The organism is Sphingomonas sp. Root710, from assembly GCF_001429065.1.
Taxonomy (GTDB): domain Bacteria; phylum Pseudomonadota; class Alphaproteobacteria; order Sphingomonadales; family Sphingomonadaceae; genus Rhizorhabdus.
The window spans coordinates 1-57,156 of sequence record NZ_LMIB01000012.1; the positions used below are offsets into that span (position 1 = coordinate 1).

Annotated in this window: 49 protein-coding genes (1 of these 49 only partly in view); 19 read left to right on the forward strand and 30 right to left on the reverse strand. The window is 65.4% G+C overall.

The window, feature by feature from the left end; genetic code table 11:
• The first annotated feature begins 164 nt into the window (after positions 1-164).
• From npdG to cofH, 5 genes are read left to right on the forward strand one after another with little or no spacing between them, the layout of a single operon-like run.
• Entirely contained in the window at positions 165-824 is a 660-nt protein-coding gene (gene npdG, locus ASE00_RS09950) for an NADPH-dependent F420 reductase (RefSeq protein ID WP_056379822.1), read from the forward strand.
• The gene (gene cofE / locus ASE00_RS09955; RefSeq protein WP_056379824.1) at positions 824-1,606 is read left to right on the forward strand and encodes a coenzyme F420-0:L-glutamate ligase; all 783 of its coding nucleotides are present in this window, start codon (positions 824-826) and stop codon (positions 1,604-1,606) included. The genes npdG and cofE overlap by 1 nt, the downstream gene beginning before the upstream one ends.
• Positions 1,603-2,577 carry a 2-phospho-L-lactate transferase gene (gene cofD, locus ASE00_RS09960; protein ID WP_056379826.1) on the forward strand — a complete coding sequence of 325 codons (975 nt, stop codon included), beginning with the start codon at positions 1,603-1,605 and terminating at the stop codon, positions 2,575-2,577. The genes cofE and cofD overlap by 4 nt, the downstream gene beginning before the upstream one ends.
• Positions 2,574-3,218 (forward strand): 2-phospho-L-lactate guanylyltransferase, encoded by a 645-nt coding sequence (cofC, locus tag ASE00_RS09965; RefSeq protein WP_056379828.1) that lies wholly within the window; start codon positions 2,574-2,576, stop codon positions 3,216-3,218. The genes cofD and cofC overlap by 4 nt, the downstream gene beginning before the upstream one ends.
• Positions 3,215-5,539 (forward strand): 5-amino-6-(D-ribitylamino)uracil--L-tyrosine 4-hydroxyphenyl transferase CofH, encoded by a 2,325-nt coding sequence (cofH, locus tag ASE00_RS09970; protein ID WP_056379829.1) that lies wholly within the window; start codon positions 3,215-3,217, stop codon positions 5,537-5,539. Before cofC ends, cofH begins: the two co-directional genes overlap by 4 nt.
• Here the strand turns inward: cofH and ASE00_RS09975 are convergent.
• From ASE00_RS09975 to ASE00_RS09985, 3 genes are read right to left on the reverse strand one after another with little or no spacing between them, the layout of a single operon-like run.
• Complete coding sequence (locus tag ASE00_RS09975; protein WP_082594603.1) at positions 5,531-6,727, reverse strand: acyl-CoA dehydrogenase family protein; 1,197 nt, start codon at positions 6,725-6,727, stop codon at positions 5,531-5,533. The genes cofH and ASE00_RS09975 overlap by 9 nt on opposite strands.
• A 12-nt stretch (positions 6,728-6,739) precedes the next feature.
• Positions 6,740-8,035 (reverse strand): acyl-CoA dehydrogenase family protein, encoded by a 1,296-nt coding sequence (locus ASE00_RS09980; RefSeq protein ID WP_200957918.1) that lies wholly within the window; start codon positions 8,033-8,035, stop codon positions 6,740-6,742.
• 49 nt (positions 8,036-8,084) lie between these two features.
• Positions 8,085-8,738, reverse strand: coding sequence for a TetR/AcrR family transcriptional regulator (locus ASE00_RS09985; protein WP_056379831.1), 654 nt, complete (start codon positions 8,736-8,738; stop codon positions 8,085-8,087).
• 358 nt (positions 8,739-9,096) lie between these two features.
• Between ASE00_RS09985 and ASE00_RS09990 the strand changes: the two genes are divergently transcribed.
• Positions 9,097-11,202 (forward strand): transglycosylase domain-containing protein, encoded by a 2,106-nt coding sequence (locus ASE00_RS09990; protein WP_056379833.1) that lies wholly within the window; start codon positions 9,097-9,099, stop codon positions 11,200-11,202.
• Between the two features lie 70 nt (positions 11,203-11,272).
• On the opposite strand, the gene ASE00_RS09995 is transcribed toward ASE00_RS09990, so the two are convergent.
• Together ASE00_RS09995 and ASE00_RS10000 are read right to left on the reverse strand one after the other, a co-directional pair.
• Positions 11,273-13,543: a TonB-dependent receptor gene (locus tag ASE00_RS09995; protein WP_082594604.1), complete on the reverse strand. Its 2,271-nt coding sequence runs from the start codon at positions 13,541-13,543 to the stop codon at positions 11,273-11,275.
• Positions 13,544-13,746: 203 nt separating this feature from the next.
• Positions 13,747-14,805, reverse strand: a complete 1,059-nt coding sequence (locus tag ASE00_RS10000; RefSeq protein ID WP_235538620.1) for an aromatic ring-hydroxylating dioxygenase subunit alpha — start codon at positions 14,803-14,805, stop codon at positions 13,747-13,749.
• 364 nt (positions 14,806-15,169) lie between these two features.
• Between ASE00_RS10000 and ASE00_RS10005 the strand changes: the two genes are divergently transcribed.
• Genes ASE00_RS10005 through hpaI form a run of 3 tightly spaced genes read left to right on the forward strand, consistent with a single transcriptional unit; the run spans position 15,170 to position 17,924 of the window.
• Positions 15,170-16,303, forward strand: a complete 1,134-nt coding sequence (locus ASE00_RS10005; protein ID WP_056379836.1) for an LLM class flavin-dependent oxidoreductase — start codon at positions 15,170-15,172, stop codon at positions 16,301-16,303.
• 17 nt (positions 16,304-16,320) lie between these two features.
• Positions 16,321-17,127 (forward strand): 2-oxo-hept-4-ene-1,7-dioate hydratase, encoded by an 807-nt coding sequence (gene hpaH, locus ASE00_RS10010; protein ID WP_056379839.1) that lies wholly within the window; start codon positions 16,321-16,323, stop codon positions 17,125-17,127.
• Positions 17,124-17,924 carry a 4-hydroxy-2-oxoheptanedioate aldolase gene (gene hpaI / locus ASE00_RS10015; protein WP_056379842.1) on the forward strand — a complete coding sequence of 267 codons (801 nt, stop codon included), beginning with the start codon at positions 17,124-17,126 and terminating at the stop codon, positions 17,922-17,924. Before hpaH ends, hpaI begins: the two co-directional genes overlap by 4 nt.
• Positions 17,925-18,001: 77 nt before the next feature.
• On the opposite strand, the gene ASE00_RS10020 is transcribed toward hpaI, so the two are convergent.
• Both ASE00_RS10020 and ASE00_RS10025 read right to left on the reverse strand, forming a co-directional pair.
• The gene (locus ASE00_RS10020) at positions 18,002-19,045 is read right to left on the reverse strand and encodes an aromatic ring-hydroxylating dioxygenase subunit alpha (RefSeq protein WP_235538621.1); all 1,044 of its coding nucleotides are present in this window, start codon (positions 19,043-19,045) and stop codon (positions 18,002-18,004) included.
• Positions 19,042-20,430, reverse strand: a complete 1,389-nt coding sequence (locus ASE00_RS10025) for an LLM class flavin-dependent oxidoreductase (RefSeq protein ID WP_056379845.1) — start codon at positions 20,428-20,430, stop codon at positions 19,042-19,044. Before ASE00_RS10025 ends, ASE00_RS10020 begins: the two co-directional genes overlap by 4 nt.
• Before the next feature lie 173 nt (positions 20,431-20,603).
• Between ASE00_RS10025 and ASE00_RS10030 the strand changes: the two genes are divergently transcribed.
• Positions 20,604-21,269 (forward strand): flavin reductase family protein, encoded by a 666-nt coding sequence (locus tag ASE00_RS10030; RefSeq protein WP_056379847.1) that lies wholly within the window; start codon positions 20,604-20,606, stop codon positions 21,267-21,269.
• A 24-nt stretch (positions 21,270-21,293) separates the two neighbouring features.
• Positions 21,294-22,874 carry a carboxylesterase/lipase family protein gene (locus tag ASE00_RS10035; RefSeq protein ID WP_056379848.1) on the forward strand — a complete coding sequence of 527 codons (1,581 nt, stop codon included), beginning with the start codon at positions 21,294-21,296 and terminating at the stop codon, positions 22,872-22,874.
• Positions 22,875-22,960: 86 nt separating this feature from the next.
• Here ASE00_RS10035 and ASE00_RS10040 read toward each other — a convergent pair whose 3' ends face one another.
• The 5 genes from ASE00_RS10040 to ASE00_RS10060 form a co-directional block, all read right to left on the reverse strand.
• Positions 22,961-23,899, reverse strand: a complete 939-nt coding sequence (locus ASE00_RS10040) for a LysR family transcriptional regulator (protein ID WP_056379849.1) — start codon at positions 23,897-23,899, stop codon at positions 22,961-22,963.
• 88 nt (positions 23,900-23,987) lie between these two features.
• A complete protein-coding gene (locus ASE00_RS10045) occupies positions 23,988-24,539 on the reverse strand; it encodes a hypothetical protein (protein ID WP_235538622.1) in 552 nt (183 codons plus the stop codon).
• A 47-nt stretch (positions 24,540-24,586) separates the two neighbouring features.
• Entirely contained in the window at positions 24,587-25,687 is a 1,101-nt protein-coding gene (locus ASE00_RS10050) for a cupin domain-containing protein (RefSeq protein WP_056379851.1), read from the reverse strand.
• A 28-nt stretch (positions 25,688-25,715) separates the two neighbouring features.
• Positions 25,716-26,732, reverse strand: a complete 1,017-nt coding sequence (locus ASE00_RS10055) for an ornithine cyclodeaminase family protein (protein WP_056379853.1) — start codon at positions 26,730-26,732, stop codon at positions 25,716-25,718.
• On the reverse strand, positions 26,729-27,586 hold the full coding sequence (locus ASE00_RS10060; protein ID WP_056379855.1) for a fumarylacetoacetate hydrolase family protein: 858 nt from the start codon (positions 27,584-27,586) through the stop codon (positions 26,729-26,731). Before ASE00_RS10060 ends, ASE00_RS10055 begins: the two co-directional genes overlap by 4 nt.
• 239 nt (positions 27,587-27,825) lie before the next feature.
• Here ASE00_RS10060 and ASE00_RS10065 point away from each other — a divergent pair, with 239 nt between their 5' ends.
• Complete coding sequence (locus ASE00_RS10065; protein WP_056379857.1) at positions 27,826-28,959, forward strand: LLM class flavin-dependent oxidoreductase; 1,134 nt, start codon at positions 27,826-27,828, stop codon at positions 28,957-28,959.
• A 19-nt stretch (positions 28,960-28,978) separates the two neighbouring features.
• Complete coding sequence (locus tag ASE00_RS10070) at positions 28,979-30,247, forward strand: MFS transporter (RefSeq protein ID WP_056379859.1); 1,269 nt, start codon at positions 28,979-28,981, stop codon at positions 30,245-30,247.
• Here ASE00_RS10070 and ASE00_RS10075 read toward each other — a convergent pair.
• Both ASE00_RS10075 and ASE00_RS10080 read right to left on the reverse strand, forming a co-directional pair.
• A complete protein-coding gene (locus ASE00_RS10075) occupies positions 30,244-31,032 on the reverse strand; it encodes an acetoacetate decarboxylase family protein (protein WP_056379862.1) in 789 nt (262 codons plus the stop codon). The genes ASE00_RS10070 and ASE00_RS10075 overlap by 4 nt on opposite strands.
• Positions 31,033-31,045: 13 nt before the next feature.
• On the reverse strand, positions 31,046-32,167 hold the full coding sequence (locus ASE00_RS10080; protein WP_056379864.1) for a hypothetical protein: 1,122 nt from the start codon (positions 32,165-32,167) through the stop codon (positions 31,046-31,048).
• 296 nt (positions 32,168-32,463) lie between these two features.
• Between ASE00_RS10080 and ASE00_RS10085 the strand changes: the two genes are divergently transcribed.
• Positions 32,464-33,462 carry an NADPH:quinone oxidoreductase family protein gene (locus ASE00_RS10085; RefSeq protein ID WP_200957934.1) on the forward strand — a complete coding sequence of 333 codons (999 nt, stop codon included), beginning with the start codon at positions 32,464-32,466 and terminating at the stop codon, positions 33,460-33,462.
• A 93-nt stretch (positions 33,463-33,555) separates the two neighbouring features.
• On the opposite strand, the gene ASE00_RS10090 is transcribed toward ASE00_RS10085, so the two are convergent.
• The 3 genes from ASE00_RS10090 to ASE00_RS10100 form a co-directional block, all read right to left on the reverse strand.
• Entirely contained in the window at positions 33,556-35,235 is a 1,680-nt protein-coding gene (locus ASE00_RS10090; protein WP_082594721.1) for an amidohydrolase, read from the reverse strand.
• Positions 35,236-35,344: 109 nt separating this feature from the next.
• Positions 35,345-36,301, reverse strand: a complete 957-nt coding sequence (locus ASE00_RS10095) for a VOC family protein (protein ID WP_056379865.1) — start codon at positions 36,299-36,301, stop codon at positions 35,345-35,347.
• The gene (locus ASE00_RS10100) at positions 36,298-37,293 is read right to left on the reverse strand and encodes a fumarylacetoacetate hydrolase family protein (RefSeq protein ID WP_056379867.1); all 996 of its coding nucleotides are present in this window, start codon (positions 37,291-37,293) and stop codon (positions 36,298-36,300) included. The genes ASE00_RS10095 and ASE00_RS10100 overlap by 4 nt, the downstream gene beginning before the upstream one ends.
• Before the next feature lie 139 nt (positions 37,294-37,432).
• Between ASE00_RS10100 and ASE00_RS10105 the strand changes: the two genes are divergently transcribed.
• From ASE00_RS10105 to ASE00_RS10115, 3 genes are read left to right on the forward strand one after another with little or no spacing between them, the layout of a single operon-like run.
• Complete coding sequence (locus ASE00_RS10105) at positions 37,433-38,164, forward strand: IclR family transcriptional regulator (protein ID WP_056379869.1); 732 nt, start codon at positions 37,433-37,435, stop codon at positions 38,162-38,164.
• Positions 38,164-38,715 (forward strand): carboxymuconolactone decarboxylase family protein, encoded by a 552-nt coding sequence (locus tag ASE00_RS10110; protein WP_056379871.1) that lies wholly within the window; start codon positions 38,164-38,166, stop codon positions 38,713-38,715. Before ASE00_RS10105 ends, ASE00_RS10110 begins: the two co-directional genes overlap by 1 nt.
• Positions 38,712-39,461, forward strand: coding sequence for a helix-turn-helix transcriptional regulator (locus tag ASE00_RS10115; RefSeq protein WP_056379873.1), 750 nt, complete (start codon positions 38,712-38,714; stop codon positions 39,459-39,461). The genes ASE00_RS10110 and ASE00_RS10115 overlap by 4 nt, the downstream gene beginning before the upstream one ends.
• Here ASE00_RS10115 and ASE00_RS10120 read toward each other — a convergent pair.
• From ASE00_RS10120 to ASE00_RS10135, 4 genes are all read right to left on the reverse strand, one after another.
• Positions 39,458-40,660, reverse strand: a complete 1,203-nt coding sequence (locus tag ASE00_RS10120) for a serine hydrolase domain-containing protein (RefSeq protein WP_056379874.1) — start codon at positions 40,658-40,660, stop codon at positions 39,458-39,460. The genes ASE00_RS10115 and ASE00_RS10120 overlap by 4 nt on opposite strands.
• Positions 40,657-41,490 (reverse strand): alpha/beta fold hydrolase, encoded by an 834-nt coding sequence (locus ASE00_RS10125; protein WP_156405375.1) that lies wholly within the window; start codon positions 41,488-41,490, stop codon positions 40,657-40,659. The genes ASE00_RS10120 and ASE00_RS10125 overlap by 4 nt, the downstream gene beginning before the upstream one ends.
• Before the next feature lie 68 nt (positions 41,491-41,558).
• Positions 41,559-43,784 (reverse strand): TonB-dependent receptor, encoded by a 2,226-nt coding sequence (locus ASE00_RS10130; RefSeq protein ID WP_056379878.1) that lies wholly within the window; start codon positions 43,782-43,784, stop codon positions 41,559-41,561.
• 185 nt (positions 43,785-43,969) lie between these two features.
• On the reverse strand, positions 43,970-45,586 hold the full coding sequence (locus ASE00_RS10135) for a CocE/NonD family hydrolase (protein WP_156405376.1): 1,617 nt from the start codon (positions 45,584-45,586) through the stop codon (positions 43,970-43,972).
• A 206-nt stretch (positions 45,587-45,792) separates the two neighbouring features.
• On the opposite strand from ASE00_RS10135, the gene ASE00_RS10140 reads away from it, so the two are divergent.
• Positions 45,793-47,250, forward strand: a complete 1,458-nt coding sequence (locus ASE00_RS10140) for a bifunctional 3-(3-hydroxy-phenyl)propionate/3-hydroxycinnamic acid hydroxylase (RefSeq protein WP_056379881.1) — start codon at positions 45,793-45,795, stop codon at positions 47,248-47,250.
• Here the strand turns inward: ASE00_RS10140 and ASE00_RS10145 are convergent.
• The 7 genes from ASE00_RS10145 to ASE00_RS10175 all read right to left on the reverse strand — a co-directional run bounded on the left by ASE00_RS10145 (position 47,245) and on the right by ASE00_RS10175 (position 55,618).
• Positions 47,245-48,279, reverse strand: a complete 1,035-nt coding sequence (locus ASE00_RS10145) for an NADP-dependent oxidoreductase (RefSeq protein ID WP_235538623.1) — start codon at positions 48,277-48,279, stop codon at positions 47,245-47,247. The genes ASE00_RS10140 and ASE00_RS10145 overlap by 6 nt on opposite strands.
• Positions 48,266-49,192, reverse strand: a complete 927-nt coding sequence (locus ASE00_RS10150; protein ID WP_056379885.1) for a 3-keto-5-aminohexanoate cleavage protein — start codon at positions 49,190-49,192, stop codon at positions 48,266-48,268. The genes ASE00_RS10145 and ASE00_RS10150 overlap by 14 nt, the downstream gene beginning before the upstream one ends.
• Positions 49,193-49,285: 93 nt before the next feature.
• A complete protein-coding gene (locus ASE00_RS10155; RefSeq protein ID WP_082594606.1) occupies positions 49,286-50,182 on the reverse strand; it encodes a fumarylacetoacetate hydrolase family protein in 897 nt (298 codons plus the stop codon).
• 29 nt (positions 50,183-50,211) lie between these two features.
• On the reverse strand, positions 50,212-52,473 hold the full coding sequence (locus ASE00_RS10160) for a TonB-dependent receptor (protein WP_082594607.1): 2,262 nt from the start codon (positions 52,471-52,473) through the stop codon (positions 50,212-50,214).
• 281 nt (positions 52,474-52,754) lie between these two features.
• Positions 52,755-53,309 (reverse strand): VOC family protein, encoded by a 555-nt coding sequence (locus ASE00_RS10165; RefSeq protein ID WP_056379889.1) that lies wholly within the window; start codon positions 53,307-53,309, stop codon positions 52,755-52,757.
• A 34-nt stretch (positions 53,310-53,343) separates the two neighbouring features.
• Positions 53,344-54,600, reverse strand: a complete 1,257-nt coding sequence (locus tag ASE00_RS10170; RefSeq protein ID WP_162256434.1) for a cytochrome P450 — start codon at positions 54,598-54,600, stop codon at positions 53,344-53,346.
• Positions 54,601-54,610: 10 nt separating this feature from the next.
• Positions 54,611-55,618 carry an MBL fold metallo-hydrolase gene (locus ASE00_RS10175; RefSeq protein ID WP_082594609.1) on the reverse strand — a complete coding sequence of 336 codons (1,008 nt, stop codon included), beginning with the start codon at positions 55,616-55,618 and terminating at the stop codon, positions 54,611-54,613.
• 162 nt (positions 55,619-55,780) lie between these two features.
• On the opposite strand from ASE00_RS10175, the gene ASE00_RS10180 reads away from it, so the two are divergent.
• Positions 55,781-55,960, forward strand: coding sequence for a hypothetical protein (locus ASE00_RS10180; protein WP_056379893.1), 180 nt, complete (start codon positions 55,781-55,783; stop codon positions 55,958-55,960).
• A gap of 39 nt (positions 55,961-55,999) precedes the next feature.
• Here the strand turns inward: ASE00_RS10180 and ASE00_RS10185 are convergent, their stop codons facing one another.
• Together ASE00_RS10185 and ASE00_RS10190 are read right to left on the reverse strand one after the other, a co-directional pair.
• Positions 56,000-56,659 (reverse strand): TetR/AcrR family transcriptional regulator, encoded by a 660-nt coding sequence (locus ASE00_RS10185; RefSeq protein ID WP_056379894.1) that lies wholly within the window; start codon positions 56,657-56,659, stop codon positions 56,000-56,002.
• Positions 56,660-56,733: 74 nt separating this feature from the next.
• Positions 56,734-57,156, reverse strand: partial view of an NADPH:quinone oxidoreductase family protein gene (locus tag ASE00_RS10190; protein WP_156405377.1) — the end only. Its footprint extends 576 nt past the window's final position; the window shows 423 of its 999 coding nt (coding positions 577-999); its start codon lies beyond the right edge, outside the window — the gene reads right to left on this strand; it ends in the stop codon at positions 56,734-56,736.

The following is a 57,156-nucleotide window of genomic DNA, read 5'->3' on the forward strand; positions in this document are numbered from 1 at the left end:
GAACAGGACGAACAGGACATGACCCTCCAGATCGGCGACACCGAAGACGCCGCCGAAGCCATTCGCGCCTTCGTCGAAAAACGACAGCCCGTCTTCGCCGGACGATGATGATAGACGACACAGGCTGTGAGGCCCCATAAACGACTGGAAGGACTGGAGAGACCTTGAAGAACATCGCAATTTTGGGCGGGACGGGCGCGCTCGGCGCGGCCTTGGCGGGACGCCTCGCGAAGGTCGGGCATATGATCTGCATCGGCTCACGCGATCCGGACAAGGCCCAGGCATTTGCCGCTACGCTGAATGATGCCGCAGCTGGCCGACGGGTCAGCGGCGCAGGCCTGGCCGAAGCGGCGGTCCAGGCCGACATCATCTTCGTCACCGTGCCCTATGCCGCCCACCGCGACACGCTCACGCAGATCCGCGAAGCGGCGCAAGGCAAGATCATCGTCGACGCGACGGTGCCGTTGCAGCCGCCCAAGGTGGGCACCGTTCAGCTGCCCGCCGCGGGCTGCGCCGCGCTCGAAGCCGCCCAGCTGCTCGGGCCCGACGTTCGCCTCGTGTCCGCTTTGCAGAATATCGGCGCGGAGAAGCTCGCTTCGGGTGCAAAGATCGACGCCGATGTGCTCGTGGCCGGCGACGATACCGATGCGGTGGAAGCCGTGCGCGACATCCTCACGGAGCTGGAGATGCGCAGCTGGCACGTCGGGCCGCTCGCCAACTCTGCGGCGGCCGAGGCGCTCACCTCGGTCCTGATCCAGCTGAACCGCCGCTACAAGCTGGTGCAGGCCGGTATCCGCATAACGGGTCAGGCAAAGGACGCCTGATGAGCCAGGCTGGGGCGACAGGTCTTTCGGTCTTGCCGATTCCCGGCCTGCCCCTTTTTGCCGCAGGAGACGATCTGGCCGGCGCGATAGCCGACGCGCTGACGACGGCGAGCATCACGCTACGTGACCGTGACGTCCTGGTCGTCGCTCAGAAGGTGGTGTCCAAGGTCGAGGGCCGCACGCGCAGCCTGTCCGGCATACGGCCAGGCCCCTCCGCCATCGAAGTGGCGGCGCGGGCGAAAAAGGACCCCGCGGTCGTCGAGCTCGTCGAGGGGGAAGCCCAGGCCCTGATGCGCGTGGCGCCGGGTGTGATCATCGCGCGGCACCGGACGGGCCATGTTCTCGCCAATGCCGGCGTCGACGCGTCCAACCTTGCTCCCGGAAACCATGATTCCGTACTGCTATGGCCCGAAGATCCCGACGCAAGCGCGCGATCGCTTCGCGCGCGGTTGGAGGCCCGGTTCGGAGTGCGGCTTGCCGTGATCGTCGGCGACAGCCTGGGCCGCGCCTGGCGGATGGGGACGATGGGCACCGCGATCGGCGTCGCCGGCATGCGCCCGGTGCGCGACCGGCGCGGCGAACCCGACCTGTTCGGCCGCGTCCTCGAAGCCACCATCATCGGCGTCGCCGACGAGATCGCCGCCGCCGCGTCACTGGTCATCGGCGAAGGCGCGGAAGGGACCCCGGCGGCCATCGTCCGGGGCGCATATTATGAAGACGCCGACGGCGACGGCGGGATCGGCGAACTATTGCGCCCCATCGAGCAGGACCTGTTCCAGTGACCAGCGCCGGCCATGTCATCGCGCTCTGCGGCGGCGTGGGGGGTGCGAAGCTGGCCTTCGGGCTGACCCGGCTGCTCGACCCCGAAGGGCTCAGCCTGATCGTCAACACCGGCGACGATTTCGAGCATCTCGGGCTGACCATCTGTCCCGACCTGGATACCGTCACCTACACGCTGGCGGGTCTTGCCGATCGCGAGCGGGGTTGGGGCCTTGCCGGCGAGACCTGGAACTTCATGGCCCAGCTCCGGAAGCTGGGCGGCGAGCATTGGTTTAACCTCGGCGACAAGGACCTGGCGCTGCATGTCGAGCGCACGCAACGGCTCGCCGCTGGCCAGTCGCTTTCGCAGGTGACGGCTGGGGTGACGGCGGCGCTGGGCCTGCGTCACGCGATCGTCCCGATGTCGGACCAGCCGGTTCGCACGATCGTCGACACTATCGACGGCCCCCTGCCCTTCCAGCATTATTTCGTACGCGAGCAATGCCGCCCCGTCGCGCGCGGAATATCCTTCGCGGGCGCGGAACAGTCCGTTCCCTCCCCCGCCTTCACCGCTGCGCTCGGCCGCCAGGATGTCGCGGCGGTGATCATCTGCCCATCCAACCCCTATCTCAGCATCGATCCGATCCTCGCCATCCCCGGGGTGGCCGATGCGCTGGCCCGGCTCGATGCGCCGGTCGTGGCGGTGTCCCCGATCATCGGCGGACGCGCGCTGAAGGGCCCAGCCGCGAAGCTCCTGGCCGAACTCGGCGGCCTTTCCGGCGTGACGGCGGTGGCGGCGCATTATGCCGGGCTCGTCGACGGGCTGGTGATAGACGAAAGCGATGCCTGCGAAGCGGACAGACTCCGCGAAACCGGCATCGCGGCGCTTGTCGCGCCGTCGGTAATGACGTCGGACGACGATCGCATCCGCCTCGCGCGCGACACGCTCGCATTCGCTACAGGCCTCACCCGCAGGGAGCTTCGCCGGGCATGAGCACCCATGCCGTCATCGCCGTGCGGGGCGGAGAGGCCGCCAAATCCCGCCTTGGCGGGTGCCTCGACGCGCCCCAGCGCGAGGCGCTCGTCGCCGCGATGCTGCTCGACATGCTCGCTACGCTGCACGGCGTCGAGGCAATCGCCAAAATATGGGTCGCGACACCCACGCCGGCGCTCGCCGCGCTGGCCGCCCGGGCCGGCGCGAGCGTGATCGCGGACGGCGAAGCCGGCGATCTCAACCGCGCCTTCGACCAGGCGCGCGCGCTGATCGCCATCCAGGCGCCCGACGCATCCATCCTGCTGTTGCCGGGCGACCTCCCGCTGATCGCCGCCGATGAGGTCGAGGCGATCCTGCAGCCGGCCCTGCGCGGCGCGATCGTCATCGCCCCCGCGGACACCGATGGCGGCACGGGCGCGCTCGCGCTTCCGGCGCATTGCCCGCTCGCGACCGCCTTTGGCCGCCACAGCTTCGCCCGCCATCTGGCCGCCGCCGCCGCCCATGGCTTCGACACCCATATCGTACGGGCCACCGGCCTGAGTCTGGATATCGATCGCCCGACCGACCTCGACGCCATGGCACATCATGGCGTGACGGGCCGCACCGGGGACCTTCTGAGCAGTTGGAAAACCGCCGCATGAACGACAGCAGCCTGCGCCATCATCTGTTGAACGCGCCTCTCGACGAGGTGATGGCGCGCAGCCGCGCGATGCGCGATGCTACCGGCGCCCGCCGGCTGACCTACTCGCGCAAGGTCTTCATCCCCCTCACCCAATTGTGCCGCGATGTCTGCCATTATTGCACCTTCGCCAAGGCCCCGCGGCGGCTCGGCTCAGCCTATCTGCCGCCTGATGAGGTGATCGCCATCGCGCGGGCGGGTGCTGCGGCCGGCTGCAAGGAAGCGCTGTTCACGCTCGGCGACAAGCCCGAGCTGCGCTACGCCGCTGCCCGCAACGCCCTCGCGGCGCTGGGTTTCGGCAGCACCGTCGACTATCTCGAACATGTCGCGGGGCGGGTGCTCGACGAGACCGGCCTGATCCCGCACATCAATGCGGGGGTCCTGACGCGCGAAGATTATGGGCGCCTGCGGCGCGTCTCGGGCTCGATGGGGCTCATGCTCGAAAGCGCATCTGACCGGCTCGGCCAGCGCGGCGGCCCGCATTTCGGCTCTCCCGACAAGGCGCCCGCCGTGCGGCTCGCTTCGATCGCGGCGGCGGGTGAAGCGGCCATCCCCTTCACCAGCGGGATATTGATCGGAATCGGGGAGACGCGCGAAGAGCGGCTGGACAGCCTGTTCGCCCTGCGCGACCTCCAACGGCTGCATGGCCACCTGCAGGAAGTCATCGTCCAGAATTTCCGGGCTAAGGCCGATACGCGCATGGCGCAGGCGCCCGAGCCGAGCGAGCGAGAACTGCTCTGGAGCGTCGCCGCCGCGCGGCTGATCCTGGGCGCGGAGGTCGGCGTGCAGTCGCCGCCCAACCTGAATCCGGGACGGACCCGCGCCCTGATCGACGCGGGGCTCGACGATTGGGGCGGGATATCCCCCGTCACCGTAGACCATGTGAACCCCGAGGCGCCCTGGCCCGAGATCGCCGAACTCGAACATCAATGCGCAGCGGCCGGCCGCTCGCTCGTCGAGCGGCTCACCGCCTATCCCGCCTACATGGCCGCTCCGGGCCGCTGGCTCGATGCGGCGGTCGCTCCGGCCATCCTCCGCCATGCCGATGCGGAAGGCCTAGCGCGCGACGGGGCGTGGAGTCCGGGGATGTCGTCTGCCTCGCCCGGTTCACCAGAACGGCCGCTGGGCGCTTCGGCACCCGCCCTGCTCACCGACGCGCGGATCGATGCGATCCTGTCACGGGCAGCGGCGGGCGACAGTCTGGACGAAGGCGACGTCACCAGCCTCTTCGCCGCACGCGGCGGGGCCGCGGAGACCATCGTCCAGGCCGCCGACCAGCTTCGCCGCGCCACCGCCGGCGATACCGTCACCTATGTCGTGAACCGCAACATCAATTACACCAATATCTGCACGTTCAGCTGCAGCTTCTGCGCCTTTTCCAAGACCTCCGCGAAACATGGCGCGCGCGACAAACCCTACGACCTGCCGTTGGCGGAGATCGCGGAGCGGACGCGTGAAGCGTGGGCGCGCGGCGCCACCGAGGTCTGCCTCCAGGGCGGCATCCACCCGCGCTACACCGGGGACACCTATCTCTCGATCTTGCGCGCGGTGAAGCAGGCCCAGCCCGATATTCACGTCCACGCCTTCTCGCCGCTGGAGGTGAGCCAGGGCGCCGAGACGCTGGGAATGCCTATGGCCGACTATCTTCGCCTGCTAAAGGACGAGGGCCTCGGTTCGCTGCCCGGCACCGCCGCCGAAATTCTCGACGACGATGTCCGCGCGATCCTGTGCCCGGACAAGCTGACGACGTCGGGCTGGCTCGACGTCGTCGCCGCCGCCCATAGCGTCGGCCTGCGCACCACCGCGACGATCATGTTCGGGAGCGTCGAGCAGCCGCGGCACTGGGCCCGGCATCTGCTCGCCATCCGTAATCTGCAATTCGAGACCGGCGGATTCACCGAGTTCGTGCCCCTGCCCTTCGTCCACATGCTGTCGCCGGTCTATATGAAGGGCCGCGCCCGCAAGGGGCCGACCTGGCGCGAAACCATATTGATGCATGCAGTGTCGCGGATCGTGCTCCATGGCGCGATCGATTCGATCCAGGCGTCCTGGGTAAAGCTCGGCGTCGACGGCGCCGCCGCCTGCCTCAATGCCGGCGTGAACGATCTCGGCGGCGTGTTGATGAATGAATCGATCAGCCGCGCTGCCGGAGCCGCGCACGGGCAGGAACTGACCGTCGCCGATCTCGAGGAAGCCGCGGCGGCGGCGGGACGGCCGCTCCGCCAGCGAACCACATTATATGCAGAGGCGTCGCCCAGACCGGTCGAATATGCCCTAGGCTAATGCGCCTTGCTGCGCGGTCCACCACACCGGGAGCAGCTCATACCAGCGCAGTTCCGCGGTCTTGAGCGTATTCTCCAGCGTCCGGGCGCGCAGGCTGTCATGGCTGTCGCTGCTGCCCAGCAGGATGTCCGCGACGACCGCCCGCTTGAAATAATGCGCGATCGGGCACTCGTCGGTCATGGCGATGCCGCCATGCATCTGGATAGCCTGACCGCACACATGCTTGGCGGCGCGGCCGACCAGCGACTTGGCCTGCGAGACAAGGCGCGCGATGGTGGGTTCGTCGCCGCCGTCGACCGCGAGCAGCAAAGCGAACAGCATCGACCGCGCCAGCTCCATTTCCGCCGCCATGTCGGCCAGCCGGTGCTGGAGCGTCTGGAAGCTGCCGATCGGCACGCCGAACTGGGTGCGCCGTTTCAGGTAGTCGGCGCTTAATTCGATCGCGCGTTCCATGATGCCGACCAGCTCGGCGCACAGCGCGACCGTGCCATAAGCGAGGCCGTGGCGCAGCGCGGGCAGCGCGCGGTCCGGTTGCCCCAGCAGCGCGTCGCCGCGGACGAACACCCCGTCGAAGGCGAGCTGGGCGGCCTGGCTGCCGTCATGAAGTTCCAGCGCGCTGATCATCAGGCCGGGCGCGGCGGCATCGACCAGCAGCAATATCGGCTGATCGTGGGTGACGGCGGAAACGATGAAATGATCGGCTTCCACGCCGCCCAGCACCAGCGTCTTGCCGCCATGGAGGATATAGCCATCCGGCGCGCGCTCGGCGCGCAGCATGATCGGCTCGGGCATGCCGCGCGACTGCGGCTCGCTATAGGCCAGCGCTACCCGCGATTTCCCGGCGATCAGATCGGGCAGGACCCGCGCAAGCTGCTGCGCAGAGGCGCCCGCGACGAGCGTCTGTGCCGCCATCACGGCGCAGCCGAGATAAGGCTCGATCACCAGGGCACGGCCGAACTCCTGGGCGATGATGGCCGTTTCGAACAAGCCGCCGCCGCTGCCGCCATATTCCGATGGCAAGGCTGCGCCCAGCCATCCATTATCCGCGAAGGCCCGCCAATTTTCGCGCCGGGTCGCGGCATCCCGACCCGGCACGGCGATGCCGGCGGAGACGCCCGAGGCCTTCGCCACGAAACTGCGCACGCCGTCGCGTAACGCTTGCTGTGCGGGATCGAGTTCAGCGTCCATCGTCCGCGCCCCTCACAGGCCGAACATCGTCTTCGCGATGATACAGCGCTGGATTTCGCTGCTGCCGCCGTAGATGGTCGCCCCCCGCCGGAAGAACATTTCCGAAGCAATATTCCGGGCGAAGTGGGGAAGCGGCGCGAACGGATCCTCGTTCGACTGGTCGATGGTTCCGCGGATGGCGCCATAGTCGCCCAGCGCTTCCACCAGGAAGTCGGTCAGCCGCTGTTGAAGCTCGGTCCCCCTCAATTTCAGCATCGACCCGAGCGCGCGCGCGGCGGGGCTTCGGTCCTGCGCCTGGTCCATCGCCGCGACGCGCGTGACCATCATCGCCACCGCCTCCAGCTCGGCCTCGAACCTGGCGAGGCGCGAGGCGAATTCATGCTGCTCTATCAGCAGCTTGCCGCCCACCCGCTCGCTGCCGCCAAGTTCCTTCAGCTGCCATAGATAGGCGCGCAGGGCCGGAAGGTCGGCGCTGGCGGCGTGGCTGCCGTCCAGGAAGAATTTGGTGATCGACCAGCCTTCATTTTCTGCGCCGATGCGGTTGCCAGAGGGCACGACGACATTGTCGAAGGTGATCTCGTTGAGATGGTGGAAGCCCGCGATGCTCCGGATCGGACGCACGCTGATCCCAGGCGACCGCAGGTCGGCGAGGAGGATGCTGATCCCCGCCCGCCCCGTCACCGCCTCGCCGGTCCGCACGAGCAGGAAGATCCAGTCCGCCTGCTGGGCGTGGCTGATCAGCGATTTCACGCCATTGACGACATAATTGTCGCCGTGCCGCTCGGCCCGGGTACGGATCGCCGCCAGATCAGACCCGGCCTGGGGTTCCGAAAAGCCCTGGCACCAGAGTCGGTCGCCATTCAGGATCAGCGGTATGTGCTCGGCCTTCTGCTCCGCGTTGCCGAAGCTGTTCACGACTGGTCCGAGCAACTTCTGCCCGACGATGTCCTGCGTCGGCGTACCGGCGGCGACGCACTCCTCCTCGAAAATGATGCATTGTTGCGTCGTCCAGCCGGCACCGCCATGTTCGCGGGGCCACGCGGGCGCGCCCCATCCCCGTTCGGCCAATATACGTTGCCAGCGGACGACGTCCTCGCGCAGCGACATCATCATCCGCGGCCGGCACGCGAGGTCCGCAGGAACATGCTCGTGCAGGAACTGCCTGACCTCGTCGCGGAAGGCGGACAGGTCCGCCGCCGTGACGAAACCCAGCGGAAGAGCTTCCCGCGTCCGATCCAGCGAGGCGGCAAAACCGTCCAGTTCCTGTGCGCCGCGATCCGAAAAAACTGCGCTCTGATGGATACCCACGATCATCACCTCCAATAAGCATTTCGGCCGCGTGAATCACGATAGGGCGCTAGATTTCGCCAAGTCCGCCGCGAACGAATTTCATATATGTCCGGACGACCTGCTCGAGCGCGGCTTTGTCGCTTGCCCCGCTCTTGATGTACCGGATGTAGAGATATTCGCGCGCGGCCATCAGCATATAGGCCACGGCCTCGAGCTCGCTGCTGTCGAACCGGTCGATCCCGCTGTCGATCAGGCCGCGCCGCAGCGTCTCGACATAGGGCCAGGTCACCAGTTCGAGATGCTTTGCATGGGCGATCGGCGCGGCGCCGTTTGCTTCGGTCGAAACGCGGAAGAAACCCGGATTGATCTTCATATATTCGAAGAACGCGCGAAAGCCGCGTTCCTCCTTGTCGAACACGTCCGCCGCGCCCGCCACCCGGTTCCGGATGAACTCGATCATCTGCTGGCCGACATGCGGCAACAGTTCGTCCAGGAGCGCCTGGCGGGATTTGAAATAAAGGTAGAAAGTACCCTGCGCGATCCCCGCGGCCTTGGTCACGCGCGCCACCGAGCAGCCCGCATAGCCATATTTTCCAACGACCTTCATCGCTGCCCGAAACAGCGCCTCGCGCGCCTCGGGCGCAAGTTCGTCGCGGCTCAGGCGTCGGCACGCCCCCGCCCCCCGCGCCTCCGATGCGCCAGACCCGGCAGCCTTTCCCATGGATGAAGGGGCTCGATCCGGGACAGGCTCGGAATGCGCTGGCTCCGCGACCCGCCGGGCCGACGGCCGTGCGATAGCCCTGCCTTTGATGGCGACCTCCTAAAGTCTTTCTGTTCTGACGCCGTGGCCGGCCATTCGGACCGGTGATCGGGCGAGATGAGAAAGCTAGGTGAACGATATCGATGAGTCAAGAGTCACTGAACCTTGAGTCGGTGACTTACCATTCAGCCAATGATCGACTCGTGCTGTTCGGGCATATCGTGGCGAATGCACGACGCAGGGGATTTTCGGCTATGGCATAAGGAGCCCGGTTGGGCGTACAGCGTCGGCCTCAACACGAAGGCGACCATTCCCACTGATGATTCCCTGGCTCTCCCGCAAACGGGCGGACGCGCCCGCGGCCGATGCAGCGCCCCCGGGCGCGCCACAGATCGAGCCGGGACGGCGGAGCGGCTGGGCATGGCGTCGGGCCGGACGATGGGCGCTCTACGCGTTTCTCGGCCTGTTCCTGCTCGCCGTCGGCTGGGCGACCTGGGTCGCCCCGCCCTGGGGTTCGATGCAGGCGCCGCAGAAGCCCGCCATGATCTATATCAGCGCCGACGGCACGCCGATCGCGCGCCGCGGCGAGCATGACGTTCCGGTCGATGCGGCATCGCTGCCGCTTCGGGTCAAGGGAGCCTTCATCGCGATCGAGGACCGGCGTTTCGCGAGTCATCACGGGGTCGACCTGCGCGGCCTCATCCGCGCCAGCTGGCGGAACCTGCGCGCCGGCGGCGTGGTCGAAGGCGGTTCGACAATCACCCAGCAGCTCGCCAAGAACGCTTTCTTGACGTCGGAACGCCGCATCGGCCGCAAGCTGCAGGAGTTCGTCCTCGCCGTCTGGCTCGACGCCTGGCTGAGCAAGGACGAGATATTGTCGCGCTATCTGTCGACGATCTATTTCGGCGATGGATCGCATGGTCTCCGCGCAGCGGCGCGCCATTATTTCCAGAAGACCCCCGAAAATCTCAGCGTCGGCGAAGCGGCGATGCTGGCGGCGATGGTAAAGGCGCCCAGCCGGCTCAATCCGGTCGCCGATCTCGATGCGGCGCAGGCGCGGTCACGTCTCGTGCTCGCCGCCATGGCCCGCGAGGGCATGATCTCGCCCGCCGAGGCATCGAGCGCGCGGCTGGCCAAGCCCAATGTCGCGGACGATGAACTGCCCGGCGGCACCTATTTCGTCGACTGGCTGGCGCCCCAGGTCGAAGCCGGGATTCGCGACGGCGCGGGTCAGGTCGAGATTCACACCACGCTCGACGGCGGACTGCAGAAGGCAGCCATCCGGGCGCTGACCACGGTGCTCTCGCGCCAGGGTGACGCGGTGCACGCCACCCAGGCCGCGCTCGTCGCCATGCGCCTCGACGGCAGCGTCGTCGCGATGATCGGCGGCCGCAGCTATCGGACGAGCCCCTATAACCGGGTGACCCAGGCCGAACGGCAGCCGGGCTCGGCCTTCAAGCTGGCCGTCTATCTGGCGGCGTTCGAGAATGGCTCCACGCCAGACACGGCGGTGGAGAACGGGCCGCTGACCGTCGATGGCTGGACGCCGCGCAACTATGGCGGCCGTTATGGGCCACCGACCACGCTGCGCAATGCTTTCGCGCAGTCGAGCAACGTCGCCGCGGTCCGGATCGCCGAGCAGGTCGGCCGCAACAAGGTGGTGGATGTCGCGCGGCGGCTGGGGATCACCGCGCCGATCACGCCGGGCCCATCGATGGCGCTGGGCAGTTCGGGCATGACCCTTCTCGAGCTGACCGCCGCCTATGCCGCGGTCGCGAGCGGCCATTATCCGGTCCGGCCCACCGGGCTCGCCGACGCCGGAGCGCCCACGGAAAGCCATGCGCTCGATCCGCGCGCGCGGGAATCGATGCTCGATCTGCTCTGGACGGCCACCAATCAAGGCACCGGGCGCGGCGCGGCGCTAGGCATCCCCTCCTTCGGCAAGACCGGGACCACCCAGAATTATCGCGATGCGCTGTTCGTCGGCTTCGCCGGCGGGCTGGTCACCGGCGTATGGGTCGGCAATGACGACGACTCGCCGATGCGTGGCGTGACTGGCGGCACGCTGCCCGCCGAAATATGGCGCAGTTTCATGAGCCAGGCCAATCTGCACGAGGATGATCTGCCGCTCCCCGAAACGCTGCGGATGTCGATCGCCCAGCGCCAAGAAGCGATGCGGCAGGCAGCGCTGGATCGTGAGCTGGAGGCACTGCAAGCCGCCGAGGAAGAGGAACAGTCGCCGCTTGAGCGCTTCTTCGACGGCCTCGTCCCTGGCTTCCTGCGCAGCGACCGTTCCAGACGGCTACAGGAGCTTCGCGAGGAGCGCGACCGTGGCTGGCCCGAAGAAGATGATCGAACCCCCGAAGAGCGGCGGCGGGACGACCTCCGCTGGGAACGCGAACAGGAACGCGACCCGCAATTCTGATTTCAACATGTCCGCACAAGAAAGAGGCGGCCGGTCTGCCGACCGGCCGCCTCGCCTGCTTCTCTGAACCTTAGAAGCTGTACTTGGCTTCCAGGCCGAAGGTGCGCGGCGGCGAGATCGCGCCCTGGGCCGGCGAGCCCAGGATCGGCGTATTCACGACACCGCTGGTCTTGGTCGTGATGTCGGTGATGTTCTTGACGAACGCCGTGACCTGCCAACGCGCGTCGCTCTTGTAGGTCAGCGACGCGTTGATCTTGGCATAGGGCTTCTGGCTCAACAGGTTGAGGTTCGCCGGGGTGAAATAGTAGCGCGACGAATATTCGCCATCGACCCGCGCCGCCATCGAGCCGGCGCCGAGATCCCAGCTATAGGTACCTGCGAGGTACATCTGGAACTCCGGCGCGTTGTTCAGGTGGTTGCCGCTGAAGTCGACCGACGCCAGCAGCGGACGGGCGCCATCGGGCCCGATATAGCTCTTATATTTGGTGTTGAGGTAGGATCCCGACGCCTCCAGCTTGAACTGGTCGCTCAGGATCGCGTCGATCTGCGCTTCCACGCCATAGACGCGCGCGGTGGCGGCGTTGGTCGTCACGACGACCGGCCCGACAACCTGGAGCACTTGAAGGTTGGTATAGTCATACCAGAAGGCGGCGGCGTTGAAGCGAAGCATGTTGTCCGCCGTCGTCGTCTTGATGCCCGCCTCATAAGCGGTCAGCTTTTCCGGCTCGAAGGCCGGGGCGACGGTGGAGACGTCATAGCCGCCCGATTTGAACCCCTTCGAATAGGACGCGTAGAGCATCGTCCGGCTGTTCATCTGATATTGGATGCCGAACTTCGGGGTGGTCGACTTGAACGACACCTTGGGTTCGGCCGTCACCGGCGGCAGCGGCGTGTCGTTCGAATAAGGCGAGTTCGAGACATAGGGCGTCGTCAGGCTGAAACCGTTGATCAGGAAGGCTTCCTTGCTTTCCTTGCTGGCGCGGACGCCCGCGGTGATCGAGAGGTTGTCGACGACTTCATAAGTCGCTTGCGCGAAGGCCGCCTTCGCCCGGGTCTTGATCGTGCCGCCGACCTCGACGAAGTCGACGATGTAGTCGGGCGTGCCATCCTCGGGGATGCCGAAGAAGCGGTTGAGCAGCGATCGTGCGAAAGGCGACGCTCCGGGAATCGAGGCGTCCTTTTCGCGGAAATAATAGAGGCCGGCGGTCGCCTTCAGGCGGTCCGAGCTGTAGTTGAGCTGCAGTTCCTGGCTGAACTGGTGTGCCGGTTCGCCCGCGATGAAGAAGGCGTCGACATTGCTGCCCGCACCCAGCGGGGTGAAGGTCAGCGAATTCTGGTCGCGATAGCCGGTGATCGACTTGAGCGAGACCGCACCCAGATCCCATTCGAGGATGCCGGTGATGGCATCGACGCGCAGGCGGAACTTGGGATCGCGCGGGCTGACGACATCCTGCAGGTCGGAGGCCGCATAGCCCCCAAGCTGGGCGAAGACCGGCGGGGTGCCGAGCGCGCCCGGCAGGCCCGTCGTGCCGGTCGCTCCGAAATAGTGGAGCGCGGCGCCACGGTCGTCCTGCTTGTAATGTTCGTAGATCAGCGTGCCGGTGATGTCCTCGGTCGGCTTCACCACCACCGTGCCGCGAACGCCCCAGGCGTCCTTATCGCTGATGTCGGTGCCGGTGACGAGATTCTTGCCGTAACCCGAATGCTTGTCGATGAAGCCCGCGACGCGGACGAGGATCGCGTCCCCGGCGACTGGGCCGCCGACCGCGCCTTCGAGGTTCACCGCACGATAATTGCCGACCATCGCCCTGACGAAGCCCGACCATTCATTGGTCGGACGCGCGGTCGAGATGTTCACCGAGCCGGCGGTGGCGTTCCGGCCATAGAGGGTGCCCTGCGGGCCCTTCAGCACTTCGACCGCCGACACGTCGAACATGCCGGCGAGCTGTGCGATCGGGCGCGAGACATAGACCTCGTTCGAGTTGACCGCGACCGCGCCTTCGGCGGTGGGCAGGAAGCCTGAGCTGCCGATGCCGCGAATGTGGAGCTGCGCATAACCGTCATTCTCACCCATTTTGAAGGCGGGGACGAGCTGCTGCATGTCGGTGAGGGTGCGCACCTGCGCCTGGGCCAGCGCGTCGCCGGTCAGCGCGGTGACAGCGATCGGGGTGCGCTGCGCACTGTTGCTGCGCTTTTCGGCGGTCACGATAATGTCGGCCAGGCCGGTGGTGGCGTCTTCGGCCGCCACAGGCGCGGCCTCCTGGGCCTGTGCCCCGGCCATGGCGAACAGCATGTTCGCGGAAATCGCCGACGCAAATAATATCGATCGAGCAGTGATCATGATTCAGGTCCTCCCCATTTATTCATGAGTTTCGTTTTTCTGGAGCCGCCTTCTTGGCTGGTCACTCCAAAGCATATCCGATTTATTCAGATTATCTTATTGATCTGAAAGCGATATTCCAAATCGTGAAAAACACTTTTTCCAATATCAATTGTCTAATTTTGATCGATAAATCTCTGTGATATCTATTTTTTTCTCGAACATTATGAAAGCGCACGCTGCTCTTCACGACACATCTTGGCTATTCGCCGCCGCACCCGGATCGCGGCGGCGTCGCTCGGCAGGATTGCCGGTTTCAGCGACCAGAACTCCTCGCCCGCCATGCGATCGGCGACGCCTTCGACCATCGGGTTGTCTTCGGCGAGGAAGACACGGTTCTGCGCCTCGCGCACCATCTCCGGAATCCACGCCTCGTCGTCGCCATAGGAGCCCGAGCTTCCGAAGAAATAATGGGTCGTCGCCTCGGTTTCGGGGGTGAAGATGTGGAAGGCATAGCCGCTCGCATCCACCACCGGGTCCGCACCGCGCGGCACCGCGCCGAAATCCATCATCGTGACGGAGGGCGCCATCCATTCGACATTGTTCCACTGGTCACAGGGCTGGCCCTGGAGGGGACCGAAACCACACAGCGTGTCCGGCATCCACAACTCTGCGCGGATCTTCCCGTCGGCCTCGCTGACATCCACCTCGGCCGCGCGCATGCTGGCATTGCCCAGCGACCCGTCGTGCAGGAAGCCGACATGGGTCAGGTCCATGAGGTTGTCGATCTCGAGCAGCCAGTTCGCCCGGACGTGGAGATAATTGCCGAGATTGTCGTGGCCGCCCTCGGGCGGGATGCGGTGGAGGTCAGGGATGCTCGCGGGGTCGGCGAGCGCCGGATCGCCCGGCCAGATCCAAAGGATGCGGTGCCGCTCGACCAGCGGATAGGCGCGAACATGGGTGCCCGGCGGGAATTGGCCCTTTCCGCCCGGATTGGCGATGCAGGCGCCGGTCCGGTCGAACTGAAGACCATGATAGCCGCATTCAAGGCGGTCACCTTTCAGCTTGCCCAGGCTCAGCGGCGCGAAGCGGTGCGGGCAGCGGTCTTCGAAGGCCACCGCCGCGCCGTCGTCCAGACGGAACATCACCACCGGCTTGCCGAACAGACGGCGGGCGAGCAGCCCGTCGGCAACCTCACTCGCCCATGCGGCCATATACCAGGCGTTGAGCGGGAAGCTGCGCGCGGGCTTGGTCATCGCCTCATGATGGTCATGGGCGGTCATCGACGGCGATCCCGCTCGTGGCACCGTGCCCGATATTGCTGACCCGAATGGCGGCCACCCCTCATCCTCAAGTCCCATCGCATTGGATGTCGTTCTGCTTTCGGGCAGCTTAAGTCCGATGGCGTGCCGCGGTGTAGGCGCGCACCCGAAAGACATTCTTTCCAATTTGGCACTTGGGTGGAGCCAGAGCGCTACGCCCCGTCCGCCCCGCGCGCCGTCCCCACTGCGTTCGAGCAAAACGCCACAATGTCGCCGCGCCCTGCCCCCGCTTTTTCCAATTCGGAAATCCAGTGGTTCCGCCGCGCGATTGTCAAAGCCAGCGCACCGGCTCAGGCTGGCTTCAACTAAAAGGAGCGACGTGAGGATGAAAAGCTGGAAGGATGATCCGCGGGCGGACACCAACCCTGTGTTCAATGACAATCCGCTCAAGCTTGGCCTGTTCGCCCTCAACGGCATCGGCATCAGCATGACGACGGCGCCCGAGGCGCTCCACACGCGCTGGGACGAATCCAAGATCGTGTCGGAACTGGCCGACAAGGCGGGTTTCGAGGCGAACGTGCCCTATGCGCGCTGGCGCGGCTTCGTCGAGGAAGAGCCCGAGCATCGCAGCGGCAACGTCATGGACTGCTACACCTGGGCCGCCGCAACGAGCCAGCTCACCAAGAACAGCGGCGTTTTCGCGACCTCTCACGTGCCGACGATCCACCCGATCGCCGCCGCCAAGCAGTGCGCGACGATCGACCAGATTTCGGGCGGCCGCTTCGGCCTCAACGTCGTCGCGGGCTGGAACAAGCCCGAGCTCGACATGTTCGGCGCGCCGATGAAGGAACATGACGATCGCTACGCACAGGCGGCCGAGTGGATCGAGATCATCCAGCAGCTGTGGAGCCGCGACGAGGCCTTCGACTATGAAGGCCAGTTCTATTCGATCAAGAAGGGTATCAGTCTGCCCAAGCCGCGGCAAAGCCCGCCGCCGATCATGAACGCGGGCGGATCGGATCGCGGCCGCGCCTTCGCGGCTAAATATGCCGACATGGCCTTCGTCATCGTCAAATCCGACGACCCCGAAGAGATCCGCGCGGAAACCGACCTTTATCGGCGCACGGCGCGCGAGGAATATGGCCGCGATCTCCAGATCTGGTCCTATGCCTATGTCGTCCAGCGCGACACCGAACAGGAAGCCCGCGACTATCTGAACTATTATGCCGTCGAATATGGGGACGATAAGGCCCTCGACGGCTGGATGCGGCTGCAGGGCATGCACACCCAGTTGATGCCCAAGGACGTGATGGAGGCGATGCGCTTCCGCTTCAAGGCGGGCAATGGCGGCTTCGAAATGGTCGGCACCGCCGAACAGATCGCCGAGCGCTGCCAAATCCTGCACAAGGGCGGTATCGACGGCGTGCTGCTCGGCTGGTGCGGCTATGCCGACGGCATCCGCCGCTGGACGAAGGACGTCTCGCCGCTGCTGATCAATGCCGGATTGCGGCGCAGCTGACGTCGAAGGAAACGCACATGCCCTTCGATCAGGCTCTTATCGACGATCTCGCCGGCCGGCTGGACCGCGCCGAACAGACGCGTGAGCAGATCCCGCAATTCTCCCGCGCCCATGCCGGCATGACCATCGACGACGCCTATGCGGTGCAGCACGCCTGGATCGAAAAGAAGATCGCGGCGGGCCAGAAGGTGATCGGCCACAAGATCGGCCTCACCAGCCGCGCGATGCAGCGCGCGGTCAACATCACCGAGCCCGATTATGGCGTGCTGCTGGCGCCGATGCAGTTCCATGACGGCCAGACCATCCCGTTCGACCGGTTCATCGAACCGCGCGTCGAGGTGGAACTCGCCTTCATACTGAAGAAGCCCCTCGAAGGGCCGAACTGCACGATCTTCGACGTGCTCAACAACAGCGACTATGTCGTGCCCGCGGTCGAGATCATCGACGCCCGCATCGAACGCATCGACCGCGAAGGCCGCGGCACCCGTACCGTGCTCGACACGATTTCGGACAATGCCGCCAATGCCGGCATCGTGCTGGGCGGTCGGCCGATGCGCCCCGACGCGATCGATCTGCGCTGGGTGTCGGCGATCCTCTATCGCAATGGCGAGATCGAGGAGACCGGGGTCGGCGCGGCGGTGCTGAACCACCCCGCCAACGGCCCCGCCTGGCTCGCCAACCGGCTGTCACGCTTCGGCGTGGCGCTGGAGCCGGGGCAGATCATCCTCGGCGGATCGTTCACCGCACCGGTCTTCGTGCGGCGCGGCGACAGCTTTCATGTAGACTATGGTCCGATGGGTTCGATTGGAATGCACTTCGCATGAACAGTTTCAAGCAGGCCCTGGCCGATGGACAAAAGCAGATCGGCCTGTGGCAGGCGCTCGCCAGCCCCTACAGCGCAGAAATCTGCGCCGGGGCAGGCTTCGACTGGCTACTGATCGATGGCGAACATGCGCCCAACGACATCCCGCTGGTCCTCCAACAGCTTCAGGCGGTGGCGGCCTCGCCGGTCGAGCCGGTCGTCCGGCTGCCCTCGGGCGATCCGGTGTTGATCAAGCAATATCTCGACATCGGCGCGCGCAACCTGCTGATCCCGATGATCGAGAGCGGCGCGCAGGCGGCCAGGATGGTCGCCGCCTGCCGCTATCCGCCGCGCGGCATTCGCGGCGTCGGATCGGCGATCGGCCGCGCCAGCCGGTGGAACCGCACCCCGGAGTATCTGCACAAGGCCGAGCAGGAGATATGCCTGCTGCTCCAGATCGAGAGCGTGGACGGCCTTGCCGCCTGCGCCGACATCGCACGGACAGACGGCGTCGACGGCGTATTCGTCGGCCCGTCCGATCTCGCGGCGGCACTCGGTCATCTCGGCGACCCCGGCCATCCCGAGGTCCAGTCGGCGATCTTCGGCGCGATCGATACGATACGAAGCGCCGGGAAGGCCGTCGGCCTGCTCGCCGCCGACGAGACGCTCGCGCGCAAGGCGCTGGCGGCGGGGGCGAGCTTCGTCGCGGTCGGCACCGACATCACCATCCTCGCGCGCGAGGCCGAAGCGCTCGCCCGCAAATTCCGCGAGGACGCGGCGCCAGCGACGCCCCCGTCGTCGAGCGGCCAGATCTACTGACGTCGAACCACCCTTCGCTCATCCTGAGTAGGGTCTTCGCCACGCTCAGCCCCTACTCAGGATGAGCGGGGTGGGAGTCAGTCCTCCATAGCCTGCGGCGCCGGCTCGCCCCGACGCTCATGGGCGATGCGCTGCGCCAGGATACGCCGCGCGCGGACGCCGCCGACGTCGGTCGGCAGAATGACGGGACGTAGCTGCATGATGTCGCGATGGCCCAGCCGCCGCTGCTGCGCCTCCAGCACTGGCTTGTCCTGCTCGCCGAAGCCGATCCGCTGCCATTCGCGGACCTTCTCGTCGGCCACCGGATCACCAACGCCATAATCGCGGCTGTGGGCATAAAAATAATGGCAGCTGCCGTCATCCTCGGGCGTGACGAGATGGGCGCTGTCATTGCCGATCAGATATTGTTCCGGCGCGCCCGGCTCGGTCACCGTCGCCGTCAGCTTGACGTTCGATGGCAGGGTCCAGCGAGTCTCGACGGTGAAATCGATGAGATGATCGGGCGACAGGAAGCCCTGGAGGAAGGCCGCGGGGCGTCCATTCGGAAAGGTCAGCGAGCGATAGACGTCATCGCCGTCCTGCCAGGTCTTGTGCTCGAGCCGGGGATAGGCCTCCGACGCCTGGAAATCGCGGTGGATGAACTGGATGTGGGTCAGGTCCGACAGGTTGTCGATCGCCAGCTGATAATCGGCGCTGACATGGGCATAGCCGGTCACGGTCGCCCGCCCCGGCGCGGTCAGGAAGGAGAAGTCGGCGATGCTGTCCGGATCGGCCAGCGCGGGGTCGCCGGTCCAGACCCAGATGACGCCGTTCCGTTCGACGACCGGATAGGTCTTCACCACCGCGCGATCGGGCGGATCGCCGAGCGGGTTGAACACGCAACGCCCCTCCGCGCCAAAGCGCAACCCATGGTAGGCGCATTCGAGCAGACCATCGTTGACGCTGCCCAGGCTCAACGGCACGAAGCGATGGGGGCAACTATCGGCCAGCGCGACAAGCCCGTCGCGCCCCCGGAAACAGACGATGTGGTCGCCAATGATCTTGCGGCCCACCGGCTTGCCGTCGATTTCGTCAGACCAGGCGAACACATACCATGTGTTGCGAAGAAAATTATCGCTCATGCCGGTTCGGCCACCCGATGCCGGAAACTGCTGCCGACATGGTCGGACGGCAGGCGGCCGTCGCCTTCAGGGAAGAATTTTTGACGCATCGTGCCGGGCGCATAGGCGGTCTTGTAGACCCCGCGATTCTGCAACTCGGGCACGACCAGATCGACGAAGGCACCCAGGCCGCCAGGCTCGACGGTGCGGACAAGGTTGAAGCCGTCGATATCGGCCTCGTCGACCCACTTCTCCATCTCGTCGCACACCTCGTCGACCGATCCGACGAAGAAGGCTTCGCGCCCGCCGATCTTGCCGAACTGGCCAAGATCGCGAACCTTGAGCGGCTTGCCGGGATTATATTTGGTCATCGCTTCCATGATCGACTGGATGGCATTGCTCTCGACATAGGTGATCGGATCGTCTGGCGCATATTTGGACAGGTCGATGCCCAGCCATTGCGAGAACATCGCCAGATTGCCTTCTTCGTCGCTATATTGGGCGATGTCCCGCTGGATGTCGCGCGCCTCGGCGCTGCTCTTCGCGACGATCACCGTCGCGGCGTTGAACACCTTGATGCTGTCGGGCCGACGGCCAGCACGAACCGCCTCGTCGCGATAGGCCTGCACCGTCTTCTTCGCGAAGCCGATGTCGCTGGTCGACATGAAGGTGCATTCGGCATGCCGCCCGGCAAACACCCGCCCCCGGCCCGACGCGCCCGCAGCATAGATCATCGGCGTGCGCTGCGGCGAGGGTTCGGACAGATGCATGGCGTCGCACCGATAATGTTCGCCATGATGGTGGACGATATGGACCTTGTCGGGATCGGCGAAGGTCCGTGATGCCTTGTCGCGAACCGCCGCACCATCTTCCCAGCTGCTTTCCCACAGCTTGTACATCAGCTCCATATATTCGTCGGCCATGTCGTAGCGCGCGTCATGCGCCACCTGCTGCGTCGCGCCGACCGCGCGGGCCGTGCTCGCCAGCACCCCGGTCACGACATTCCAGGCGACCCGCCCCTTGGTCAGATGATCGAGCGTGCTGAAGCGGCGCGCGAGCAGATAGGGCGTCTCATAGGTGGTGTTGCCGGTGATCCCGAAGCACAGGTTGCGGCTGACCGCCGCCATCGCCGAGATCAGCACCATGGGATCGTTGTTCGGCATCATCGTGCCCGAACGGAGCACCGCGTCGCTGTTCCCGCCATAGACGTCGTTCGCGCCCAGCACATCGGCCAGGAACACCGCGTCGATCAGCCCGCGCTCGCAAAGTTGGGCAAGCCCGGTCCAGAACTCGATATCGGTATAGCCGAGGCCGTTGGATTGCGGATGCGCCCAAAGTCCCGACCAGGATTGCGTCGGCGACGCCATCGAGAAGGCATTGACGGCGATCTGTTTCTTGCGGCCCATCACCACTCCAGCGAATATAATTATCGTGATGATCAGCTTCCTCCCATGTCTGGCGGGAGCAAAGGCCTCAATCGGAATATCACTGTTGTCGTTTTGGAAAGCGCTTTTGATTGGCGCGCGCACGAAGGCGGACGGTAAGTTCGTTTCAACAATTTGGGCCAGAGACCTTATTCATGACGCCTTCGGGAGAGGCCCCTGCCGTCGCATCGCGGACGGGGGAACAACATGATTTCCATTGCTACGAGCCGGCCAGAGGGCATGGCTTGAAGCATAATCCCATGCAGTCGATCATCGCGCCGCGGCCGATCGGCTGGATCTCGTCGGCCAGCCTGGCGGGGCACAATAATCTCGCGCCCTACAGCTTCTTCAACATGTTGCGGGGCGATCCGCCACTGATCGGTTTTTCGAGCGGCGGCCGCAAGGACAGCCTGCGCAACATCGAGGAAACGGGCCGCTTCGTGTGGAACCTCGCCACCCGGCCGCTGGCCACGGCGATGAACATCTCGTCGTCGGTCGTGCCACGCGACGTCGACGAGTTCACCCTGTCCGGGCTGACGCCCATGCCGTCGAGCTTCGGCGCACCCGCCTATGTCGCGGAGTCGCCGGTCTCGTTCGATTGCGTGCTTACCCAGATCGTCGACCTGCGCGACCGCAACGGCCGGCCTTCCGGCAGCTATCTGGTGATCGGCGAGGCGGTTTATGTCCGCATCGCACGCCACCTGATCGTGGACGGCATCTACGAAACGCTGAAGGGCGACCCGATCATGCGCGCCGGCGGCGTGTCCGAATATTTCCACCTGACCGCCGACGGCCATTTCCACATGCACAGGCCCGACTAGACCATATCCGCAGGAGAGCAGGCGATGATAGATAGCGCGACGACGCGGCAGGGCCGTTTGACCGGGATCGCCACCAAAGGCGGTTCGGCTTTCCTCGGCATCCCCTATGCCGCGCCGCCGGTCGGCGACCTGCGCTGGCGCCCGCCGCACGATCCGCTGTCCTGGCAGGGGACGCGCGCCGCCGATCGCCATTCGCCGGTCGCGATGCAATTCGCCCCTGCCCCCAATTCGCTCTACAATCCGGGCTCGCCGCCGCAGAGCGAGGATTGCCTGACGCTCAACGTCTGGACCGACGCAAAGGCACGTGGCGAGCGGCGGCCGGTGATGGTCTGGTTCCATCTCGGCGCGTTCATGTTCGGATCGTCGGCCTGCACCACCGCCCCCGACGGCAAGCTCCTCTTCGACGGCAGCGGCCTGGCGGCGCTCGGCGCGGTGGTCGTCACCGTCAATTACCGGCTCGGCCGCATGGGCTTCCTCGCCCATCCGCTGCTCAGCGCCGAGAGCGAGCATGGCGCGTCGGGCAATTACGGCTTCATGGATCAGGTCGCCGCGCTGCGCTGGGTGCGCGACAACATCGCCGAATTCGGCGGCGATCCCGGCAATGTCACCATCTTCGGCGTGTCGGCGGGATCGGCGAGCTGCTCGATGCACATGGCTTCGCCTCTCTCCAAAGGCCTGTTCCATCGTGCGATCGCGGGCAGCGGGGCGTTCATGGGGCCTCCCGCACAGGATAGCGGCCTGTTCGATCGGCCGCTTGACCTCCCATCGGCTGAAGCGCGCGGCCAGCAACTGTCGGATGGCCTGGGCGCGACCACGCTTGACGCCCTGCGCGCGCTGCCGCCTGAAGCGATCATGACCGGTGCAATCCCGATGGAGGAAGGCCGCTGGTATATGGAAGCGCTGGGCGGCTATCTCGGCGAGGGCGCGGCCGACACCAATTATCCGATCGTCGACGGCTATGCGCTTCCGGACAGCCCCGGCGCGATCATCCGCGCGGGCAAGCATAACGACGTGCCGCTGCTGACCGGATCGACCACCGACGACTGCTCGGGCCTGCCCAGCATCAAGACGCTGGCGGAATATGAGGCCTATCTGCGCACGGACATGGGGCCGCTGGCCGACGCCGCGCTGCGGGCCTATCCGGCGGTCGATGATCGGTCGGCGGCGCGATCGAGCGGCGATCTGCTCGCCGATCGGGTGTTCGGCTGGCAGAACTGGACCTGGGCCAACCTCGCCCAACGGCACGGCAATGCGCCTGTCTATTATTATGACTGGACCTATGCCCCGCCGATCCCGACGGGCCGCTATCTCGAAAGCGATTTCGGCCCGGTCCACGCGGCGGAGATCCCCTATGTCTTCCGCAACCTGGCCGCCTATGATTGGGCGTGGACCGCCGGGGACGAGACGATGTCCGGCCGCATCTCGCGCTATTGGGTCAATTTCGCCAAGGCTGGCGATCCGAATGGCGAAGGCCTGCCGTCATGGCCGCAATTCACCGGGAGCGACGGCCCCGCAATGCAGCTCGGCGAAACGCTTGCGGCAGGCGAACCGCTACGGCGTGAACGTTTCGCGGTTCTGGACGACTATTACGCCCCGAAGAATTAAAAGAAGTAGGCGCTCAATGTACGTGAGCGCCGGAAGCGCAGGAAATCGCCATTTGCAGACCGATACGGGCTTAATATCGATGCGCCCTACGGCATCCATTCGGGGGTGCCGCGAAACGCATCGCGGAGATGATCGATGAACACGCGGGTCTTCAGCGGCAGGTTCCGGCGCTGCGGGTAAACGACATAGATATAGCTGTTGATCACCCGGCTCTCGGGGAACAGCTCGATCAACGTCCCATCGGCGATCTCCTTGTAGACCAGATAGCGCGAGAGATGGCCGATACCGATGCCGTCGAGGATCGCCTGCTTGTAGATCGTGCCGTCATTGACGACGAGGTTGCCGGTGACGTGGATGACGGTCTCCTCGCCATCCTGCAGCAGCCGCCATTTCGAGCTGCTCGATGCGTCGTTGGTCAGCAGGCAGTTATGCTGGACGAGGTCCTTGGGCTCGGCCGGCCTGCCGAACTTCTCGATATAGGCGGGCGATACGCACACACTGCGGATATTGGGGGCGAGCTTCACCGCGATAAGGCCCGGTTCCAGATTGCTGCTGATCCGGATCGCGACGTCGATCGAATTGTCGATCAGGTCGATCACCTCGGGGGTGATGCGGAAATCCACGCTGATCTTGGGATAGCGCTCCAGAAAGGTCGGGATCAGCGGCGGCAGGTGATAGCCCGCGAAGGACGGCCCCATGGTCACGCGCAGATTGCCTTGCGGCTCCATCTGATATTCGAGCATCTCGGCTTCGGTTTCCTCAACCTCCTTCAGGATGATGAGGCACCGGTCGTAGAAGCGGCGGCCGAGTTCGGAGATGGAGAGATGCTTGGTCGAGCGGACGATGAGCTGGCCATGAATCTTCTCTTCCAGGAAGGAGACATGCTTGCTGATCGTCGAAGGCATCACGTTCAGCCGGTAGCCGGCTTCGGAAAAACTGCCCGATTCCACGACCGCGACAAAGGCGCGCAGCGCGCTCAGATTGTCGAGCATCGAGCGGTAGATATTCTTGATCTCGCCCTTCATGGCACCCGTCCTTTGCCTCCCAGCGCCGGTTCCGCCTGTCACAGGGCAGGCCGCAGCAGGACAGACGACCGCGAAGGATTATCGTCCGTCACTTAGAATCGAATATCGATGGGGCCGCAAGCTGCATATCCAGGGTCCGCCCTATGGCGCAGACCTGGATGAAGCGGGTCGCCTGGAACAACAGCGCAACCGCGAGCCCGGGATTTTCCAGCGCCGCGATCCGTTCCGCCGCCGCCCGTGCATCGTCATGGCGGCCATCGACCATGGCGATCGACAATTCGCGCGCCGCGGCCTGGGTCGGCGTGATCGCGGCGGAAGACGGCCGCCCGACCATGGCCGCGATCCAGTCCCGATCGAAGCCGAGCTTTTCGGACAGCCGCTCATGCTGGATCCGCTCATAGGAGAAATCCATCGCGGTGCAGACGGTCAGCGCGACGGTCTCGTTGACGTCATCGGGGATCGACTGCTTCAGCGCGACGCTGAGCCCCATGAAGCCCGACAGCACCGCGGGGGCATGGCTGCCATAACGAAAAAAGTCGCCAAAATAGCCGAGCCGGTCGATCGTCGGCTGGAATAGCGCCTGAAGGCTTTCGTCGATATCTGCGAAATCGAGGGGCGGGATGCTGGTCATCTTGGTCATCCGATGCGGAGCGCCCCGCACGATGGCGGGGCGCGGTGAAGGCACGTTCAGGCGAGTTCGGAGATGTTGGTCTGAAAGCCGATCTGGGTTCCCAGATTCTTGATCGGCTCCTTCATCGTCTCCTGCCAGATCAGCGATTCGGTCGCGATCATCAGCGGGTGATCCTGAATGGTCAGCGCATAGAAGCCGTCGGGCCCCGAGGCATGGTTGTGGATCGCCCAGCCAGGGGCGGACAGCATCAGGTCGCCCGCTTTCCAGGTCAGCTTCTCGCCGCTCACCGTGCTGCGCCCCGAACCGCCGAAATAATAGTTGATCGCCGCCGAGCTGTGCCGGTGCGGGCGATCGACGATGTCGCCGGGATAGGAGGCAATCGACGCGAAGAAGCTGTGGGTCGTGCCGTTGCGGCGCTCGGTGGCGGGGTTGTAGAGAATGTAGAGACGGCGGCCATTATAGCCGTCGCCGATCGCGCGAACCGTCTTCAGCCGCGGCTCCACCTCGGGCCAGGGCCAGTGCAGGGCGTGGTTGTCGACCGTATCGGGATCGACCAGATGCTCATAGGGCATCAGGAAGGCGCCGTTGCCGATTGGCACGATCGGCGCGCTGTCCTTGGCGCGCGGCCCGGTGGCAAACTCTTGCGCGACCGCGTGGAACCAGTCGTCCGAAACCTTGGCGTCGGCGGCCTCCTCGCCATAATAGACCATCAGCTTTTCGAGCATCGGCCGGTTCGAGAAGGTCAGCCGCACCAGCAGCTTCGATCCATTGTTCTCATAGAAGACCGGGTGCATCGACGGCACGTTCCAGACGTCATGCGTTTCGATACCGAAGGTCGATGTGCCGATCCGTGCCGCGCCATGCCCGCCGATGCACATTGCCGCGGCCGTGCTGTTCGACCGGCTGACGCGGACGCGTTCTCCAGGCTTCAGAACGTCGATATGCACATCGATGCCGGGCGCCAGGCCCAGGCCCGGCGCGGCCGACAGCGGGTGGACGATATTGGTCGACCGGCGGCCGTTGGCGGGCATGGGCTCATCCGCCAGCCGCGCGATCTCGGCCTCGATCTCCTCTTTGGTGATGACGATCGACGGCCAGGTCTCGGTAACATCCGGCGACTGACCGCTTTCATCGACAAGCTTGGCTCGACCCTGCATTTCCTTAAACTCCTGAAGCAATTCTATCTTATTTGACGTCGACGGTCCGCCAGCGGGGCATGACCCGCTGCGGCTGATCGATCGACAGGCCGATGCCCTGTGCCATGGCGCGCTCATAGGCCATGATCGCCACCGACAGATCAGACAGACCGGTGCCCATCGGCTTGAACATCGTGATATCACGATCGGCGAGCAGTGCCCCGCCCTCGCTCAGCAGCGCGCCCAATGTCCTGACCGCCTTCCAGCCGTCGCCGTCCTCGCCGAAATACTCGCGCAGTTCGCGCGAGTTGAGCTGGGCATTGCGCAGGCTGTCCACATATATCCCCGTGCTGCGTTCGAGCACATTGGGCAGGCATTCGGCATTGGCGGGCAGGATCGCGCCGGCCGCGATCAGCAACACGCCCGGCGACAACAGCCCGGCGTCCAGGAACGGTGCGGACGCCCGCGTGATCAGCGTGACGATCGGCACGTCGCGCACCGCGTCATCGAGCGACGGGCTGTCGATCACCTCAAAGCCGAACTGCGCCCGCGCCTTCTCGACAAAGGCCGCGCGCTTGTCCGCCGTGGGGCTATAGACCCTCAGCCGCCGCAGCGGGCGGACCGCGGCCACCGCCGCGACCTGGGTCAGCGCCTGCGCGCCGGTGCCGATCAGCGCCATCTCGTCAGCGCCGGGTGCGGCAAGCACATCGGCGGCGAGGCCCGACACCGCCGAGGTCCGGATCTGCCCCAGCGTCGCGGCTTCCAGCACCGCCAGCAACTGACCATCGCGGGTGTCGAACAACGAGAAGATCGCCGTCGCGCCCTTGTCGGTATGCACCCAGGTCTTGAACCCGGCATAATGCTGCCCCGGCGACATCGAGCCCAGCGCATGCATCGCGCCGCCCGGCCATTGGCCCAGCGCCTTGTCGACCGCCTTAGCCCGCCCTTCGGCCTCTTCGATGAAGCCGGTGCGCAACGCCGCCATCGCATCGTTGAGATCGACGAGCGCGGCGACCTGCGCCTCGGTCAGCCAGACCAGCGGTCCCTTGGCCCGCTCCTCGCTCATGCCCCTGCCCCGACGGCTTCGGGCGTTTCCGCGATCACATGGTTGCGCAGCAGACCGACCCCGGGGATGTCGATCTCCATCACGTCGCCGGGCACGAGCCACATCTTGGGATCGCGCAGGAAACCCACCCCGTCAGGCGTGCCGGTCGCGATGATGTCGCCGGGCAGCAGGCGGGTGAAGCTGGAGATATAAGCGATCAGGTCGGCAACGCTGAAGATCAGCGAGGTCAGCCTGTCATGCTGCACGACCGCGCCGTTCAGCCGGGTGGTGAGTTCCAGCGCCGAAGGATCGCCAACCTCGTCCGCGGTGGTCAACCACGGGCCGATCGCGCCGCTGTTGAGGAAGTTCTTGCCCGCCGTCACCTGACGCGCGTGCATCTGGAAATCACGGACCGAATTCTCGGCGAAGCAGCTATAGCCCGCCACATAGTCCATCGCGTCGGCCGCGCTGACCCGCCACGCCGGACGGCCGATGATCACGGCGAGTTCGCCCTCGAAATCGAGCTCGGTCGATATGGCCGGGGCGACGACCGGCTGGTCATGGCCGACCTGGCTCGATGCAAAGCGGACGAAGACCGAGGGATAGTCGGGCAGCGGCGTACCCGTCTCGATCAGATGACCGCGATAGTTGAACCCGATCGCCAGGATCTTGTCCGGGTCGGTGACCGGCGGCAGCATGGTGATCGCATCGGACGCGATCGCCGTGCCGGCGACCGCCTCGGCCTCCTTCAGCCGCCCATCGGCGATAAGCGCCATGACGCTGCTCGCGAAATCCTCGGGCAAGAGGACGATCTGGCCCTCATCCTCGCGGATGATCCGGGTGCGCCCTTGATACAGACAGGTTCCTATCCTCATCGCTCTTTTCATCTGCTGTTATGCGTTGAGCTAGTTATGTCCGATGGACTGGCGGCGTGTAGGCACGTAGCCGAAAGACACTATTTCCAAATCGGCACTTCTGGAGACGCCGCTTTTTCGCGGCCAGCGCGGGCGGGCCGTGCGGATTTTTCCAATTCGGAAATCCAGTGGTTCCGACACGCGATTGTCAAAGCCCATGCCGCGGATCAGGCTTTGGCAAAAGGTGAGGAGCCATAAGAATGAAGAGCTGGAAGGACGACCCGCGGGCGGAGACCAATCCCCTGTTCAACGACAACAAGCTGAAGCTGGGTATCTTCGGGTTGAACGGCATCGGCAACAATATGTCGAACGCCCCCGAGACCCCCAATGCCACCTGGGAGGAGTCGGAGCGGGTGTCGCGGCTCGCCGAACAGGCCGGGTTCGAGGGCAACGTGCCCTATTCGCGCTGGCGAGGCTATGTCGAGGGCGACGATGCGCATCGCAGCGGTCTCGCGCTGGACAGCTACACCTGGGCGGCGGCAACCAGCCAGGTCACCAGCGCCGCGGTCTTCGCCACCTCGCACGTTCCCACCATCCACCCGATCGCCGCCGCCAAGCAGTGCGCGACGATCGACCAGATTTCGGGCGGCCGCTTCGGCCTGAACGTCGTCGCGGGCTGGAACAAGACGGAGCTCGACATGTTCGGCGCGGCGATGAAGGACCATCACGACCGCTATGCACAGGCGGCCGAATGGATCGAGATATTGCGCGAGCTGTGGAGCCGCGACGAGGCCTTCGACTATGACGGGGAATATTACACCGTCAAAAAGGGCATCAGCCTGCCCAAGCCGATCCAGCGCCCCTTCCCGCCGATCATGAACGCCGGCGGATCGGATCGCGGACGTGAGTTCGCCGCCAAATATTCGGACATGGCCTTTGTCATCGTCAAATCCGACAATCCCGAGGAAATGCGCCGCGAGACCGATGCCTATCGCAGGCTGGCGCGTGAGGAATATGGCCGCGACCTTCAGGTCTGGACACTGTCCTATATCGTCCAGGGCGACACCGAGCAGGAAGCGCGCGACCGGCTGAACTATTATGTCGTCGAACATGGCGACGATCGCGCTCTCGACGGTTTCATGAACATGCACAACATGCATTCGCAGCTGATGCCCAAGGACATCATGGAAGCGATGAAATTCCGCCTGAAAGCGGGCCATGGCGGCTACGAACTGGTCGGCACCGCCGACCAGATCACCCAGCGCCTCGACAATCTGTCGCAGGGCGGGATCGACGGCGTGCTGCTCAGCTGGTTCAGCTATGAGGACGGCGTCAACCGCTGGATCAAGGACGTGAAGCCGCGCCTAGCGCAGGCAGGATTGCGAAAAGCCTGACAACGCGGAACGACTTTTCATGCGCGTGACGCCGGCAGAGGACATCCCCGTCCTCGATCGGAACGGGCTGCTGAACCGGCGTGCGCTGCTGTTCCTGCTGGGCACGGCGCTGGGGTTGCTCGGCGGCTTCGCGGTGATGGTGCCGCTGTCGGTGAGCGTGTTCATCAAGCCGCTGTCGCAGGCGCTCGGCTGGGGCCGGGCTGAGGTTTCGCTGCTCGCCACCATGTCCTTCGCGGGCTTCACGATCGCCGTGCCTTTCACGCCCGCGATCATGGAGCGCATCGGCGTGCGGCGGACGATGTGGATCGGCTATGCCGCGCTCGCCGGCTGCCTGCTCATGCTCGGCACCGCGCCCGCGACGGTCGGGCTGTTCTCGATGATCGCCTTTCTCTCGGGCCTGCTCACCGCGGTGACGTCGCCCTCGGGTTTCATGATGCTGATCGGTCAGGCGTTCGACCGGCGGCTCGGCACCGCGATAGGCCTGGCGATGATCGGCTTCGGGCTGGGCGCGGTCGGCATGCCGGTGTTCGCCAACCATGTCCTCGGCCTGCTCGGATGGCAGGCCGCCTTCATCGTCATGGGGCTGGTGACGCTGGCGCTTGGCAGCCTGTCGATCCTGCTGGTCGGACGTAACGGGATCGATTTCGACAACGCGCTGCAGCAGGCCCGGCAAAAGAGGTCGGATATGGTCGCCGGATCCGAGATCACCCTGCGCGCCGTTCTCTCGTCATGGCGCTTCTGGATCATCGGGGCCGCGATGCTGGCGACTTCGATCGCCGGGTTCGGCGCAATCACCCATATTCCCGCCGCGCTGGCCGACCGGGGGATGAGCCTCGATCAGGCCGCGCTGTTCGCAAGTTTCATAGGCATCGGCCTGCTGGCCGGCCGGATCGCATCGGCGATGCTGATGGACATCTTCCATGCGCCGCTGGTCTCGATGATCTTTGTGGCGCTGGGCGGCAGCGGACTGGAAATCCTCCAGTTCACGCCGGTTTCTTCCTTCGGCCCGATCATGCTCGGCGTGATCCTCGCCGGGCTGATCGTCGGCACCGAGACCGACATGGGGCCCGTGCTTGCCCGCCGCTATTTCCCGGTGGAGATGTTCAACCGCATCTACGGCGTCATAGCCTTCCTGGCGGGGCTGGGCGGCATGATAGGACCGTTCCTCTTCGGTTATCTGCGTGACATGGCGGGAAGCTACGATCTCCCCTTCCAGCTAGGCTTCATCATCTGCCTGGCGGGCGGCGGGGCCGTGCTGCTGCTCGGCCGCTATCGCCGCGAGCCTTAACGCTCGACCTTGTCCAGCCGGGTCGCCCCGCCGATCCGGAAGCCGTAGGAATAGGTTACCCCGCCGATCACCTCATGCTCGCGGAAATAGTCGAGCCCTTCGTCGGGTGCGTTGCCGAGTTCGAAAAACGGTTCGCCGACCCAGACGTCGCCGACCTTCAGGTCGGTGCGATTGACCTCCACCAGCTCCGACACCGCGGTCTGCGACGGGTGCAGCGCGGGCCAGTGGCGATGGCCGAAGGTGGCGGGCCGCGACATCAGGTCGCTGGGATCGCCCGCGCGGTCCACCGTCAGGCCCAGCCGCATCAGCGTGAAGCCGTGCCGGGAGCAGATCCCCCCCGCCACCGCGCCCACCCGCAGCCCGCCGCCGGTGACCGGGTTATAGCTGTGCGGCCGCGCCAGGGTGATCGAACCGATCTTCTTGGGATAGCCGTTCAGCCAGCCCCGGATCAGCGACCATTCCTTGTCGACCCAGACGAAGGCGGGGAAGTAGCCCTTCCTGTCGCCATAGGTGCAGGCGATGCTGAGCGCCGCCTCATTATAGACCGCGCCCGCCGGGTTGAGCAGCAGCGCATCCGGCCGGTCCTCACTGGCCGACTGGAACGCCCCGATATAGGCCATGCACAGCCCATCGGCGACCTTCAGGTCCGGCGGCAGCAGCGCCTGCAACCGATCGGGATCGCAGCGCAGATAGACGACCAGCATGTCGGCGCCCCAGCCATAGAGGCAGTCGTCGACGATGCTGGCATTGCCTTCCGGCGTCAGGAAATGGGTGGCACCCGCCATCGGAGAGCCTCCCTTACGCTTCGAAGCCGGGCCGTGCGCCCAGATGGATGACGGGCCGGTTCACATATTCCTGCAATATGGTGCTGTTCATCGCCGCGAGCAGCGCATTGTCCTGGATCGCGAAAGTATAGGCCTCGCGGTCGAACCGTCCGTTGGAATGCGCGGCCCAGGCGGGGGCGGTCAGCACCAGATCGCCGGGACCCCAGCTGATCTCCTCGCGCTCGACGATCGTCTTCCAGTTGCCGGCGATCGCATAGTTCATCGCGGTGACGTTGTGCCGGTGCGACCGGGCCATGTCCCATTTCTTGCCGGTCCAGTTCGGATCGACGCCACCGCTCATCCAGGCGGTGATCGTGTTGGTCGATCCATGCGTCCGGCCGGTCTTCGGATTCCAGTACATGGTGATGATCGCCGCGCGCAGGTCCTTGGTGTTCTTGTCCATGTCGTTGAGGAAGGTCTTAACCTCCTCCCACTTCCACAGATGCGCGGACTGCTCGACGACCTCAGGATCGATGAAGGCATGATAGGTCTTCAGCGCGCCGCCGCCGGTCGGCATCGGATAGATGAAATCCGCCATCGGATCGCGCTTATGCTCGATCGGTTCGGCGGAAGCCGCCGCCCCTGTGCCGACGCCATCCGAAACATAGAGCGCGCGCAGATATTCGAGGATCGGCGCATCGCTGAACACCAGCCGAACATAGGCCTCGTCTCCGGTGCTGGCATAGCTCTGGCTAGCCATGTTCGGCACCGACAGCGTGTCGTGGCGAGTCATGTCGAAGGCCTTGCCATCGATCAGCGCGCGTCCTTGCCCCTCGATGCAGATCGCCACGCTCGAGGAATTATTGGCGGTCGTCTCGACGACCTCGCCGGGCATCACGACCTCGATCGTCGCGCGCAGCCCCGGGGTTATGCTGTTCCGGTCAGATTGGGGATGGACGATGTAGGAACGGCGGCGGCCATTGGCGGGCCGGGGCAGCGACTTGAGCCGATCGATCTCGCCGTCGATCTGCTCCTTCGAGACCTTGAACGCATCCCAGAAGCGCGGGGCGCTGTCCGGCTGGCCCGATGCATCCACGAAGGGATCCTCGACCAGCCCGTTCGCCTTCTTCGAATCCAGCGCTACGTCCGTCACCATGGTCCAGCCTCTCACATTTTATCGCGGCACACATGTCCAGCTTACCGGCTACCGCAGGATTGCCGGAAAAATTAGCGTGAAGTGCGAAAGACATTCTTTCCAATTCGGCAGATGATGCGTCACTCGCCTTCTTGAGATGCCTCTCACCCCGACAGAGCATACCCTAGCTTCTGTAAGCTCGTCCTTCTGATTTTTCCGCTAGCTATTGCAATGCTGTTTTTCGGAAATCCAACAAACTAACTTTTCAGATCGATCGAAGGACGGTAGGGCATGGCCCGTTGAAATGAGGATGGATGATGAAGGCTTTGGTATCGGAAAGCGTCGGTGGACCAGAGACGCTCAGGCTGCGGGACATGCCTGTCCCTGCCGAAGGCCCGCATGACCTGCGCGTCCGGGTGCTCGCCTGCTCGATCAACTATCCCGACGTGCTGATCATCGAGGACAAATATCAGTACAGGCCCGAGCGGCCCTTCGCCCCGGGATGCGAGATTGCGGGCATCGTCGAGGCGGTCGGATCGGCCGTCACCGGCTGGAAGACCGGTGACCGCGTGATCGGCATGATCGGCCATGGCGGGCTTGCCGAGCAGGCGATCCTTCCTGCGGCATCCGCAACCCCGCTGCCCGAAGGCAAGAGCCCGGCGCAAGGCGCGGCGCTGATCATCACCTATGCCACGACGATCTACGCGCTGGCCGATCGCGGCCGGTTGCAGGCGGGGGAAACCCTGCTCGTCCTGGGCGCGGCCGGCGGCGTCGGCCTGGCGGCGATCGAGATCGGCAAGGCGATGGGCGCGCGCGTGGTCGCCGCCGTTTCCGATGAAACCAAGGCACAGGCGGCGCGCGCCGCCGGCGCCGACGCGGTGATGATCTATCCCCGCGCCCCGTTCGACCCGGCCCAGTCCAAGGCCATGGCGCAGGCGTTCAAGGAAGCCGTAGGCCCCGGTGGCGCCGACGTGGTCTACGATCCGGTCGGCGGCGATTATTGCGAGCCCGCGCTGCGTTCGATCGCTTTCCGCGGACGCTATCTGGTCATCGGCTTTCCCGCGGGCATCCCACGGCTGCCGCTCAACGTCGCGCTGCTGAAGAATTGCGATGTTTGCGGCATCTTCTGGGGCGCGTTCGCGGAGCGCGATCCCGAGGCCCATCGCAAGAATATGGACAAGCTCCTTGCCTGGTGGGACGCGGGCCTGATCAATCCCCCGGTCGGCAAGACCTGGCCGCTGGAGCGTGGCGGCGAGGCTATCGCCTGGCTCGCGTCGCGGCAGGCGATCGGCAAGGCTGTGGTGGAGATCGCCTAACCCCTCGCAAATCGGCAGGCCCGATCCTGAACGAGGTCGTACATGTCGCCCGCTATAAACCGAGCGGTCAGCTGACGCGCGCCGGAGGCTGGCCTAGTTTTGGTGCGCGCCCGCGCCGGTTAAACGCTCCTGCCCGTCAACGAAGGTCCGCAGGACTTGCGTCTTCAGATATTGGTCGGCGGGAACAGTCAGCAGGTTGCGGTCGAGCACCACCAGGTCGGCCAGATAGCCCGGGGCGATCCGGCCCAGCCGGTCGTCCTGGAACCCCGCGAAGGCGGCGGTGCGGGTATAGGCGGTCAGCGTCTGCTCGATCGAAATCCGCTGCTCGGGATGCCAGCCGTTCGGATTGGCGCCGTCGATCGTATGCCGCTGGACGGCCGCGTCGATGCCGGTCATCGGGTCGATCGGCGCGACCGGCCAGTCCGACCCGAAGCAGGTCGCGACCCCCGCCTCGAGCAGCGAGCGGAAGGCATAGGTGCGGTTCAGCCGCTCCTCGCCGATCCGCTTCACCGCCCAGCGGCCATCATCGGCGGCGTGATAGGGCTGGACCGAGGCGATCACCTGCTGCTTGGCCATCCGCGTCCAGGCGCCGGGGCTCAGATGCTGGGCATGCTCGATCCGGAAGCGCCGGTCGCGCTTTCCGTTGCGCTTCACCGTGTCGGCATAGATGTCGAGGACGACGTCGTTCGCCTCGTCGCCGATCGCATGGGTGGTGATGGCGAGGCCCGCCGCGTCGGCCGCGGGAATCCACTCGCGCATGTCCTCCACGCGCACAGTCCACACGCCACGCTGGGTCGGCGCATCGACATAGGGCTCATAGAAACGCGCCGTGCGCGCGCCGAGCGACCCGTCGGACACGCATTTGAGCGCCCCCCAGCGCACCCAATCGTCGCCTCGCCCCTCGGCTTTGACCAGCGCCGCCAGCCGCTCCCAGTCGGCGAGCGGCACCATCGAGTAGAAGCGCAGGCCGGTCGGCCCAGCGCGCCGGAGCCGCCGCACCGCATCCTGCACCGACCAGTCGACTTCGGTGTTGTGGACCTGTGCGACGCCCTTGCTCAGCGCATAGTCTATGCCGTGCCGGACAAGGCCATCGACGATCGCTTCGGTGGGCGGCGGGATCACCTCGAGCACGCGGTTGCGGGCATTGTCCTTCAGCACGCCGGTCGGTTCGCCGCGCTCGTCGCGCTCGATCACCCCGCCGGCTACATCGGGCGTGTTCCGGTCGATCCCCGCCAGCCGCAATGCAGCCGAGTTCAGGAACAGCGAGTGGAGATCGGTGCGCGGAATCGCGATCGGCGTGTCGCCCGACACCGCGTCGATCCATTCCTTGCGCGGCAGCTGGCCGCCGAAGCGCTGCTCGTCCCACGGGCCGCCGGTCAGCCACTGGCCATTGGGTACGGTGCGCACCGCCGCGCCGATCCGCTCGATGAACTCGGCTTTCGATTTCACCTCCAGCACGTCGGGCTGGGTGATCGTCGTCGATCCGCGCAGGAAATGGGTATGGCAGTCGATGAAGGCGGGCATGATGAACGCCCCCCGGCAATCGATCACCCGGGTCGTCTTGCCGGTGGCCGAGCGGACGGCGCGGGCTCCCAGCGCGGCGATCCGGTTGCCCGCTATGCCCACGGCATCGGTCGTTCCGCCCGCGCCGGTCCAGACCTGTGCGTTGATCAGCGCGGTATCGAGCGTGCCCGTCGCACCGAAAGCGGGGCCGCACAGCATCGCCAGCGCGCCCGACGCCACGAACCCGCGCCGCGTGATCTCATAGGACATCATCCGGTCTCCCTCGCCACCTGCAGGACGACAGGGATATGCCAGGGCCGGAAGAACACCCAGGCCGATCTTGGGTAGATTCGACGCCGGGTGGGTAAGGTCGCGCCGTTTACGCGCCCGGCGATACCCGCAACGGCGCGCGCTCTCCTGCAGCGGCGGCGGCCAGACGCATCCGGCGCGCTTCATGCTTCAGCTCATCGGACAGCCAGTCCCGGTCATGCCCCCACAGGCTGGGCCCATGCTGCAATTCGCACGCCTGCCAGCTATTCGGGTCGATATCGCGGCCGCCCCAGCCATATTCGATCAGGAAGCGCGACGGCGTGCGGATGTAGAAGGAGGTCATGTGATCGTTCGAATGCCGCCCCAGCGTGGCGGCGACGCGGCCGGGCTCCAGCTGGGCGAGATCATAGGCTTGGCCGACGTCGTCGAAGCCCGACAATTCGATCATCAGATGGTGCAGCCCGGGGCGGTCATTTTCGATCAGCGCCAGGCTGTGATGACGGGGACCGGTGTGGAAGAAATAGGCCTTGAACGGCCGCAGCGTATAATCGCTCAGCCGGAAGCCGAGCAGGTTGCGATAATAGGGCAGCAGCCGGTCGATATCGCCGACGTTGAGCACCGCATGCCCCATGCCGAGCGAGCCGGTGCGAAAGCCGAGGATCGGGCGACCGGGCGCGAACGGCGTGTCGGCCCGCGCCTGTCCGTGGAAGAACTCCAGCCGGTTGCCCGCCGGATCGATCGTCCAGGCCCCGTCACGAACCTGCCGCTCGGCCCGCAGCGCCGGGGACATCGCGATGACCTCATGCCCATCGCGTTCGATCCGCGCAGCGAGCGACTGGAGCGCCTCTGCATCGCGCACCTCCCAGCCATATTGATCGACACCGTCGTCATCCGCGGCGCGCAGCATGAGGCGCTGGGCGGCGTCGTCCATGCGGAACCCCAGCAATCCCGATGCCAACGGCTGCGCCTGCAGGCCGAGCAGCCCGGTGGCGAAGCCGCGCCAGTCGTCGAGCGCGGCGGTCCGCACCCCGACATAGCCGAGGCCGATGATCTCGCCGTCGCTCATCCGGCGCGATCGTAGCGCACGACCTCCTGCTCGATCGGCCCGAAGATGCTGTCGCCGCCGGCATCGGTCATGTCGATCTTCACCACATCGCCGAAGCGCAGGAATCCGGTCTTCGGGCTCCCGCTCTCGATCGTCTCCAGCATCCGCACCTCGGCGAGGCAGGAGGAGCCCACCGCCCGATCGCGGTTCGACACCGTGCCCGAGCCGACGATCGTCCCCGCGCCCAGCGCGCGGCTCTTCGCCGCATGCGCGATCAGGTCCGCGAAGTCGAAATTCATGTCGTGGCCGCCATTGGGCTCGCCCAGCCAGCTGCCGTTGACCCAGCTGCGCAGCGGCAGCGAAAGCTTGCGCCCGTCCCACGCCGCGCCAAGCTCGTCCGGAGTCACCGCGACAGCCGCGAAGGCCGTCGCCGGTTTTGACTGGAAGAAGCCGAACCCCTTGGCGAGTTCGCTCGGGATCAGGTTGCGCAGGCTGACATCGTTGAGGATCGTCACCAGCGCTATATGCCCTGTCGCCGCGTCGGCGGTGACGCCCATCGGCACGTCATTGGTGATCACTGCGATCTCGGCTTCCAGGTCGATGCCCCAGGCCTCGTCGGCGATCAGGATCGGATCGCGCGGGCCGGTCATCTGGTCGCTGCCGCCCTGATAGATCAGCGGGTCATGATAGAGCGATTCCGGCATTTCCGCGTTGCGGGCGCGGCGCACCAGCTCGGCATGTGAGAGATAGGCCGATCCGTCGCACCACTGATAGGCGCGCGGCAACGGGGCGGCGGCAGCGGCGGGATCGAACACGAAGGCATCGGCGATCTCGCCCGCCTCCAGCGCCTCGGCGCGCGCCCGCAGCCGGGGCTCCGCTTCCGCCCAGTCGTCGAGGGCCTGCTGCAGTGTGGCGGCGATGTCGGCAACCCTTACCGCGCGGCGCAGATCGCGGCTGACCAGAACCAGCGCGCCATCGCGCGACGATGACGATGGCAATGTTGCGAGCTTCATATGGCGTTCCTATAATTCGAATCTCATTAAATGAGACTTATCATATAAATAATGCCATTTTCAATCTCATCAATCTCTCATATATCAAATATAGTGAATTTTCTCAGGCTGCTTGCCGTTCAGGAGGCCCGTTCATCCGATGCATGTCCTGACCCGGATATTGGGCATCCTCGACCTGTTCGATCCTGACCGGCCCTTCTGGACCAGCGAACAGATCATGGAGGCGACCGGCTTCAGCCGTCCCACCACCTTCCGCTACCTCAAGGAACTGCGTCAGAGCGGACTGCTGGCGCGGTTCGGCGGCGGTTACGTGCTGGGCGCCAAGGCGGTGAAGCTCGATCATGTGATCCGCCAGTCGGACCCGCTGCTCCACCTGTTCCAGCCGATCCTCGGACGGCTGCGCGACGACACCGAATGCGACGCGATCTTCGCGACCCTGCTCGGCGACGATTTCTTCGCGACGATCCACGAACAGGGCGGCGCCGCGATCGTCAACTGGTCGCGCGGGCGGCCGATGCCGCTCACTCGTGGTGCCGGCGGCCTGGCGGTGCTCGCCGCCCTGCCCGCCGCGCAGCAGAAGCGCTTTCTTGCCCAGGCGGGACTGGAGGGCGACGCGCTCGCCACGTTCCGGGCCCAACTCAAGGCTATCGCCAAACAGGGCTATGCGGTGTCGCTGGGCGCGCTCGACGATGACAATGTCGGTATCGCGGTGCCGGTGCTGCTGGCGGGCGCGCCACCCGCGGCACTGATCCTGGTGATGAGCCACAAGCGCTATCAGACCAGCGACCTCGCGGTCATCGCCGGGATGTTGCAGCGCTGCCGCGCCGAGATGATCGCGGCCTATGCCCCCGTCGAACGAAAGGCGGACTGATGACGAACTGCTTCGCACCGCTCGGCGACACCGAATGGCCGCCCGCGCTGGAGGATATGCGCGGGGGCTTCGCGACCGGGCTCAACGTCTACCGCGTCATGGCGCACAACCCCGCACTGCTCGCCGCCTGGCGCGACTTCCGCAACCATGTCGTCCTGAACAACCGCCTCGATCCGCCCTCGCTCGAAATCGTCATCCTGCGTACGGGATTCCGGCGCGGATCGCGTTATGAGTGGATGCAGCATATCGTACGGGGCCGCGCCGCCGGTCTCGACGACCGCCGGATTGCCGCCGCCACGCGGCCGCCCGATCAGGCGGCATCGGCGGAGGACGCGATGCTGATGCGCTGCGTCGATGCGCTCGTCGATGCCAACCGGCTCCCCGCCGACCTCCGGCGCGAACTAACCGCGCGCTTTGGCAAAGAGGGCGTACTCGACATGATCGCCACCGTCGGCATGTATTCGACCCTCGCCTGGCTGCTGGAAAGCCTCGGCACCCCGATCGATGTCGATATCGCGGTGGCGCTCGACCGGGCTCCCCTCGCGCCATGAGCGCCGCCCCCCCTCTCCCTGTCGCGCAGCTGATCGACGCGATCGCCGATTGCGTTCCCGTCACCGGCGCGGAGGAGTTCACCGAGCATTTCCTGAACGTCGTCCGCTCGGCGGGCGCGGGCCAGGTCACCGCCTTCGCCTATGAAAAGGACGGGGTGAACTGCCTGCTCAGCCGCAACTTCCTGTCCGAGGACAAGGGCGGAACGCTGGCGGCAGCCTATGTCGAGGGCTGGTTCCGCGACGATCCGCTGTTCGAGCGGGCAATGGCGATGGACGCGGGCGGCTGCGCGGTCGAGCGACTGGAGGACCTGATCCCCAGCCTCAGCCCCGATTATTTCGACATGTTCTTCGGCGGCGCGGGTTTCCGCACCAAGGTCGCCGTGCTCGTCGCCCAAGGCTCGCTCAGGATGGTGCTGAACCTCTATTTCGAGCGCGATGCCGCCGATCCCGCCGCACAGGCGCCCGACGGTATCGAGACCGGCCTCTACCGGCTGATCGGCCGGACGCTCGCCACCCATTTCCTGCGGCTCAGCCTGCCCGCCTTCCCGCTCCCGCTCACCGTGCTGTCCGAGCGCGAGAGGCAGGTCTGCATCGGCATGCTGGCGGGCAAGAAGGCCGAGATCATCGCCGAGGAGATCGGCGTCGGCCCCAGCAGCGTCGTCACCTATCGCCAGCGCGCCTATCAGAAGCTCGGCATATCATCGCGGGGACAGCTCTTCTCGATCTGCGGCTCCTGGCACCCCTAGGCCAGCCCCATCGCCCGATAGACCGCGATATGCAGTTGGTCGCGCAGCATCTTCGCGCTGGGCGGGAATAGCTGGGTCATGAAGGTGACGGTCAGCCGGTTCTCCGGATCGACCCAGAAGGTCGTGCTCGCCCCGCCGCCCCAGCTATATTCGCCCCTGAACACCGGCACGCCGTTGCCCGGCGGTTCGAGCGCGACCGCGCCGCCCAGCCCGAAGCCCATTCCGTCCCCGGTCCCGCCAAGCCCCCAGGTCGCGAGCGCGGGCAGCTCGTCGAGCTGTTCGGGCGCGAGCTGGTTGGTCATCATTGCGCGGACCGAATCCCGCGACAGCACCGCCCCGCCGCCCTGCAGCAGCATCTCCGCGAAACGGCCATAGTCGTCGATGGTCGAAACCAATCCTCCGCCCCCGGCAAAACCCGGCACCGGCTTCAGCAACGGGCTCTCGGCACCGCTCTGGAGCAGCTGAAGGCCGCCGCCCGCCTTCGGGCCATAGAGCGAGGCGAGCCGGTTGCCCTTCCCCGCGCCGACGCTGAAACCGGTGTCGGCCATTCCCAGCGGCGCGAACAGCCGGTCGCGCAGGAAGGCGTCGAGCTTCCGTCCGCTGGCCCGCTCGATCACGATCCCCGCCACCTCCAGCGACATGCTGTAATGCCAGCGTTCGCCCGGCTGGAACAGCAGCGGCAGGCCCGCCAGCGTTCGGGTGAGTCCGTCGAGACCGCCCAGCGCCGGATCGAAGCGCCAGTCCTCGTGCAGGCCGATGCCCGGATCGGCGGCATAGAGCGCGGCAACCGGATTGCCGGGGTGGAACCAGTAGGAGAAGCCGGCGCTGTGGGTAAGCAGATGACGGACGGTCATCGCCCGCGCTGGCGTGGTCCGCACGGTGTCGCCGTCCTGTCCCGCATAGACCCCTAACGCGGCGAACTCGGGCACGATATCGGCGACCGCATCGTCGAGCCCCAGCACGCCGTCATCGGCCAGGAGCATCGTCGCCGCCGCAACGATGGGCTTGGTCATCGAATAGAGCCGGAAGATCGTGTCACGCTCGACCGGCCGGCCACTCGCGAGATCGCGGGGGCCCGCCTGATGGTAGAACAGCTCCTCCCCCGCCTGGCGGATCAGCACGCTCGCGCCCGGCAGGTCGCCCGAAGACGCGAGATCGTCGAGCAGCGCAGCGACCGGGCCAAATCGCGAAACCATCATTTCTTCTCCTGAAGATCGGCGAGAGCCAGCACGTCCCGGTCATGATCGAGGAAGGCGATGACCTCGCGCGCGGTCATCGCGACGGCCTCGTTGGGCAGCATATGGCCCTCGCTCGAGAAGACCACTTCCTTGCAGCGCCGCAGCTTGCGCGCCATGTCGTGCTGCCGCGCAGGCGGAACAACCGTGTCGCGCTCGCCGCAGAGCAGCAGCACCGGCGCGGCGATCTCGCCCAGCCGGTCGTCGATCGAGGTCCGGCTGTTCTCTTCCTGCAGGGCACGCAGCACGCCGATGTCGATCGCGCCGATCGCATCGACGATCAGCTCGATCTCGTCGCCCGGCGGGCGAACGAACATATGGCTGAAGCCCGCGCGCATCAGGTCGCGCTCATGCTTGTGGGCGATGAGGAATTCGAGCGCTTCCACCGGATCGCTGCGCGGGTCCGCGGGGCCGGGCGCGAGCAGGCACAGCGCCGAGAAGAACCCCGGATGACGGATCGCCGCAAGAAGGCCGGTGAAGCCCCCCAGCGAGTGGCCGACATAAGCGGGCCGGTCGAGGCCAAGTGCCCGCGCGAAGGCGACGACATCGTCGGCCAGCCCGTTGAGCGTCCAGTCCCGATACGCCGCCGCCGACGCGCCATGGCCGCGCAAGTCCAGCGCATAGACCGCATAGCGCCGCGCGAGCAGATCGATCAGCGGCGCGTAGATCCCGCTGGTCGAAGACATCAGGCCGCCATGCACGAAGATCAGCGACGGTTTGCCCGTCCCCGCGCCATGGACCGAATAGCCGAGATCCATGCCATCTATCGATATCCGCTCTATCTGGTCCGCCACGCTGCCACTCCGTAAATATCGGGGCGGCCCGAGGATATTCCTCGAAGCCGCCCGCAAACCGTCTTACATCAGAACTTCGCACCCAGCGTAACGCCATAGGTGCGCGGCGCGCCGACGTGCCGGAAGACCCCCTGATTGGCTTCTGCGATGCCGGTAGAATAGGTCTCATCGGTCAGGTTCTTGCCCCACAGCCGGGCCGAGAAGCGGTCGCTGGGGTCGGTCCACTGCACCGACGCGTTCAACAGCCCAAGGCTGGGCTGGAAGGCGAAATTGTCCGCCGAGGCATACCAGCGGCTGGTGTAGGAATAGAGGATGTTGAAGTTCAGCGAGCCTGCCGCGAACCCGGTCTTGTAGCTAGCGCCGACATTATAGGACCATGCGGGAGTCTGGCCGAGCTTATTGCCCTTCGCCGACTGGTTGCAGAAGCTTCCCGGCGGGGCGAGGCAACCGCCGAAACCCGAGAAATAGGGCGCGTCTGGATAGGACGAGAAACGGCCATGGATATAGCCGAGCCCGCCGTTGAGCGAGATGCCGTTACCCAGCGCCCAGTCTGCGTCGAAATCAAGACCGTAGATCTTGGCCTTCGCGCCATTGCCGATCAGCGAGTTGCCGCCAGCATAGTTGGTCACCTGGATGTTCGAATATTTATAGTCGAAGGCCGCGATGTTGAACCGCAGCCGCCGGTCGAACAACTGCATCTTCAGCCCGGCTTCGGCCGCCTTGATATTCTCCGGCTTATAGGGCGGATTGGCCGAGGAGTTGAGGTTGTAGCCGCCGCTCTTGAAGCCGGTATTGTAGCTCAGATAACCCAGGATATCGGATGTGAACTTGCGATCGAGCGCGACACGATAGTTGAACCGCTTGAAATCGACTTTCGCCGGAAAGCCCGAGCCGGGCAGCGGCAGCGGATGGACCACCGCCACCGCACCGCCGATCAGGATCGTCTCGGTGCCGCCGATCCGCCGGTCCTCATAGGTGAAGCGCCCGCCCAGCGTCAGGGTGGTGCGGTCGGCGATCTCGTAGCTGGCCTGGCCATAGACCGCCGCCGAGCGCGTCTTCGCCTGATTGTCGAAGCGGATGAAGAAGGGCGCGCCGGGCACCGGCGATGCGCCGCCTTCCAGCACGATGCTGACATCGTCATATTCATCCTTGGCGGCGAACAGATAGACGCCCGCCACCCATTTGAGCGGCCCGCCCTGCGCCGAGGACAATTGCAATTCCTGGCTCAGCTGCCGGGCTCGCACCGGGCCATGCTGCGGCCCGCAGCAGCTGATCAGCGCGACCGGGGTCAGATCGAGATCGAGGTCGAACGAATAGCGGCTCTTGCGGAAAGCCGTGATGCTCTGGAAGGCCACCGCGCCCAGGTCATGATTGACCTGCAATGACACGCCCCCCGCACGCAACCGGCTGTCGCCATCGACGTTGCTGTTGATGTCATAGGCGCCGCCAAGGTCATAAGGCCCGCCGAAGAACGGGTTGTTGAACGATAGCGGATAGCCCGCATACCAATGCTGCACGTCACGGGCCTTGCGGTCGGCATAGTCGATCGCGAGCCGGATCTTGGTGGCGTCACCGGGCTCGAACAGCAGCTTGGAGCGCAGGGCGAGGTCGCGATCGGTGCGGTTGACGTCGCGGCCGTCGAACAGGTTGGTGCCCCAGCCGTCGCCCTGATGCTCATAGCGTATGGCGAGATCGGCGGCGATGCTCTCGCCGAGGCCCGCCGTCATATAGGCATTGGCGGTGACCGTCTGGTAATTGGCGTAGCTCAGGTCGATCGACGCCGCCGGGTCATGCCTGGGATCCTTGGTGATCACCTGGATCAGGCCGCCGGTGGCGTTGCGCCCGAACAGGGTGCCTTGCGGCCCCTTCAGCACCTCGACCCGCTCGATATTGTTGAGCGTCAGCAGCGAGGACGTACCGCTTGCGATGTAGACGCCGTCGACATAGGTCGCGACGGGATTTTCCACGCCCGGACCGGAGAAATCGGTGCCGACGCCGCGGATGTGCGGCTGGATCGTCCCCGCCACCTGGGTGAGCGACAGGCTCGGCGTCACCGCGCCCAGATCCGCCGCGCTGGTGATGTTCGTCGCTGCCAGCCGCGCCGACGAGACCGCCGTGATCGCGACCGGTACGTCCTGGAGATTCTCGCGGCGCTTCTGCGCGGTGACGATGATCTCCTCCAGCCCGTCGGCCTGCCCGGCGCCGACCGCGGCCGGCGTCTCCTGCGCCTGTGCGTAGCCCGGAAACGCCATCATCGCAGCCAGCGAGACCGCCGCATGGAAACTCTTGCGCATATATCCCTCCCCCGAATTTGATTTCTCGTGCCCTATATTCATGTCACGGCATCGGCCCGGCGGTCTGTCCTCAATAAGAGGGGACAGGTTTCGCATCCCCGCCCTGCAGGGCGCGACGGCCCGTTGCCCGCCGCATGGGCCTGACCTCGCCGGGGAACGCCCCCGTCAGATTCGCGCAATTCCGATCAGCAGAACGGAACGAGCAGATAGGATGCCTGCTCGCCCCCGGCATGCAGCTGGTGCCGGCCATGGTTCACGCTGTCGTCATGCCCGAAGCGCGCATGCTCGACGATGTCGCGCCCGCTGATCGCCAGCCGCAGCGTCTCGCCGGGTTCGAACAGGGTGCTCGACGCCAATATCTCGATCTCCACCGGGACGACCTCGCCCGGCTCGACCTTTTCGACCCGGTCGAGGGTCTGATAGGGCCGCCACGGCTTCGACTCGCCGGGGTCGAGGTGCCGCCGCGACGCGCGCAGCCATCCCAGCGCGACGGCGCCTTCGCGATAACCGTCCTTGCCGCAGAAATGGACCTCGCGGCCTTCACGGTCGATCTTGTGGACCGCTGCGAACAGGTCGAGATCGTCGGCGTCGAGCGCCGACACCCACAGCTTGAGCACCATCGGCCCGGAAATCTCGGTCGGCCGGTCGAAGCTCAGGTCGAACGAGACGCTCTGTTTGGCCTCGGCGTCATAGACACGTTCCTGCGGTGCCGCGGGAGCGTCCGCCGATAGGGTGCTGCCCTCGGGATCGAGGTACATGTTGGTGAACTTCGCGGCGGCTGGCGGCCAGCTGATCTCGCTGCGCACTTCGACATTGTCCTTGTCGCGTCGCACCTCCAGCCTGACCGGCGGACGCCGGTCGAAGCCATTATCTTCACCCTTCAGGAAATGATCGAGAAACGACTTCTGCCATTCCAGGGCTTCGGGGCTGTAATAGACCTCCCACTTGTTACCGCCATGCGTGTAGAGCCACTTCTGCGGCGACGATATCCGCATATAGCCTTCCAACGAACCGCGCGTGTGCAATCCATGGTCTGACCAGGACGCGCAGATCAGCGCGGGCACGTCGATATTCTCCAGCGGAAAGGGATGCTGCGCCGCCCGTTCGATCATCGCCGGGCCACTCTCCACGATCCCCTCACCGGCGCCGCGTGCCAGCGATCCGGCATAATAAGCGCCCAGAAAACGCGTCTCGGGTACGCCGCCCGGCTCGATCAGGTCGCGGCGGAAATCGCTGACCCCTTCCCAGGGTATGATCGCCTTCAGGTGTTTCGGTCTCGTACCCGACGCCACCATCCACTGGTTGACCGCAAGATAGGACACGCCGTTCAGGCCAACCGCGCCGTTGCTCCACGGCTGCACGCCCGCCCAGTCGATCAGGTCGGCGTAATCCTCCATGTCCTCGTGCGAATAGATGCCGGCCTGTCCCTCGGAATCGTAGAAGCCGCGCGCGTTCGCCACGATCACGACATAGCCGCCAGGCACCCAGAAGCTTGGATCGGGCCCTTCCCATGTAGTCTGGTCGGAAATGTGCATCGTGCCCACGGCCATTCCCGCCTTCATGATCTTCGGCAGCGTCGAATATTCGTGCGGACCGAAATCCTTGCCATAGGCGGTGACGCACATGACGACCGGGAAGCGGCCCTCGCGATCGGGCCGCCAGACGGTCGCACCGAGGTGGACGCCGTCGCGCATCTTCACCCGGACAGCGCGGTCGACGATGATTCCCGCAGGCAAGGGATGGGTGATCGGGCCGCGATCGCCATGGGGGCTGACCGGATATTCGGCTGTCGGTTGCTGCACGTCCTTCTCCTTGTCTCGCGGCGTTTCCGCCTGGCCCGCGCGCAACGCGGATCGGTGATGTCGCGGATGTAACAAGGAAGACCCGCATCCTCTGTCCCCTCCTATTGAGGACAGACGCACGCCATTCAATCGGACAATTTCGCAGCCTGTCGAGACAAGGGCCGGCCGGACGCGCGGCTATCAGGGGCGAGGAATTACCAAGTCGCATGACGCATGCCAGCGAGACCTTCGACGTCGCGATCATCGGCTTCGGCCCGAGCGGGGCCACCCTCGCGCACCTTCTCGGCATCTCCGGCCTGCGCGTGCTGGTGCTGGAGCGCGACGGCGCCGCCTATCATTTCCCGCGCGCGGTGCATTTCGACGATGAGGTGATGCGCGTCTTCCAGACGGTCGGCCTCGGCGACAGCCTGTCGGCGGACATCCGCGTGAACCTCGGCATGCGGTTCGTCGATTCTGAGGGGAGGATGCTGCTCGACTGGTCGCGCCCCCAGGAGATCGGCCGCCATGGCTGGCACGCCAGCTACCGCTTCCACCAGCCCACCCTCGAACGGCTGCTGAACGAGGGGATTGCGCGCCACCCCGATGTCGACGTGCGGCGGCGATGCGAAGCCTTCCTGATCGACGATCGCGGCGATCATGCCGTGCTGCGCTATGAGGACATGGCGACGGGCAAGATCGTCGAGGTCCGCGCGGGACATGTCGTGGGCTGCGATGGCGCCCGCTCGCTCGTCCGCCGCTTCATCGGGACCGAGATGGAGGATCTCGGCTTCCACGAACGCTGGCTGGTGGTCGACGCGCTGCTGAAGACGCCCCGGCCCGATCTCGGCGACCATTCGATCCAATATTGTGATCCGCAGCATCCGGTCACCTATGCGCGCCAGCCCGGCGACCGGCGGCGCTGGGAGATCAGGCTGCGCCCCGAGGACGACGAGCGCACCGTCACCGCGCCCGACCGGATATGGTCGCGGCTGGCGCGCTGGATCACGCCCGCCGATGCCGAGCTCGAACGGGTGGCAACCTACACCTTCCACTCGCTCGTCGCGAAGCAATGGCGGCGCGGGCGGCTGTGGATCGCCGGGGATTCGGCGCACCAGACGCCGCCCTTCATGGGCCAGGGGATGTGCGCCGGAATCCGCGATGTCGCCAACCTCGCCTGGAAGCTGGCGCTCGCCGTGCGTGGCCAGGCCGACGAAGCCCTGCTCGACAGCTATCAGTCGGAGCGGCAGCCCAATGTCCGCGACTATATCACCACCGCGGTCCGCCTCGGCGGGCTGATCAACGCCAGCGATCCCGAAGCCGCGCTGCGGCTGGCGCAGCCGTCGGGCGACGGCGGGTCGCGCATGGAAAGCCCGGTCTCGCGCCTCGGACCGGGGCTCGGTTCGGGCCCGCACCGGGGCCAGATCTTCGGCCAGCCCCGGCTAAATGACGGGCGCCTGATGGACGATGCGATCGGCTATGCCCCGGTCCTGGTCGCCGATGCGGCGTTGCTGTCCGGCCTGGATGCCGAACCGGGCGTCGCGGTGGTCACCACCGACGATGCCCAAGGCGTCGCCGCAGATCTCGCCGACCTCGGGGTCCGCGCGGTGCTGCTGCGCCCCGACCGCTACATATTGGCGACCGCGACCGACCTCGCCGGGCTGAAAGCGATGCTCGCCACCTTATAGCGCCAGCAGCTGCTTCCCGAAATTCTGGCCGCGATAGATGCGGTTCAGCGTCTCCGGGGCCTGTTCGAGCCCCTGCTGGACGTCCTCGACCGAGACGATCGTCCCGTCGTCCAGCCAGCGCCCGAGCGTGGCGAAGGCATCCTCGAAGCGGTCCGCATAATCGAACACCAGAAAGCCCGTCATGCTCGCCCGCCTGAGCCCCAGCTGCATATAGTTCTGAATGCCGGCCGGCGGCGCGCCTTCGGACGGGACATAGGAGGATATGCCGCCGCACAGCGCGATCCGCGCGCCGATGGCGAGATGCGCCAGCGAGGCGTCGAGCACCGCGCCGCCGACATTTTCGAAGACGATGTTCACCCCATCGGGGGCGAGCGCGGCGAGCCGCTCGCCGATGTCCTGCGCCTTGTAATCGATGCAGGCATCGAACCCGGCGACCTCGGTCACCCATCGGCATTTCTCCGGCCCGCCCGCGATGCCGATCACCCGCGCGCCCGCGATCTTCGCTATCTGTCCCGCGATCGAACCGGTAGCGCCTGCCGCGCCCGAGACGACGACGATGTCGCCCTTCCCCGGCCGCGCGATCTCGGTCATCCCGAAATAGGCGGTGAGGCCGGTGAGGCCGAGGACGTTGAGCGCCTTGACCGGCGATTCCGACCGCAAGGCCGTGACCTCGCTGCTGTCGGCGACCAGACAATAATCCTGCCAGCCGAAACTGCCCTGCACCTTCATGCCCACCGGGAAGCGGGCGTTGCGGGACTGGACCACCTCGCCCGCCGCGAACGAGTCGACCACGTCGCCGATTGGAATGGCGGGCCGGTAGCTGTCGAAAGAGATCCCGTAGAGCTGCGCCGGATCGAACGCCAGATGGGTGACGCGGACGACGAACTCGCCGTCCGCCGGTTCGGGCACCGCGCCCTCGACGAGCGCTAGATCGCCGGGCCGCAACAGCCCTTGCGGGCGCTGTTTCACCACCCAGCGGCGGTTGACGCTTCCGGCCATGATCGACTCTCCCGGATCAGAAAGCGACATTATCACCACCCTTGAGCGCAAGCATCTCGCGCGCCTCGGCGGGGGTAGCGATCTGCAGCGACAGCGGCTCGAGGATCGAGCGGATCAGGCGGACCTGTTCGGCATTGGACTGGGCGAGACGCCCCTTCCCCGCGAACAGCGAGTCCTCCAGCCCGACGCGAACGCTCGCGCCGTTGATCGCGCCCATGGTGATGAACGGCATCTGGTGCCGTCCCGCCGCCATGACCGACCAGCGATATTGATCACCGAACAGCTTGTCGGCGAGCCGCTTCATGTGGACCAGGTTTTCGGTGTCCGCGCCGGTGCCGCCGAGGATGCCGAAGATCGTCTGGACGAACAGCGGCGGGGTGACGAGCTTGCGGTCGAGAAAATGCGCCAGCGTATAGAGATGACCGGTGTCGTAGCATTCGAACTCGAACCGCGTGCCATGGCCCTTGCCGAGCCGGTCGAGGATATTCTCGATATCCTTGAAGGTGTTCTTGAAGATGCCGTCGCGCGACGCCTCCAGATAGGGGGCCTCCCAGTCATGCTGGAACGTCTTGTACTTGTTCAGCATCGGATAGAGGCCGAAGTTCATCGACCCCATGTTGAGCGAGCACAGCTCGGGCGACGCGCGCAGCGGCGCGGCCAGCCGCTCCTCGATCGTCATCGTCTGGCTGCCGCCGGTGGTGATGTTGACCACCGCATCGGTGCTTTGCTTGATGCGCGGCAGGAACTGCATGAAGACATTCGGATCGGCGGTCGGCCTGCCCGTCTGCGGATCGCGCGCGTGAAGGTGGAGCACCGCCGCCCCCGCCTCGGCGGCCTCGATCGACTGCGCCGCGATCTCGTCGGGGGTGCAGGGCAGATGCGGCGACATGGTCGGGGTATGGACGGATCCCGTGACCGCGCAGCTGATGATGACTTTCGACATGCAATGTCCTTCCAGGGGCGGTCACGGCCGAGGACGATCACCCGGCTGCGGACGTCTGATGTTGTTCGGTTCGATGCCTGGGGAGGATCGGATTTAGCTGAGCGGCTGGGTGACGATCTTGTTGCTCAGTACGCCGATGCCCTCGATCTCCAGCCGGACGACGTCGCCGATCGCCAGCCGCCGGTCGAGCTCGAACCCGCAGCCGCCGAGCACCGTGCCCGAGCCGATCACCTCGCCCGCGACCAGCGGCGCGCCCTGGCTCAGATGATGGACCGCATCCTCGAACCGGTGCGCCATCGTCGCGGTGGTGCCTTCGCTCCACAGCTCGCCGTTCACGTGCGCGGTCATCTTCAGGTCATAGGGATCGTCGAACTCGTCGATCGTCGCGATGCACGGGCCGATGCCGTTGGCGAAATCCTTGCCCGAGCCCGGCCCCGCCCCGGTTTCCATATAGACGAGTTGCAGGTCGCGGGCCGACCAGTCGTTGAAGATGGTGTAGCCGAAGATGTGATCGCGGGCATTTTCCCGGCTGATCCGCAGGCCCGGCTTGCCGATCACGCAGGCCCATTCCAGCTCATAATCGATCCAGTCGGAATGATGCGGCCAGGGGATGTCGGCGTCCGGACCGAAGATGTGGACATGGTCCGAGTTCACATACATCGGATTCTTGCGGATCTCCGGGTGGATCTCCCGCCCCATCTTGCGGAACGCCACCTCCAGATGCTGAAGAAACAGAAAGGCATCGCGCAGCCGCGCCGGGCGCGGTAGCGGCGCCAGTAGCCGGACATCACCCAGCGGGCGCCGCGCCTCCGCCACCGCGCGACCGGTCCATTCCCGCGCCTGCGCCCAGGCCTCCTCGCCCGCCTCGATCAGGTCCAGCATCGTGGCGGGAAAGCGCGGGCCGATCCCGAAGAAATCGACGATGAACCCGTCGGGATGGATGGCGCCAATCCCATCCCTATCGGCGGCCCGAAAGGTAACAAGCTTCATATTTATCTCCGTCTATTGGCGCCGGCGGTTCAGAACCGCACCGTCACATAGCCGCCATAGGTCCGGGGCGGATCGAGGTAGCTGAGCAGGCTGTTGCTCGCGAGGAAGCTGTTGGCGGTCGCCGACGCCACCGTCGTCTTGTCGGTGAGGTTCTTCACGAACGCGCCGATCTGCCACTTGCCGCTTTCGCTGGTGTAATCGGCCGACAGGTCGACCTTGGTATATTCGCCCTGCGACAACGTCCGGATGTTGAATGGCGAGAAGTGGACGCGCGAGGTGTAGTTCACATCGCCGCGGAAACGCAGCGAGCCCCGGGCAAGGTCAAAGCTGTATTCGAGGCCGACCTGCCCATGATATTTGGGCGACTGCGGCAGCGTGTTGCCCGCATAGTCGAGGACCGGCGCACCGGTCAGATCGGTGTTCGACGTGATGAAGCGCTTGAACTTGGCGTTGAGGTAGCTGCCCGAAAGATCGAGCCGCAGCCCCTGCGCCAGCAGGGCTTGAACCTCGGCTTCCACACCGTAGGAGCGCGCCTTGGCGGCATTCTGGGTAAAGACCGTCTGGCCTCTGATCACCGACACCTGCAAGTTCTTATAATCATAGTAGAAGGCGGCGAGATTGGCCTGGATACGGCCGCCGAGCATCCGGGTCTTCAGACCTGCCTCATAATCCCAGAGCGTCTCGGGATCATAGGCGGGCTGAACCGCACCGAGGTCGAAACCGCCGCTTTTATAGCCCTTTGCGACGGTGACGTAGATCGTGTCGTCGGCCCCGAACAGATAGGACAGGGTCAGCTTGGGCGTGGTCGAATATTCGGTCGACCGGCCCGTGCCGCCGACATTGTTGTAGCCCGCCGAGGTCGGGTCGGGATTGGGGCTGATATAGGGATCGAGCGAGAACTGGTTCGCGTCCGACTTCTTGTGCCGCTCCCAGGCGTAGCGCAGGCCGCCGGTCAGCTCGAGTTCCGGAGTAATCTTCCAGGTAAGCTGGCCATAGGCCGCGGCGGTGTCGGTGGTCGCCGTGCCGCCCGCCCAATAACCGCGTGTATAGCCGTTCGGTGACGCCGGGGCCGGGATGCCGAGCAGGTTGAGCAGCGCGACGCCCAGCGGAATGTTCACCTGTCCATTGATGCGTTCGTGGAACAGGTAGACGCCGCCGACCCATTTGAAGGACTCGGTGTCCCCCGACAACTGCAGTTCCTGGCTATATTGCCGCGAGCGTTCGGCGTTGGTCAGCGGCGTCGCATCACCGACGCCGTCGGGATAGCTGTCCGAATATTTGGAATAGCGATAGGCGGTGATCGACTTCAAATCGGCGAAGGACAGGCCTTTGTCGATGGTGACGCTCGCCCCGTAGAAGGTCCTGTGGTTGGACGGGTCCATGACCGATGCATAGTCGCGGATGGTCGGGGGGATCGGCCCGCCGAGATCGGCCCGGCTGAGCAGCGTCGCCAGCATGATCGGAAAGACCGCCGGATAGGCCTGACCGCCATAATGGCCGCCGAAGTTGCGGTCATTCTCATGATGATAGTCGAAGGCGGCGGTGATGCGGAGATCGTCCGCCCCTTCATAGCGCAGCTTCGCGCGGACACTTTGCGTCGCGGCGTTGTCGACGTCGTTGCCCGACACGACATTCTTGCCATAGCCGTCGCGGTTGACGATCTTCACCGCCAGACGCGCCGACAGCGCGTCCGACAGGGGCCCTGAAATGGCGCCTTTCTCGGTGAACGCGTTATAATTGCCGATCGTCTGGGTGTAATAGCCCGACAGGTCCTTGGTCGGATCGGCGGTGATCACGTTGAGCGCGCCGCCGGTGGCGTTGCGGCCATAGAGCGTACCCTGCGGGCCGCGCAGGATCTCGATCCGGGCGACGTCGAAGAAGCCGCTGAGCGCGGTGGCCGGGCGGCTGTAATAGACGCTGTCGGTATAATAGGCGACACGGCCTTCCGCGCCGGCGTTGATGGAGTTGAAGCCGATGCCGCGGATCGCGAGCCGGGCGGTGCCGCCATAGGTGCCGAAGTTGAAACTCGGCACCGACGCCGCCAGCGACGACGCATCGACGATCCGCTTCCGGGCGAGCGCGTCGCCGGTCAGCGCGGTCACCGCCAGCGGCGCGCGCGAAAGCTTCTCCTCGCGCTTCTGCGCGGTGACGATGATCTCTTCCATGCCGGACGGTTCGTCGGCGGCGGCACGCGCCGGTGCGGCGGTCTGCGCCTGCACTACGGCCGGAGCGCCCGCCAGTGTCGCTGCGATGGCGCAGGCGGCGGTGCGATACATCAGAGACTTCTTCATGGCCTTCCCCTCATTCTGCCGGATTCCGGCTTTTCTTATCTCTGTCGGTCGTAAGACCAACCTATCAGACGCGATGTTCGATGGCGATACGCTGATCTACTTTCGGAGGCCCCCTTGGCCCGCGAACAAGCTTGCCGAAGATGATGGCAGGGACGACGGCGGGAGGGCGGAACACATGCCCTCGAGACCGATTGCAGATCGTCCGGCGACCGCTCCTGTCCGGCTTTTTTCTCTTAGTCGTACGACCGACTGACTGTCAAGGTGAAAAGGATGTTCTACCGTCATGCGAACAGCTCCGCGAACGGCCGGATCGGGCGATCCCCGGCCCAATCGACCGAGCTTTCCCACATCCGGGTAAAGGCCGCATCGATCATCGGACCTGCGGAAATCAGCTCGATCAGATCATGGCTGCCCGACTCGCGCGGCTCCATGAAATAGACCTGATCGCCGCTGGGCATGACCGCCTGAAAGACATTGGCATAGCCGAGCGCTTCGTAGCGCCCCCGCTCCGCCTCGATGTCTGTGCAGGCCTGGCCGTGATGATGGAAGCCATAGCCATGGTCGCGGATCGCGTCGCGGTGGACGCCCGGTTCCTCGTTCGCCAGTTCGATCAGCTCGATCTGCATCGATCCCACGAAACCCAGCGCCGCATTGAACAGGGCGCGGCAAGGTTCGCCGCGATAGACCGGATCGTCGCCGGAGAAATTCTCGACGACGAACCACGGCCCGCCCTTCATCACCGCCGTCCAATAGGCGATTGCCTCACCGAGATCGGGAACGGTGTACGCCGTCTGGATGAGCCCGTCCCTGGGACGGCCGAAACCGAAGTCCGCCATCTTCCTTCCTCCGTGGCTACCGGCCCGCCGCCGCTCACTGATAGGTGAAACGGATCGGCAGCGTCTTGGCCGAGCACAGCTGGGTCGAATGGGTGCGGGTCGGCACGCCGGCGAGCTCGACCGAGGTCAGCCGCTTGAACAGCTCCTCATAGAATATCCGCATCTCGAGATTGGCGACGTTCCGGCCCAGGCAGATATGCGGGCCATGGCCGAAGCCGACATGGACATTGTCGGGCCGGTCGAGCGAGAAGGTCCAGGGATCCTCGAACACCTCGTCGTCGCGGTTCGCCGAGAGGTAGGACATCATCACCCAGTCGCCCTTGCGGATCGTCTGGCCACGCAGCTCATAATCGGCGGCGGCGGTCCGCATGAAGCAGAGCAGCGGACTGGCCCAGCGCACCCCTTCGTCGACCAGCTTGGCCACCAGCGACGGATCGTTCCGGATGCGCGCCACCAGATCGGGCCGCTCGGCCAGCGCCCACATCGCCCCGGCGGTCGACGCGGAAGTCGTGTCATGGCCCGCCGTCGCGACGACGACGATCTGGCTCATCGCGTCCCAGTGCGACAGCAGCTTGCCGTCGATCGTCCCGTTGGCGATCTTGGAACTGACCGAATTGTCGGGGTTGGCGCGCAGCTTGTCGACCAGCGCGTAGAAATAGTCCTTATATTCCTCGAGCACATTGTGATCGAGCTGGACCCCGCTGTCCGCCGAGCCGAAATCGGGATCCTGCGGACTCTGAAACGCCTGGGTGAAACGCAGGATATGGTCCTCGTCCTCGGGCGGCAGGCCGAGCAGCGCCAGGATCACGCGGAGCGGATAACGCACTGCGACATCCTCGGCGAAGTCGGCGGTCCCGCCCTTGGCGAGCAGATCGTCCACCGAGCGGCGCGCGATCACGCGGATGGCGTCTTCCAGCCCCTTCATCCCGCTCGGCGCGAAGTCGCGGAAGGTGAGCCTGCGGTTTGCCCAATGCTCGGGCGGGTCCATCGTGATCAGCGCGCGCAGGAAGGGCACGCCCGGCTTTTCCATCTCGGCGAGCGCGGCCCGGTTCGACAGGAGCACACGATAGCCGTTGGACGGGAATATCTCCGGCTGGCGGCTGACCTCCTTCACATCGGCATATTTCGTCACCACCCAAAAGGGGTCGTAGCCTTCGGGGCTGGCCTTCGCGACCGGCAGCTCCTTCCGAAGCTGGGCGAGCTCCGCATTGATGCCGTCCCATTCGGCGAAGGCGGCGGGGCTGACCAGATGTTCGGATATCTGCGGGGGTACGATTGCTGCGTCCGACATCATCCGCTCCTCAATGCCCGTGGTTGCAGGCGCTGTGATCATGTTTCTTGGCCCTTGCCTCCAGCTTGGCAAGGAAGGGATCGAACAGGCCGAATATCTCGACGAAGTTGCCGGTCGCCTCCGCGCTGCCGAACTTGCGGTAGAAGAAATTGACCGCACCGATGATCCGCTCGGGCGTGTCCCATTTCGGCAGTTCGGGCAGTTCGGCGATCTCCAGCGCGGTGTCCATGATCGACAGCCCCGCCTCGAACCGCTTGCGCACCTCCTCGCGGAACCACAGCAGATAGGTGCGGAACTCTGCGACCGCGCTCTTGTCGGTCAGCGGGCCATGGCCGGGCACGACCACGTCGATGTCGAGCGACAGGATATGGTCGCAGGCGGCGACCCAGCCGTCGATCGATCCTTCCCAGATCACCGGATGCGCGCCATTGAACAGCAGGTCGCCGGTGTAGACCACCCGGTCCTCCACCGCGTGCACGATCACGTCGCCGCCGGTATGCGCCGGGCCCATCACGGTCAGCACGACATTCTTGTCGCCGACCTTCAGCCGCTTCTCGGTGGTGAAGGTCTCGTGCGGCTCGACCAGCGAGATATCATCGAAGCGGAACCCCTCATTTCCGAGCCGCTCGTGGACATAACGCCCGCCCGCACCCAGCTCGCGCCAGTTGTCGAACAGGTTCGTATAATCCTCCGGCGTGACCTTGAGGAACTCGCTCGCCGCCGCCTTCGAAGCAATGATGTGTGCGCCGCTGACCAGCTGGTTGCCGAAGATATGGTCGGCATCCGAGTGGGTGTTGACCAGCGTGCCGATCTTACGCGCTGCCGGAACCGCGTCCGCCATCGCCACCAGCATCTCGTTGGTCAGGCTCAGCTGGAACAGCGTGTCGACCAGCAGGCTCTGGTCCCCGTCGGCGATCAGTCCGGCGTTGCTCCAGCCCCAGCTGCCATCGGGCTGGACATAGGCATAGGCGCCCGGCCCCACCTGCTTCAGCCCGCGCTCAAAAGCCCAATTCGCCATTGCATCGACTCTCCCGATCCCTATGCCACTTGTCTGTCGTACGACCGACTGACTGTCAAGCGCCAAAAAATCCGGTTATTGTCTCAGTTCGAAATTTGAGCGTTGATCCTATCGTTAGTCGCCCCCACATCCTCAACGCTTAGCGCAACGCATGAAGGCGATATGATCGATTTTACATTCACTCACGTCACGCTAGGCGCTTGGTCTGTCACCATTCAGCTGGGTAAGAACATGACCGGCGGTGAAGCCTTTGAGCAGGCAGCCGCCGCGTATAAAAGCCAGGCGTTTCCGGCATGGTTTCCAGGTCACCCTGACGTAACCATAACAATGAAGGGGGTCTGACATACCCACCCAAATCCGGCGCGCGCGACGCGGCGCGAATCAGCGATTGGGGAAGTCGAGTATCGCCTTGGTGCCGCCGATCACGAAGGGGATGAGCCGTTCGCTGACCGCGGGAAAATCGGTGGCGCTCGCGGTGCCGCCGGAGATGCGCTTCAGCCGGTCATTCTTGGCCTGGACGACGCTGTCCAGCATGCAGCCGATGATGAATTGATAGCTGTAGGCAAGGTTGACGTGCGCCGACGCTGGCGAGGTTTCCTTGAGCCAGCCGATCAGCTCGGTGCCGATCGGATCGAGCAATTTGGGGATGAACTTACCCTGGTCCTCGGTGGTGATGTACATCAGGCGGCAGATCAGCCCGATATAGTTGCGCCAGCCCTCGTCGCTGGTCAGCGCCAGCCGCATCATCGGCAGGACGATCGCGGTGATCGCCTCGTCGAGCGTGGGCGTCCCGCCGTTCCGCTTGGCGATGAAGTCGCGATACATGCCGCGCCGCTGCTCGTTCATCTCCTCGAAGCGGCGGGTCAGCACCTCGGCGAGCAGGGTTTCCTTCGACTTGAAATGATAGCTCAGCGTGCCGAGCGTATCGCCCGCACGCGCGGCGATCTCGCGCGTCGTCGCCGCATCATAGCCCTTCTCGGCGAAGATATGTTCCGCCGAATCCAGGAGCCGGTCCCAGCTTCCCCCCTTTGTCGCCGCCATAATATCTCCACGCCCAGGCCCGACCCATTGCACCGGCGCTCCTGTCGGTCAAGTGTCCGAAAGCGGCGGATAGATCAGGGCGTGACGACGATCTTGCGGGGTTTGTCGCGCCGGGTCAGCGCGGTAAAGGCGGCAGGGGCGGCGTCGAGCGGATGGATGTCCGCATCGGGCGCGGTGAGCATGCCCTCCGCCGCCAGCTCGAACAGCGTATCCCATATCTCCATAGCCCGCGGCAGATCGCTTTCGTAGAGATGCCGGGCGTCGACGCCGATCAGCGCGCCATTTTTGAGCAACGGGAGATTGGCGGGCAGCCGCGGTATCTCACCGCCGGCAAAGCCCAGGATGAGATGCCGGCCGCCTTTGGCGAGCGACCTGAAGGCAGGCTCGAACGTCGCGCCGGCGACCGGATCGACGACAATGTCGACGCCCGCGCCATCGGTGAGGCGCTTGATCTCGTCGCGCCAGTCCGGGGCCTGATAATCCACAGCCGCCTCGGC

Bases quoted from the DNA above. Each gene is read 5' to 3' on its own strand.
- ASE00_RS10145 (WP_235538623.1), bottom strand. From the start codon at position 48,279: ATGTCGCTTTCTGATCCGGGAGAGTCGATCATGGCCGGAAGCGTCAAC.
- ASE00_RS09995 (WP_082594604.1), bottom strand. From the start codon at position 13,543: ATGATCACTGCTCGATCGATATTATTTGCGTCGGCGATTTCCGCGAAC.
- ASE00_RS10025 (WP_056379845.1), bottom strand. From the start codon at position 20,430: ATGGGCCGCAAGAAACAGATCGCCGTCAATGCCTTCTCGATGGCGTCG.
- ASE00_RS10155 (WP_082594606.1), bottom strand. From the start codon at position 50,182: ATGAAGCTTGTTACCTTTCGGGCCGCCGATAGGGATGGGATTGGCGCC.
- ASE00_RS10070 (WP_056379859.1), top strand. From the start codon at position 28,979: ATGCGCGTGACGCCGGCAGAGGACATCCCCGTCCTCGATCGGAACGGG.
- ASE00_RS10075 (WP_056379862.1), bottom strand. From the start codon at position 31,032: ATGGCGGGTGCCACCCATTTCCTGACGCCGGAAGGCAATGCCAGCATC.
- ASE00_RS10165 (WP_056379889.1), bottom strand. From the start codon at position 53,309: ATGGCGGACTTCGGTTTCGGCCGTCCCAGGGACGGGCTCATCCAGACG.
- ASE00_RS10110 (WP_056379871.1), top strand. From the start codon at position 38,164: ATGACGAACTGCTTCGCACCGCTCGGCGACACCGAATGGCCGCCCGCG.
- cofE (WP_056379824.1), top strand. From the start codon at position 824: ATGAGCCAGGCTGGGGCGACAGGTCTTTCGGTCTTGCCGATTCCCGGC.
- ASE00_RS10130 (WP_056379878.1), bottom strand. From the start codon at position 43,784: ATGCGCAAGAGTTTCCATGCGGCGGTCTCGCTGGCTGCGATGATGGCG.
- ASE00_RS10105 (WP_056379869.1), top strand. From the start codon at position 37,433: ATGCATGTCCTGACCCGGATATTGGGCATCCTCGACCTGTTCGATCCT.
- hpaI (WP_056379842.1), top strand. From the start codon at position 17,124: ATGAACAGTTTCAAGCAGGCCCTGGCCGATGGACAAAAGCAGATCGGC.
- ASE00_RS10095 (WP_056379865.1), bottom strand. From the start codon at position 36,301: ATGAGCGACGGCGAGATCATCGGCCTCGGCTATGTCGGGGTGCGGACC.
- ASE00_RS10100 (WP_056379867.1), bottom strand. From the start codon at position 37,293: ATGAAGCTCGCAACATTGCCATCGTCATCGTCGCGCGATGGCGCGCTG.
- cofH (WP_056379829.1), top strand. From the start codon at position 3,215: ATGAACGACAGCAGCCTGCGCCATCATCTGTTGAACGCGCCTCTCGAC.
- ASE00_RS10185 (WP_056379894.1), bottom strand. From the start codon at position 56,659: ATGGCGGCGACAAAGGGGGGAAGCTGGGACCGGCTCCTGGATTCGGCG.
- ASE00_RS10030 (WP_056379847.1), top strand. From the start codon at position 20,604: ATGACGCCTTCGGGAGAGGCCCCTGCCGTCGCATCGCGGACGGGGGAA.
- ASE00_RS10180 (WP_056379893.1), top strand. From the start codon at position 55,781: ATGATCGATTTTACATTCACTCACGTCACGCTAGGCGCTTGGTCTGTC.
- ASE00_RS10175 (WP_082594609.1), bottom strand. From the start codon at position 55,618: ATGGCGAATTGGGCTTTTGAGCGCGGGCTGAAGCAGGTGGGGCCGGGC.
- ASE00_RS10170 (WP_162256434.1), bottom strand. From the start codon at position 54,600: ATGTCGGACGCAGCAATCGTACCCCCGCAGATATCCGAACATCTGGTC.
- ASE00_RS09985 (WP_056379831.1), bottom strand. From the start codon at position 8,738: ATGGGAAAGGCTGCCGGGTCTGGCGCATCGGAGGCGCGGGGGGCGGGG.
- ASE00_RS10000 (WP_235538620.1), bottom strand. From the start codon at position 14,805: ATGACCGCCCATGACCATCATGAGGCGATGACCAAGCCCGCGCGCAGC.
- ASE00_RS10115 (WP_056379873.1), top strand. From the start codon at position 38,712: ATGAGCGCCGCCCCCCCTCTCCCTGTCGCGCAGCTGATCGACGCGATC.
- ASE00_RS10060 (WP_056379855.1), bottom strand. From the start codon at position 27,586: ATGAGGATAGGAACCTGTCTGTATCAAGGGCGCACCCGGATCATCCGC.
- ASE00_RS10085 (WP_200957934.1), top strand. From the start codon at position 32,464: ATGAAGGCTTTGGTATCGGAAAGCGTCGGTGGACCAGAGACGCTCAGG.
- ASE00_RS10020 (WP_235538621.1), bottom strand. From the start codon at position 19,045: ATGAGCGATAATTTTCTTCGCAACACATGGTATGTGTTCGCCTGGTCT.
- ASE00_RS10065 (WP_056379857.1), top strand. From the start codon at position 27,826: ATGAAGAGCTGGAAGGACGACCCGCGGGCGGAGACCAATCCCCTGTTC.
- hpaH (WP_056379839.1), top strand. From the start codon at position 16,321: ATGCCCTTCGATCAGGCTCTTATCGACGATCTCGCCGGCCGGCTGGAC.
- ASE00_RS09990 (WP_056379833.1), top strand. From the start codon at position 9,097: ATGATTCCCTGGCTCTCCCGCAAACGGGCGGACGCGCCCGCGGCCGAT.
- ASE00_RS09975 (WP_082594603.1), bottom strand. From the start codon at position 6,727: ATGGACGCTGAACTCGATCCCGCACAGCAAGCGTTACGCGACGGCGTG.
- ASE00_RS10055 (WP_056379853.1), bottom strand. From the start codon at position 26,732: ATGAGCGAGGAGCGGGCCAAGGGACCGCTGGTCTGGCTGACCGAGGCG.
- ASE00_RS10045 (WP_235538622.1), bottom strand. From the start codon at position 24,539: ATGACCAAGATGACCAGCATCCCGCCCCTCGATTTCGCAGATATCGAC.
- ASE00_RS10040 (WP_056379849.1), bottom strand. From the start codon at position 23,899: ATGAAGGGCGAGATCAAGAATATCTACCGCTCGATGCTCGACAATCTG.
- ASE00_RS10120 (WP_056379874.1), bottom strand. From the start codon at position 40,660: ATGATGGTTTCGCGATTTGGCCCGGTCGCTGCGCTGCTCGACGATCTC.
- ASE00_RS10160 (WP_082594607.1), bottom strand. From the start codon at position 52,473: ATGAAGAAGTCTCTGATGTATCGCACCGCCGCCTGCGCCATCGCAGCG.
- ASE00_RS10080 (WP_056379864.1), bottom strand. From the start codon at position 32,167: ATGGTGACGGACGTAGCGCTGGATTCGAAGAAGGCGAACGGGCTGGTC.
- ASE00_RS10090 (WP_082594721.1), bottom strand. From the start codon at position 35,235: ATGTCCTATGAGATCACGCGGCGCGGGTTCGTGGCGTCGGGCGCGCTG.
- ASE00_RS10140 (WP_056379881.1), top strand. From the start codon at position 45,793: ATGACGCATGCCAGCGAGACCTTCGACGTCGCGATCATCGGCTTCGGC.
- ASE00_RS10150 (WP_056379885.1), bottom strand. From the start codon at position 49,192: ATGTCGAAAGTCATCATCAGCTGCGCGGTCACGGGATCCGTCCATACC.
- ASE00_RS10005 (WP_056379836.1), top strand. From the start codon at position 15,170: ATGAAAAGCTGGAAGGATGATCCGCGGGCGGACACCAACCCTGTGTTC.
- cofC (WP_056379828.1), top strand. From the start codon at position 2,574: ATGAGCACCCATGCCGTCATCGCCGTGCGGGGCGGAGAGGCCGCCAAA.
- ASE00_RS10050 (WP_056379851.1), bottom strand. From the start codon at position 25,687: ATGCAGGGTCGAGCCAAGCTTGTCGATGAAAGCGGTCAGTCGCCGGAT.
- ASE00_RS10035 (WP_056379848.1), top strand. From the start codon at position 21,294: ATGATAGATAGCGCGACGACGCGGCAGGGCCGTTTGACCGGGATCGCC.